This is a genomic window from Nitrospira sp. CMX1 (assembly GCF_054902215.1).
Map to the genome: position 1 here is coordinate 1 of NZ_JBUBKD010000001.1, position 50442 is coordinate 50442.

The 50442-nt window shown below is 55.2% G+C and carries 47 protein-coding genes; 12 read left to right on the forward strand and 35 right to left on the reverse strand.

What is annotated here, in order from left to right:
* The 10 genes from ACYX34_RS00005 to ACYX34_RS00050 all read right to left on the reverse strand — a co-directional run.
* The coding region (locus ACYX34_RS00005; protein WP_462074499.1) for a phage tail sheath family protein at window positions 1-1469 on the reverse strand (1469 nt) is incomplete at its 3' end.
* 69 nt (window positions 1470-1538) lie between these two features.
* The gene (locus tag ACYX34_RS00010; protein ID WP_462074500.1) at window positions 1539-1862 is read right to left on the reverse strand and encodes a hypothetical protein; all 324 of its coding nucleotides are present in this window, start codon (window positions 1860-1862) and stop codon (window positions 1539-1541) included.
* A 239-nt stretch (window positions 1863-2101) separates the two neighbouring features.
* Window positions 2102-2776 carry a LuxR C-terminal-related transcriptional regulator gene (locus ACYX34_RS00015; protein ID WP_462074501.1) on the reverse strand — a complete coding sequence of 225 codons (675 nt, stop codon included), beginning with the start codon at window positions 2774-2776 and terminating at the stop codon, window positions 2102-2104.
* A 520-nt stretch (window positions 2777-3296) separates the two neighbouring features.
* Window positions 3297-4508: a tyrosine--tRNA ligase gene (gene tyrS, locus ACYX34_RS00020; protein WP_462074502.1), complete on the reverse strand. Its 1212-nt coding sequence runs from the start codon at window positions 4506-4508 to the stop codon at window positions 3297-3299.
* Window positions 4505-4951, reverse strand: a complete 447-nt coding sequence (locus ACYX34_RS00025) for a ComEA family DNA-binding protein (RefSeq protein WP_462074503.1) — start codon at window positions 4949-4951, stop codon at window positions 4505-4507. The genes tyrS and ACYX34_RS00025 overlap by 4 nt, the downstream gene beginning before the upstream one ends.
* Window positions 4948-6381, reverse strand: coding sequence for a dihydrolipoyl dehydrogenase (lpdA, locus tag ACYX34_RS00030; protein WP_462074504.1), 1434 nt, complete (start codon window positions 6379-6381; stop codon window positions 4948-4950). The genes ACYX34_RS00025 and lpdA overlap by 4 nt, the downstream gene beginning before the upstream one ends.
* 91 nt (window positions 6382-6472) lie before the next feature.
* Entirely contained in the window at window positions 6473-6859 is a 387-nt protein-coding gene (gene gcvH / locus ACYX34_RS00035) for a glycine cleavage system protein GcvH (RefSeq protein ID WP_462074505.1), read from the reverse strand.
* Between the two features lie 171 nt (window positions 6860-7030).
* On the reverse strand, window positions 7031-7453 hold the full coding sequence (gene ndk, locus ACYX34_RS00040; RefSeq protein WP_462074545.1) for a nucleoside-diphosphate kinase: 423 nt from the start codon (window positions 7451-7453) through the stop codon (window positions 7031-7033).
* A gap of 198 nt (window positions 7454-7651) precedes the next feature.
* Window positions 7652-9166 carry a glycosyltransferase gene (locus ACYX34_RS00045; RefSeq protein ID WP_462074506.1) on the reverse strand — a complete coding sequence of 505 codons (1515 nt, stop codon included), beginning with the start codon at window positions 9164-9166 and terminating at the stop codon, window positions 7652-7654.
* A gap of 152 nt (window positions 9167-9318) precedes the next feature.
* The gene (locus ACYX34_RS00050; protein WP_462074507.1) at window positions 9319-9828 is read right to left on the reverse strand and encodes a DUF2314 domain-containing protein; all 510 of its coding nucleotides are present in this window, start codon (window positions 9826-9828) and stop codon (window positions 9319-9321) included.
* A gap of 179 nt (window positions 9829-10007) precedes the next feature.
* Here ACYX34_RS00050 and ACYX34_RS00055 point away from each other — a divergent pair, with 179 nt between their 5' ends.
* The gene (locus ACYX34_RS00055; RefSeq protein ID WP_462074508.1) at window positions 10008-10850 is read left to right on the forward strand and encodes a transglycosylase SLT domain-containing protein; all 843 of its coding nucleotides are present in this window, start codon (window positions 10008-10010) and stop codon (window positions 10848-10850) included.
* 61 nt (window positions 10851-10911) lie between these two features.
* On the opposite strand, the gene ACYX34_RS00060 is transcribed toward ACYX34_RS00055, so the two are convergent.
* Window positions 10912-11790 carry a hypothetical protein gene (locus ACYX34_RS00060; RefSeq protein ID WP_462074509.1) on the reverse strand — a complete coding sequence of 293 codons (879 nt, stop codon included), beginning with the start codon at window positions 11788-11790 and terminating at the stop codon, window positions 10912-10914.
* On the reverse strand, window positions 11778-12302 hold the full coding sequence (locus ACYX34_RS00065; RefSeq protein WP_462074510.1) for a hypothetical protein: 525 nt from the start codon (window positions 12300-12302) through the stop codon (window positions 11778-11780). Before ACYX34_RS00065 ends, ACYX34_RS00060 begins: the two co-directional genes overlap by 13 nt.
* Before the next feature lie 60 nt (window positions 12303-12362).
* On the opposite strand from ACYX34_RS00065, the gene ACYX34_RS00070 reads away from it, so the two are divergent.
* The 3 genes from ACYX34_RS00070 (at window position 12363) to ACYX34_RS00080 (ending at window position 16463) form a co-directional block, all read left to right on the forward strand.
* Complete coding sequence (locus ACYX34_RS00070) at window positions 12363-13706, forward strand: MFS transporter (protein WP_462074511.1); 1344 nt, start codon at window positions 12363-12365, stop codon at window positions 13704-13706.
* Between the two features lie 34 nt (window positions 13707-13740).
* Window positions 13741-15186 carry a cytochrome P450 gene (locus ACYX34_RS00075; RefSeq protein WP_462074512.1) on the forward strand — a complete coding sequence of 482 codons (1446 nt, stop codon included), beginning with the start codon at window positions 13741-13743 and terminating at the stop codon, window positions 15184-15186.
* 74 nt (window positions 15187-15260) lie between these two features.
* Window positions 15261-16463, forward strand: a complete 1203-nt coding sequence (locus ACYX34_RS00080) for a hypothetical protein (RefSeq protein WP_462074513.1) — start codon at window positions 15261-15263, stop codon at window positions 16461-16463.
* Window positions 16464-16650: 187 nt separating this feature from the next.
* On the opposite strand, the gene ACYX34_RS00085 is transcribed toward ACYX34_RS00080, so the two are convergent.
* On the reverse strand, window positions 16651-17037 hold the full coding sequence (locus ACYX34_RS00085) for a hypothetical protein (protein WP_462074514.1): 387 nt from the start codon (window positions 17035-17037) through the stop codon (window positions 16651-16653).
* Window positions 17038-17191: 154 nt separating this feature from the next.
* Here ACYX34_RS00085 and ACYX34_RS00090 point away from each other — a divergent pair, with 154 nt between their 5' ends.
* Window positions 17192-17497: a P-II family nitrogen regulator gene (locus ACYX34_RS00090; protein ID WP_462074515.1), complete on the forward strand. Its 306-nt coding sequence runs from the start codon at window positions 17192-17194 to the stop codon at window positions 17495-17497.
* Window positions 17498-17642: 145 nt separating this feature from the next.
* On the opposite strand, the gene ACYX34_RS00095 is transcribed toward ACYX34_RS00090, so the two are convergent.
* Window positions 17643-18011 carry a hypothetical protein gene (locus tag ACYX34_RS00095; protein WP_462074516.1) on the reverse strand — a complete coding sequence of 123 codons (369 nt, stop codon included), beginning with the start codon at window positions 18009-18011 and terminating at the stop codon, window positions 17643-17645.
* A 757-nt stretch (window positions 18012-18768) separates the two neighbouring features.
* On the opposite strand from ACYX34_RS00095, the gene ACYX34_RS00100 reads away from it, so the two are divergent.
* The gene (locus tag ACYX34_RS00100) at window positions 18769-19119 is read left to right on the forward strand and encodes a DUF2147 domain-containing protein (RefSeq protein ID WP_462074517.1); all 351 of its coding nucleotides are present in this window, start codon (window positions 18769-18771) and stop codon (window positions 19117-19119) included.
* A 50-nt stretch (window positions 19120-19169) separates the two neighbouring features.
* Here the strand turns inward: ACYX34_RS00100 and ACYX34_RS00105 are convergent, their stop codons facing one another.
* Together ACYX34_RS00105 and ACYX34_RS00110 are read right to left on the reverse strand one after the other, a co-directional pair.
* A complete protein-coding gene (locus ACYX34_RS00105; protein WP_462074518.1) occupies window positions 19170-19385 on the reverse strand; it encodes a hypothetical protein in 216 nt (71 codons plus the stop codon).
* Between the two features lie 320 nt (window positions 19386-19705).
* Window positions 19706-20566 (reverse strand): OmpA family protein, encoded by an 861-nt coding sequence (locus tag ACYX34_RS00110; protein WP_462074519.1) that lies wholly within the window; start codon window positions 20564-20566, stop codon window positions 19706-19708.
* A gap of 473 nt (window positions 20567-21039) precedes the next feature.
* On the opposite strand from ACYX34_RS00110, the gene ACYX34_RS00115 reads away from it, so the two are divergent.
* Window positions 21040-21546, forward strand: a complete 507-nt coding sequence (locus ACYX34_RS00115; protein ID WP_462074520.1) for a tetratricopeptide repeat protein — start codon at window positions 21040-21042, stop codon at window positions 21544-21546.
* A gap of 123 nt (window positions 21547-21669) precedes the next feature.
* On the opposite strand, the gene ACYX34_RS00120 is transcribed toward ACYX34_RS00115, so the two are convergent.
* Together ACYX34_RS00120 and ACYX34_RS00125 are read right to left on the reverse strand one after the other, a co-directional pair.
* Window positions 21670-23970: a 6-phosphofructokinase gene (locus tag ACYX34_RS00120; RefSeq protein WP_462074521.1), complete on the reverse strand. Its 2301-nt coding sequence runs from the start codon at window positions 23968-23970 to the stop codon at window positions 21670-21672.
* Window positions 23971-25356: 1386 nt separating this feature from the next.
* Window positions 25357-25695: a hypothetical protein gene (locus ACYX34_RS00125; protein WP_462074522.1), complete on the reverse strand. Its 339-nt coding sequence runs from the start codon at window positions 25693-25695 to the stop codon at window positions 25357-25359.
* A 210-nt stretch (window positions 25696-25905) separates the two neighbouring features.
* On the opposite strand from ACYX34_RS00125, the gene ACYX34_RS00130 reads away from it, so the two are divergent.
* Together ACYX34_RS00130 and ACYX34_RS00135 are read left to right on the forward strand one after the other, a co-directional pair.
* Window positions 25906-26793: an RnfABCDGE type electron transport complex subunit D gene (locus ACYX34_RS00130; RefSeq protein WP_462074523.1), complete on the forward strand. Its 888-nt coding sequence runs from the start codon at window positions 25906-25908 to the stop codon at window positions 26791-26793.
* Entirely contained in the window at window positions 26790-28139 is a 1350-nt protein-coding gene (locus ACYX34_RS00135) for a DUF2330 domain-containing protein (protein ID WP_462074524.1), read from the forward strand. Before ACYX34_RS00130 ends, ACYX34_RS00135 begins: the two co-directional genes overlap by 4 nt.
* Window positions 28140-28216: 77 nt before the next feature.
* Here ACYX34_RS00135 and ACYX34_RS00140 read toward each other — a convergent pair whose 3' ends face one another.
* Window positions 28217-29131, reverse strand: coding sequence for a hypothetical protein (locus ACYX34_RS00140; protein ID WP_462074525.1), 915 nt, complete (start codon window positions 29129-29131; stop codon window positions 28217-28219).
* A gap of 131 nt (window positions 29132-29262) precedes the next feature.
* Here ACYX34_RS00140 and ACYX34_RS00145 point away from each other — a divergent pair, with 131 nt between their 5' ends.
* Window positions 29263-29661 (forward strand): DUF3015 family protein, encoded by a 399-nt coding sequence (locus tag ACYX34_RS00145; RefSeq protein ID WP_462074526.1) that lies wholly within the window; start codon window positions 29263-29265, stop codon window positions 29659-29661.
* 8 nt (window positions 29662-29669) lie between these two features.
* Here the strand turns inward: ACYX34_RS00145 and ACYX34_RS00150 are convergent, their stop codons facing one another.
* Window positions 29670-34055 (reverse strand): DEAD/DEAH box helicase, encoded by a 4386-nt coding sequence (locus ACYX34_RS00150; protein ID WP_462074527.1) that lies wholly within the window; start codon window positions 34053-34055, stop codon window positions 29670-29672.
* Window positions 34056-35036: 981 nt separating this feature from the next.
* On the opposite strand from ACYX34_RS00150, the gene ACYX34_RS00155 reads away from it, so the two are divergent.
* Window positions 35037-35762 (forward strand): glycosyltransferase, encoded by a 726-nt coding sequence (locus tag ACYX34_RS00155; protein ID WP_462074528.1) that lies wholly within the window; start codon window positions 35037-35039, stop codon window positions 35760-35762.
* A 22-nt stretch (window positions 35763-35784) separates the two neighbouring features.
* On the opposite strand, the gene ACYX34_RS00160 is transcribed toward ACYX34_RS00155, so the two are convergent.
* The 10 genes from ACYX34_RS00160 to ACYX34_RS00205 all read right to left on the reverse strand — a co-directional run bounded on the left by ACYX34_RS00160 (window position 35785) and on the right by ACYX34_RS00205 (window position 43962).
* Window positions 35785-36195 (reverse strand): hypothetical protein, encoded by a 411-nt coding sequence (locus ACYX34_RS00160; RefSeq protein ID WP_462074529.1) that lies wholly within the window; start codon window positions 36193-36195, stop codon window positions 35785-35787.
* Between the two features lie 531 nt (window positions 36196-36726).
* The gene (locus ACYX34_RS00165; protein WP_462074530.1) at window positions 36727-36945 is read right to left on the reverse strand and encodes a hypothetical protein; all 219 of its coding nucleotides are present in this window, start codon (window positions 36943-36945) and stop codon (window positions 36727-36729) included.
* A 26-nt stretch (window positions 36946-36971) separates the two neighbouring features.
* Window positions 36972-37226, reverse strand: a complete 255-nt coding sequence (locus ACYX34_RS00170) for a hypothetical protein (protein ID WP_462074531.1) — start codon at window positions 37224-37226, stop codon at window positions 36972-36974.
* Window positions 37227-37601: 375 nt separating this feature from the next.
* A complete protein-coding gene (locus ACYX34_RS00175; RefSeq protein ID WP_462074532.1) occupies window positions 37602-38291 on the reverse strand; it encodes a response regulator transcription factor in 690 nt (229 codons plus the stop codon).
* Between the two features lie 136 nt (window positions 38292-38427).
* Window positions 38428-38658, reverse strand: coding sequence for a DUF2934 domain-containing protein (locus ACYX34_RS00180; RefSeq protein ID WP_462074533.1), 231 nt, complete (start codon window positions 38656-38658; stop codon window positions 38428-38430).
* A gap of 79 nt (window positions 38659-38737) precedes the next feature.
* A complete protein-coding gene (locus ACYX34_RS00185) occupies window positions 38738-39145 on the reverse strand; it encodes a hypothetical protein (RefSeq protein ID WP_462074534.1) in 408 nt (135 codons plus the stop codon).
* A gap of 870 nt (window positions 39146-40015) precedes the next feature.
* The gene (locus ACYX34_RS00190; protein ID WP_462074535.1) at window positions 40016-40690 is read right to left on the reverse strand and encodes a response regulator; all 675 of its coding nucleotides are present in this window, start codon (window positions 40688-40690) and stop codon (window positions 40016-40018) included.
* A 20-nt stretch (window positions 40691-40710) separates the two neighbouring features.
* Complete coding sequence (locus ACYX34_RS00195; protein WP_462074536.1) at window positions 40711-42720, reverse strand: PAS domain S-box protein; 2010 nt, start codon at window positions 42718-42720, stop codon at window positions 40711-40713.
* A 320-nt stretch (window positions 42721-43040) separates the two neighbouring features.
* Window positions 43041-43787 (reverse strand): molybdopterin-dependent oxidoreductase, encoded by a 747-nt coding sequence (locus ACYX34_RS00200; protein WP_462074537.1) that lies wholly within the window; start codon window positions 43785-43787, stop codon window positions 43041-43043.
* Complete coding sequence (locus tag ACYX34_RS00205) at window positions 43765-43962, reverse strand: hypothetical protein (RefSeq protein WP_462074538.1); 198 nt, start codon at window positions 43960-43962, stop codon at window positions 43765-43767. Before ACYX34_RS00205 ends, ACYX34_RS00200 begins: the two co-directional genes overlap by 23 nt.
* Window positions 43963-44402: 440 nt before the next feature.
* Between ACYX34_RS00205 and ACYX34_RS00210 the strand changes: the two genes are divergently transcribed.
* Complete coding sequence (locus tag ACYX34_RS00210) at window positions 44403-47513, forward strand: galactose oxidase-like domain-containing protein (RefSeq protein WP_462074539.1); 3111 nt, start codon at window positions 44403-44405, stop codon at window positions 47511-47513.
* Between the two features lie 70 nt (window positions 47514-47583).
* On the opposite strand, the gene ACYX34_RS00215 is transcribed toward ACYX34_RS00210, so the two are convergent.
* From ACYX34_RS00215 to ACYX34_RS00235, 5 genes are all read right to left on the reverse strand, one after another.
* Window positions 47584-47898 (reverse strand): hypothetical protein, encoded by a 315-nt coding sequence (locus ACYX34_RS00215; RefSeq protein WP_462074540.1) that lies wholly within the window; start codon window positions 47896-47898, stop codon window positions 47584-47586.
* 336 nt (window positions 47899-48234) lie between these two features.
* Window positions 48235-48516, reverse strand: coding sequence for an anti-sigma factor family protein (locus ACYX34_RS00220; RefSeq protein WP_462074541.1), 282 nt, complete (start codon window positions 48514-48516; stop codon window positions 48235-48237).
* 19 nt (window positions 48517-48535) lie between these two features.
* On the reverse strand, window positions 48536-49294 hold the full coding sequence (locus ACYX34_RS00225; protein ID WP_462074542.1) for an RNA polymerase sigma factor: 759 nt from the start codon (window positions 49292-49294) through the stop codon (window positions 48536-48538).
* Entirely contained in the window at window positions 49291-49563 is a 273-nt protein-coding gene (locus ACYX34_RS00230; protein ID WP_462074543.1) for an STAS domain-containing protein, read from the reverse strand. Before ACYX34_RS00230 ends, ACYX34_RS00225 begins: the two co-directional genes overlap by 4 nt.
* 288 nt (window positions 49564-49851) lie before the next feature.
* Window positions 49852-50442, reverse strand: a 591-nt coding sequence (locus tag ACYX34_RS00235) for an AAA-type ATPase lid domain-containing protein (RefSeq protein WP_462074544.1), incomplete at its 5' end; no start/stop codon positions are given.

The window sequence follows — 50442 nt, forward strand, 5'->3', positions numbered from 1 at the left end:
GTGCGGCGGACGGGAACATACTTCCACTCATCGGCGAGTTGATCGGCGCCACGCAGCGTGCGCGCCCCCCAAATCACTCGACCATTGATCGGGAATATGCGCAAACAATTGATCCCCAGCGGATTCAGCATGCCGTTCTCATTATCATTAAGGGAAACGTTCAGACCCTGAATGCCGTTGATGGCTGCATCAAGTCCGGCAGGCGCTTTCCATACACCGCGTGCAGTATCAGTGCGTGCCATGACCCCGGCAATAATTCCGCACGGAACAAAGGTATCAATTTGCCCATCACGGAGCGGGTCGGCTTCAAGCACCCGTGGAAAGTACAAGGCAGCATTGCGGGCCATGGTGCCAGACAGTCCGAGCCCTCCCAGGCCCTTCTTGGCCTCAGCTGTCGCTGTATCTTTGTTCTTACTCCAACTTGCTGGAGAGTCGACAATCAGCATCGCCCGTCGTTCGGTGCAGTACGCCATGGCCGCTTGATACACAATGGGAGGTACATCGTCTTCTCGTTTGTCCGGGGGGATACAGAGAAGGTTAAACAGATCCGCTTTGTCCAGTGCGAACATTCCGGTTTTGAGATCTTTTTTACCCTCATATTCCGCCTGCTTCAGATCACCGCCATCGGACCCCTTCATGTCTTCTTCAGCTTTTTTCAGTTCAGTTTCAGCCTTGGTAATGTCACCTGGTACCTGCGGCCTGGCATCTTTTGCTGCGGTAAGTTTAATTTCGGCGCTTGTGGCTGCATCCGCCAACTCACTCTTGGCAGTTTCCTTCGCAGACGCTAAGGCCTTTTCTGCCGCATCGATCTTCGCTTGGTCCGGTGGGTTAGCACTGGTTGCCTTATTCAATTCGTCGTTCAGCTTTTTAAGCTTGTCTGATGTGTCTACCGCCTTCTTGACCTTGGGCAGTTTGTCACCTGTCAATTCCACTAGACTTGATTCAGCCTTAAGCACTCTATCGATCCGCCGCGTGGTGTCAGCGACCGTCAGATTCAAGAACTTTTCACTACTATTCCCCAGCCGAACTGTAAGGTTGAATAGAGCATCGGTGGCGCTGAGCCCTAAACGTGTCCGCATCTCATCGGAGACTTCCACGTCTATCGTTGCCCGCAGCTTCTTACCCCATGTGCCAGGACTTTTTGCGACGAGAGCCAGATCATCTACTCCCAAGCTCGCCCTAGCATCGTCAGGTGCCTGCGGATCCTTATAGAGTCTGACAATGATCGCTTGACTACCGCCGTTCAGATAAAAATCTCGAACAGCGTAACTCATGGGATAGTTCACCCCCAACCCGCCAAACTGCCGTTCAAAGTCCCCGAAACTGTTTATTGTCACCGGTTCGTTCGCAGGCCCCCAAATAGCCCGGCCCAAGAATGCTGTAATGGAAGTCGCAACTCCCGTAATCGTACGCACTCCGCTCGGGATTTCTTCGATGTACACTCCTGGATATGTCGGCGATGTCGGCATTGGTGTCCTCCACTCAGCTGTTGGTTCGTTCTAATTCACCTCTGACTTCCCTCTTTCTTGCCCCGTCAATCAGTGACTGATTCTGCTTGCCTCTCGAAGCCTCTGCACAATGTCTTCTCGACCGATGTTGATAAAGTCTCTCCGGTGCGAAGTGAGCTGGAACGTACAGGCCGCCGTCAGGTCTGGTGTCACGCTCATAATGATCAAATCCGGATACGTAGCGAGCAGCTGACTGCAAAGACCAGGCTCATGCTCGCCTTCCTGAGTGAGGATGACAGCATCGGCATTAGCCCGACCGGTCTCTTGCAATATTTTCATCGGCCCACGACAATCGCCGACCACTTCCATATCGTCCTGTTCGTCCACGAGCCTTCGAACAGTATCGGGAACCATTGCGGGATGATTCGCAAAAAGCACCCTAATCCTGTCCACTGACGACCTCACATTGCTGAATACACACGGTAGTGCCACTAGCGCTGAATTCCCATAGATCTGGATGATCAATTTGGATCTACAGCGTGATCCAGACGGATCTAGATCTTCTCGAATCCTTCACGCGCGAGCGTGTACGCATTTCCCGTTGTTTCCGAAAAATCGATCGTGGCTACTTTGGGGAAGGAAGGGAGGGGTGGCTAGACGCTGCCGGCTCTACTTACTCGTTCTTTCACATGTTTCACAACTAAATAACGATTGGGTACCTGAAGTTTATCGAGAATATTATGAACATGATTCTTGACCGTCGACACTTCGACGTGAAGTCTGGTCGCGATTTCCTTATTGCTCAACCCATCTTCAATCAGCTGCACAATCTCGGTCTCTCGTCTGGTCAGAGCTATGCCGTTCGACACTCCGACTCTTTCTTCCTGACGAGCAAGCAATGACATTCGACAGAATGCGAGGTGGGCGATTCTTGGAGAACAGAGGGTCTCTCCTCGTGCGATCACCCGGAGATTGGCTTCCAGGTCCTTGAGAGACGCGTTCTGTAGCAAATAGCCGGAAGCCCCTCCGGCCTCAATACAATAGAGAATATCGGCTTCTCGATCAGGGACATCGATCACCAGGACCTTCACTCCCAGCGGCAACCCATTCACCCAAGGACTGTTCTTTTCACCCTGTTGACGCAATAATGGAAACTCTACAATCAGGACATCAGATCTACATTCAGCGATATTCCGTTCTGGCTCCCCTAATTGCGCCGCCATGTGCACGACGCAGAAGGAACCGCACTGCGAAAGACAACAACTGAGAGATTCACGAAGAAGCTGGTTACTATGGACGATGGCGATCCGAACTTCTGAAGTCTGCATGACCATCCAATCGTGAGCATCAACAGAGGTTCCGCAAGACGACCATTCGAATCCTGTTCTTCAAAATAGGGTCCAACGCCAACTTGAACATCGGCTACTTGGATCAAGAGGCTCACGAAGTCTAAACATATGGAATGCAAACATCATTCCACTGAAATAATTATTCTTGTCTCTCTCACTGATCACTTTTTACGATCCCATACAATCCTCATGCGATTCTAAGCCCTGTACTTTATTGGAGTTTTCATGTTCCATTCGCATGCTGTCTACGCTCGATTCACATCCAATCTGTCTCAAAGTAATACGCCACGCAAAGGTGTCACGACTGCTGTATCGAAAAAGATTCAGAGCTGGTGAATCTAAAAGGATTCAATCCGCTCTTAGCGGAACTGAGAGAGTTTGACGAACGTAAGATGAGGTCGCTTCAGAAGAATACGAAGAGAAACTCGCGCTGGATCTACACCTGCATGTTATCGCTCAGCTTACGTAGGAAGGCATTCACTCCGCAAAGGGCCTGTCGCTATTGGACACGTTCCACCGTCGCAAATTTTCGTCGCCCGATTTTCAGGCGATGCTGTTTGCCCTGAACAACCTCGAGCGTGGCATTGGCATCGCCCTGTTTCTGCCCATCGATCTCGACGCCGCCTTGAATGATCAACCGGCGCGCTTCGCTCTTGCTGGGAACTAGCCCTGTTTTAGCGACGAGATCAACCAGCCCGATGGCCTTTCCATCTCGCAGGTCCTGCGCAGTCAGCTGCACGCGCACATCCGGCTCATCGGGAAATTCTTGTTTCTGGAACTTGTGTGAGAACTCCGCTCTGGCCTGTTTCCCTGCTTCAGCTCCGTGGTACTGCGCCACAATCAGTTCAGCGAGCGTCTGTTTGGCTTCCATCGGATGCAGTGACCTGGCCTGACCGAGATCTTCCCTCGTGAGCAATTCATAATAGCGATACATCAACGTGTCACTGATCGACATCACCTTGCCGAACATCTCGCCTGGCTTGTCTTCCAGCGCGATGTAGTTGCCGACGCTCTTGCTCATCTTCTTCACGCCGTCAGTGCCTTCGAGCAACGGCATCGTGATGACCACCTGTGATTCTTGACCATAGTCTCGTTGTAACTCGCGCCCGACTAGTAGGTTGAATTTTTGATCCGTCCCTCCCAACTCTACATCCGCTTTCAACGCGACGGAGTCGTATCCCTGAACAAGTGGATAGAGAAATTCGTGGACACTGATGGGCTTTTGCTCATGATACCGTTTGTGAAAATCATCCCGTTCCATCATTCTGGCGACTCGATAATGTGCGGCCAACTGGATCAATCCATCGGCCGTCATCGGTCCCATCCAGCGACTATTGAATTCGATAGTGGTCTTCTCAGGATCGAGAATCTTGAAGATCTGACGCTGGTAGGTCTTGGCATTCTCTTGGACTTGTTCTTTTGTCAGGGCCTTGCGTGTCTCGGATACGCCGGTCGGATCGCCGATCATGCCTGTGAAATCACCGATCAGGAAAATCACGTTGTGTCCCAGGTCTTGGAAGTGTTTCAGTTTATGGATAAGGACCGTATGTCCAAGGTGCAGATCGGGCGCCGTCGGATCGAATCCCGCCTTGATACGTAGGGGCCGCTTCTCCAAGAGCGATCGCTTCAGCTTGGCCTCGAGCTCGGTCTGCTGAATGACCTCCACCGCACCACGGAGTATCAAGTCGAGTTGTTGGGCTATATCCTTCATGACACACGTCGCTCCGTCTCTTGTTGTGTCTCCCCTGTAGAGACCATCACCAATGGTTTCAGCCGTTCAAATTTCTTGGCCCCGATTCCTTTGACGCCACGAAGATCCTCAACTGTCCGGAACCGTCCCGCCGACTCTCGAAACACAATCACCCGTTGTGCCAAAACAGCACCAATACCGGGCAAGGCCTCCAATTCATCGGCAGTGGCTCGATTCAGATCCAGCAATACCGGCGTCTGAAGGTGGGCTACCTTGATCGATGCTTTGGTCGCACCGCCCTGATCCGGCTCATGATGAGTGGGATGGATCACAAACTGCGTGACCTCCCCTTGCATGGAGACGTGATGCGGTTGGACGGACAGTTGACGCACCCATCCCATCCACAACACAACTCCTATCGTGACGGCCAGCATTCCCAATTTAAGGAATAGAGACTTGATCATCCCTTCCCCGTCTTTCTCAGCTGGTGAATAGCAGCCCCATCAAGATCTTCGATGGCTTCCATGACGCCCTCGGCGAGCGTCGGATGGGCATGGATGAGTCCAGACACTTGGGTAGCCGTCGCCCCGACTTGCATCGCCAACGCCGGTTCATGGATGAGATCCGCTGCATGGGCTCCGAGGATATGCATGCCCAAGATCCGATCCGTCTCAGCATCGGCAATAACTTTGTAAAACCCCGTTGTGTCTCCCGTCGCCTGAGCCTTCCCCAGAGCCCCATAGCGAAATCGTCCGACCTTCACCGCTTGGTTCGGATCCTTCCCATTCTGCACCGCACGCGCCCGGGCCTGTTGTTCGGTCAATCCCACACGTCCGATCTCCGGTAGCGTGAAGATACCGGCTGGGATCACGTCATAATCGATGGCTCGTTGATGCCCAAGAATATGCTCGACCGCCACCTGCCCTTGCGTTGATGCGACATGAGCCAACATCGCCTTGCCTGTCACATCACCGATTGCATAGATACCTGAGACATTCGTGCGCATGTGTTCATCAACCAGCACTTCGCCACGCTGCCCAATCGAAACACCGACCTGTTCCAATCCGATCCCTCGCGAGTTGAATCCGCGCCCCACCGAGACTAAGAGCTTCTCGGTCGTCATCGTGCTTCCGTCTTTCAACGACAGCACCACTGATTCGGATGATCGTTCTACCTGCTCCACGGTGGTTCCGGTCAGGACCGTGACCCCACGCTTCTTCAACTCCCGCTCCATCGTGGACGAAATCTCCTCATCCTCCAATGGGAGGAGCCGCGGCATCAGCTCCAGAATAGTAACCTGCGTCCCAAGACCGCTGTACAACGCGGCGAACTCGCACCCCTCCACCCCACCACCCAGGATGGCAAGGCTGGCCGGAACCTGTGTCAGGTCGAGTATCTGCTGGCTCGTCACAATCTGCCGACCATCAATGGGAAATTGGGGGAGGTTCGGCCATGAAGATCCGGTGGCGATCACCAATGCATCGGCATGAATCTCACGCTGTGCTCCATCCGGCAGTGTCACGGCAAGGGTGCGTGCGTCCTTGACAACCCCCTGCCCTGTGACCTGTTCGATCCCCCAACCTTTGAACAGAGTCGCAATCCCTTTCACAAGCGTGGCAACCACCTTCTCTTTCCGAGTCACCATGCGGGCAAGATCGTAGGTCACAGGCGCCTGAAGCACGAGCCCCAGATCCTCCGATTTCTTGAGCTTGTCACCGAGCTCCACGACGGAGAGCAGCGCCTTGCTGGGAATACAGCCCCAGTTGAGGCAGACCCCGCCGAGCTGTTCTCGCTCGATGACTGTCACCCGCGCGCCGAGTTGAGCCGCACGAATGGCTGCGACATAGCCGCCGGGACCAGCTCCAAGAATCGCGATGTGGGGTGAAGAAGTCATTGGATCAATCGCTCATCGTTGATTGAGGCATTGCAACCAGTCACCAATGATCCAATCACACAATGGTTCGGCGATCCAACGGACAAGACGTTCAATGTTTCTGACTGGCGAGAAAAGCCTCGTATTGCGCGGCCGTCATCAGTCGATCAACTTCTCCGGGACTGCTCAGCTCGATGACAGCCATCCATCCCTTGCCATAGGGGTCTGAATTCACCACCTCAGGATGATCTTTTAGATCTGTATTGATCTTGGTGACCGTGCCGCTCACCGGCGTGTAGATCGTTGAAGTGGTTTTGGTCGACTCAACCTCCCCGATCTGCTGTCCGACCTTCACCGTCGCCCCGACCTTGGGAAGCTCCAGAAAGACGATGTCGCCCAACGCATCCTGCGCAAAGTGGCTGATCCCCACCGTCGCTTGTTTGCCGTCAACTCGAACCCACTCATGCTCTTGATGATAGCGCAAATCGGATGGAATCATGTCGGCTCCGTTTTTGAGATTCAGTATGAGAAGCTGAGGTTCAGGCGAGGACAGGCACCCGATTGCTCAGCCTCAACCCTGACCTGGTAAATTCCTCAGGATGGTAGAGGGAGCGAGTGGCATTGTCAAGAAACGGGCCGGCCATCATCGCCGGCCCGTTTACGAATGATGCTATGCGAAGATCTCCATACCGGGGAAGAAGTAGCCGATCTCAAACTGAGCAGTCTCCGGCGAGTCTGAACCATGCACGGCATTGAACTCGATATTCGCTCCATGGGTTTTGCGAATGGTTCCCGCGTCCGCCTTTGCCGGGTCCGTCGCGCCCATCAGCTCTCGGTTCCTTTTAATGGCATTCTCACCTTGGAGCACAATGACCACGGCAGGACCGGAAGACATGAAGGCGCACAAGCTCCCGAAAAATGGTCGCGCTTTGTGGACCGCATAAAACCCTTCCACAACAGACTGAGACATATGAATCATCTTGATGGCAATCGGCTTCAATCCCGCTTGTTCATATCGAAGGATAATATCCCCGATGACATTTTTCTTTACAGCATCCGGTTTGACGATGGCCAATGTTCGTTCGTTCATGATCGATCCGACTCCTCTAGTATTGAATATTATTAGCGAATCCACTGGAACAGTGGACACATTATAGGAGGGCACTCTTCCGGCTTGCAAGCATGGTGCAGCGGCACGACACAGCACCTCCAGCACAATTTTTTGTACGGCAACCGCTCATCCGGAACTCATCGAAGGGCTCGCACGAGGAGAGAAGACGTCCCTCCGACCTCAGACGGCCTTGAGACGAAAGAAACCGTAGACGACCATCTTGAACAGCACCCATCTCTGCCCGACACGTCGAATCATGTTGGTGCCGTAGGTCCGTGCTTCGTAACGAATGGGAATCTCCACAATCTGCAGATTGAGCTTGGACGCACCGAACAGCAGATTGAAATCCCCAGGAGGATCGACATCGTCGAAATACTGTCGATTGGCCGCCAGGCGTTCATAGTCACGCCGGAAGAAGACTTTGGTCCCACAACGCGGGTCCTTGATTCGCTGATTGAGCAGCCACGAGAATGCCGCTCCAAATACCGTATTGACGAACAGAACGAGCAGACGCCTCGTATGTCCCTCCTGAGGGTAGATCAGCCGACAGCCTATGATGAACTCCCCCTTTCCGCTCGCGATCGCTTCATAGAATTTCGGAAGGGCCTCCGGTGGCATCGACACATCCGCGTCCAGGATCATGAGAATATCGCCCAGGGCATGGGCAAATCCCTTGCAGATCGCATCGTGTTTTCCTTGCCCATCCTGTACCAAGAGTTTGATATTCCTACTTGGATAAAATGCCCTGACGCGTGTGATCTCTTCCACGGTTCCGTCGATCGAATGCCCGTCGACAAACAGAATCTCCTGGCGGCCTCCGAACTCCGGAATCCGTCTCAAGATCGCATCAATATGGCCTTGTTCGTTCCGACACGGGATGACGATGGTCGTTGAATAGGGCCGTTCCGGCCTCCGGAGCCTCGCACGAGCAATCACATAATGCGACAGACAGAGTCCACGCCATCCTGGGAGATGGGCGAGCAGCCTGTTGCACAACGGACCAAGCAGCGGAACTGACAAGGGTAACAACAATCGTCGCTCGACCTTCACGACATCGAAATCGGCGAGATACAGGAGATTCGTGAGATCCGCCGGCGAGAGCCAGCTTTGCTCGCGCTGCGGCATCTTCAGCCCAACGTTCTCACACAACCGGAGAATCGGTTCCCACACATGGTTGTGAGACGACATGATGACTCTGGTCTGGGCGGTACAGAGACGGCGTAGACGTTTGAACGCCGCCTGGACATCCAGCAAATGGCCGACCACATCCGCGAGAATGATGACATCGAAGTGTTCATCAAGCTCGAGTGTTTCGACATCCCCGACTCGAAACTCCAAGGCCGGATGCCGTTGAGCCGCCTCCTTCACCATGACAGGACTCAAATCGATACCAAGTCCACGCGACGGCTTCAACGCGGCAAGGAGATTGCCGATCCCTGACCCGATTTCCAAGACCCGTAATCCCTCGGGTACAAGAAACTTGAGATAGCGGGTTTGATCCTCGTAGTAGGCCTTGGCCTTCTTCTCCCAGAACAGCCGATGCGGGGCGTAGGCATCGAAATGATCGCGGATCGCTTTTTTCTTGGTACTGGTCTGGAATCGCCCTCCCGGATGAAAAGGATCAGACGACGTCTCGAGATCCGTCTCATCCCAATCCGGCGAGGGAAAGAGTTTATAAAGTCTCGCTGGTCCCATAGGGATCCGTGCACGGCTAGCAGTGGATCCACAGTAGCACCGGCAGATCGTTTTGGCACGAGTTCCGAAAGAATCGGCGGGAAGAGATTGTGGTCACACCACGTCAGAGCACCGACGATGCGCTGCCGACAGAGGACACTGGATGTTCATGATCAGCGATCACACTCCAGGCCATATTGTTTCCGAATGTTTTGGGCAACATCTGGTGGTTCTTTGGTCAAGAGCGCACAGGTCGTAAAGTTGCCGATGACCTTTTTCCTGCCCTTATCGACGTAAGTCCAGTCGACAATTTCCGTCTTTGCAAACGAATACATCTGGCCCTTCTTCAATGATCGAACCACCGGCAGATTTTCGATCTGCCCCGACCACAGATCGCCTTCCCCTTTCAGATTGGAAATCCAGAGGTACTCAAGACTCTCCCCTTCACTCACCCGCACCTTCACCGAATAGTGGCCGGTATCGGACGGCGGTGATCCCGCTTTTTTCAGAAAACCCTCCAGTCCGGCACGGGCGCGCGCCATGGCCTTTTGCATCGCCGGATCCTCATCGCTGATCTCGACCGTACTATCGCTTTTCGCCTTGTCGGTGAATGAATCAGCGAACACCGGTGGGGACATCAGTGCCACAATGAGCCCAATCTTCAGCGCTACCAGTCCTCTCATACCTACCCTCCCACGCGCGTGCAGAACATCCGTCCGTCTAGGGCGACCATATTGACCCTTCTGCCGACTCTAATGCAAGATCGTCGGTTGGCTCCCCACCTCACCTCATCACCGCTCAAAGTCTCCCGACCACCCCCGTTGACAGAATGAGTTCATCTGGTCATTGTTACACCGACACCATGTCGCGTCGTCACGGTGCCCCCCACACGCCTTCCCGCCACCAGCGTCCCAAGCATCCACTGGTACGCGTTGTTCGTGGAAGCTGGCGGGTGCTCATCGCATGTCTGCGTGCCATCCTCAAGGCTCCGCCGACCATTCAAGTATGGAGTACGGTAGCCATCCTCATCACTGTGGCTTTAACCATCAATTGGATCTATCACGCCTATTATAAGCCGACGGAACTATTCTTTCCGGTCGAACCGGCCTTTCACAAAAGCCCTCGTGAAACGTGGGGAGAGTATGGACCACTGTTCGAGATCCATTCGACGGCGATCATTACACCGGAGCTGCTGGCCGCCATCGCGCAAGCCGAAGGCTCCGGCAATCCTGTTGCGCGAACCTACTGGAAATGGCGCCTCACCTCGCACAATCCGCTGGAGTGGTATCAACCTGCCTCCACGGCTGTCGGGATGTTTCAGATCACCGACGGCACGTTTCAAGAAGGGAAACGCTATTGTATTCACAACCATGTCGTCGTTGAAACGGGACCATGGAACAATTTCGATTCCTGCTGGTTCAACAGCCTGTATAGTAGAGTCATTCCTGGACATGCCATGGAACTGACCGCCTCGTTGCTCGACCGACAGGTCACGCGGTTGATTGGAGACCGCGAGGCTACGTTCGAACAAAAACAGGAGCTGGCCGCAGTCATACATCTCTGCGGCGCAGGAGCCGGCCGCAACTATGTCAAACGGAACTATCGACTGACGCCGCACCAGCACTGTGGCGCCCATGATCTCAGAACCTACCTACTGAAGATTTCCGCTTTGAAACAGCAGTTCACGTTCCTCAGGGGACAGTGAGGACGAGTGCTACGTCATGAGTGCTGAGTCTGATCGAAAAACGTAAGAGTCAGCAGAGGGATTAGCAAGGGTTGACGGAAGCGAGCGCACCCAACGAGGACTCCATGTCCGCCAGGATCTGAGTCCGGCTCGGTTCAGCGGTGAGATACCCGATGAAGCTATGCCCACCAGAATAGGTTGGAGAAAGCAGCAACGGACTGATCCCCCAATTGGTATTGGCCGGTAACGTGCCAGGCAGGGCAAGGCGAATCCCATTGATGAGCAGATCGGCGCTCGACGTACGGTAGAGTCCGTTGCCACGCACTGTATCGGCCGGTGTGGCAACCCCCACAATCTTCACGGCACCCACCGGTGGCTTCTGCACCTGTCCAAACACCTCGTCATATGACGCATTACTGTAGAGATTTCCTTGAGAATGTGGCACGACAAGCACACGACGGCAGGATGGGAATGCAAGTTGTTCCCGATAGGTGGTCGCATGGCGAGTGATCGTCGCCTGATCGATTTGATCGGCCTTAGTAATCGGACGTTGCAAGACCTGGGCAATCATGCCGGAGGTCGCCAATCCCACTCCTTCCAACCCGCGCCAAAAAGCAGGCACCGTAAGCCCTAACCGTTGCTGACCTGCTTCAAGAAAATCTTTAACGGCTCCGGAGGTCGGATTGATGTTCAGAAAGAACAGATGGCACGTGGCCTGAACGGACGGAATCATCGTCGGGAGCTTGCTTAGAAACTCCAGCTCCAATTTCCCACCGTTCAGTCTCGCTTCATCGAGCGTCGTCGTCACCCCGTTCACAAAATAGATCGCCGTGCGAGGAGCCCCCGCATTCTGGCAAGCCGGTTGAGGTTGTCCTTGCACGTCCGCGTCAGGCAACCACCCCGCTCCCATGAGCGCGAGCAGCGACAGCACAAGAGACCATCGGATGCTCACGATTGACATGCCGTCACCCATTGGTCCGCCGGCAGCACAGGGATGCTCGCGGTCTTCACCTGATCATCGGCTTTCAGATAGGCCTCCGAACGGCTCGACGTATTCAAAAGTTGCGCGCGCACGTCAACAAACACCGTATGGAAGTCACGAGGTCGTCTCGCCATCAGGCACTCCAAGGCCCGAAACCGTTCCGTTGCGTGGGTGAGGGATAGGGTTGGACTGCCTGCATCAATCAGGGATGACTGAACGGCCCTCGCATACTGACGCACGGCCTTCTTGAGATCAGCGCTGGCCTGGTCAGCATAGGTCGTGTCGATATACCGATCGACGTCATCACGCACCCCGTTCGTGTCGGCATCCACCCCGGCAACGGTCTCCGTTTGGATCGGGGACGATAATGGTGCGTTCTCCCCGCTGCAGGATATCAACAGACCAGCCAACAATCCCGTTGTCACAACAAAGGCAAACACCTCGATTCCCCACCGGCACAACGAATGGCTCTGGTTCTCGCGGCCTGTCATGGAACGACTCTACCGAGCCCTCACGGGGAAACGCAACTCTCGCACGGGATGCTTCGGTTCATGGTATGGTGGGTACGCAACCGCACCGTGATGAATACCAACCCCTCCATAGCTCCGGAGAGGCCCCACGCACTCCGCACAACGGTCCTGGCCGGTGCGATCGGGAATGTGCTGGAATGGTATGATTTCGCGCTCTTCGGATACTTTGCCCCCGTCTTGTCCGTCCTGTTTTTTCCTGCCTCCGATCCCTCATTGTCGTTGATCGCCACATTCAGCGTGTTTGCCGTCGGATTTTTGGCCAGACCGCTGGGTGCGCTGTGCTTCGGCTATTGGGGAGACACGCGAGGACGCCGATCAGCGCTTTCATGGTCGGTCATCCTCATGGCAATCCCCACCTGTCTCCTCGGCCTGCTGCCGACCTACGCGCAGATCGGCCTCGCCGCGCCAATTGCGTTGACCCTCTTACGGTTTATTCAAGGATTCTCAGTCGGTGGAGAATTTACCGGATCCGTGACCTTTCTGATCGAACATGCCGCACGAAACGAACGCGGCTATATCGGCAGTTGGGCCGGTTTCAGCGCACAAATCGGCGCCTTGTTGGGCTCCGGAGTCGGCGCTATCGCCGGTGCGAGTTTCACGCCGGAGACTCTGCACGATTGGGGCTGGCGCATTCCGTTCTTGGCAGGAAGTGTCATCGCCGTAGTCGGTTGGTATCTCCGCCGAAACCTCCCTGAATCACCGGCCTTTGAACGACTCCAACAAAGTGGAGTGGTCTCGTCCACACCGATTCGTGACTTCGCAACGCAGAACCAGGCACCGCTGCTTCAAGTTGTCGGCCTCGTGCTGCTGCACGGCGTAGGGTTCTATATCTTTTACGTCTATCTCCCCACCTATCTGACGAAGGTAACCGATCTCCCGATGCAGACCGCCTTAACCATCAATACCATCTGTATGGCCATGATGGCGGTGCTGATCCCGATCATGGGCAAGGTAGCCGATCGAGTCGGACCTCAATGGGTCCTCACCGCCGGTGCGGTTGGGCTCGCGTTCGGCACCATCCCATTCTTCATGTGCTTCAGCAGCGGACAGGTGATGGCGGTGGTCATGGCGCAGTTGGGTGTCACCCTCTTCGTCGCCGCCTACATGGGCCCCTTCTTTGCCGTCGTCGCCATCCTCTTTCCGGTTGCCCATCGCTACACGGGGCTTTCAATTTCGTACAATATGGCATCGGCTCTGTTTGGTGGGACCGCTCCGTTGATCGCCACCATGATTGTTGAACGAAGTGGAAGCCCGCTTGCTCCAGGCTGGTACGTGAGTCTCTGTGCCATCATCTCGCTTTTCGTGCTTCTGACCATTCAGGCCGAAAAGAATGCCGCCGCTCAAGCCCATCCCAACCCTCATTGACAGCGAAGACACACCGTGCTGTAGTTCCCCTGGCATGACCTCGCCACCCCTGATAGATCACACGAATCTAGGTACGGGTCTGTCCGGCCCACCCGTCTCACGCTGGTGGGGGTATTTCCCTGAACTTCGCCGTGACACCCTCGGCTTTCTCTTACGCTGCCAAACCTATGGCGACGTCGTCAAACTCCCAATGGGACATGTCCTGGAGTTTTTCCTGCGGCAACCAGATGCCGCCATGTACGTCCTGAACCATCCCGCTGATGTGAAACACATCCTGGTGACGAATCAAGACAATTATCAGAAGGGACCGGTTCCGCCGGTTGAATCCAGAATTTTCGGGCAAGGCGTCCTGCATACAGAAAGCACTATCCACCATCGTCAACGACGGCTTTTCCTCCCATTTTTTCACGGGCATCAAGTCGCCGCGTACAGCAGCCTCATCACCAGCACGGCCCACGCCCATGTCGCAGAGTGGTATGATGGCATGACAGTCGACATCGGACAAGAAATGGCTCACCTCACCCTCTCGATTATTTGGCGCCTGCTGTTCGGACAAGACTTACAGGCGGATGCCAGCCTCATCCGTGATGCCATTTCAGCCGGCCAACGGCTCATCAAGCTACAGTACGACTCGTTCCTCGCAAGCCTGATCCCGCTCTGGATTCCCCTTCCTCGGCATCGTCGATTTCTGCGTGGTTTCCACGTGATAGAAGAAACACTCATTCAATTGATTCGTGATCGGCGACGTAATCCCTCGTATCGGAACGACGTACTCTCGCTCTTACTGGCCGCGAAGGATGCCGATGGTCACTCACTGAACGAGAGAGAGATTCGTGATGAGCTCATGACTTTTTTGCTGGCCGGCCATGAAACCACTGCCAATGCGTTGACCTGGACCTGGGCTCTTCTGTCTCAGACCGAATCGGTTAGGGAACGGTTGGTCTGCGAGTTGAATGACGTGCTGGGCGATCGACCTCCTGACGCGGCCGACCTGCCTCGGTTGCGCTATCTCAAGATGATCTGGGACGAGTCGCTTCGCCTCTATCCTCCCGCATGGAGCCTCCATACTCGTGTCGCCCATGCCGAGGATCGACTTCCATCGGGGGCAATCCTTCCGCCCGGATCGTGGGTCTTCATCAGCCCCTGGAATCTGCACCGAAATCCACGCTGGTTCCCTGATCCCACGCAGTTTGATCCGGAGCGGTTTTCTGAGGCAGCCTGCCAGACTCGCCCGGCCTTCACGTATATCCCATTCGGTGCCGGCGGGCGTCGATGTCTGGGGGAATCCTTCGCAGAACTTGAGGGGCTCTTGGTCCTAGCGACTGTGGCATCAAAGATTCGCCTGCGCCTGAATGACGGACGGGTGATTAAGCCGGAACCTGGCATGACCTTACATCCTCACATCCCGGTGCAGATGACCGTTGAACAACTCCGCCCCCTCCAAACACCGAGCACCGTGGCATCAGTCGACTGCTTCTGACTCCTAGTCATCTGCCCGCTGATGTGATACAACCCGCCAGTGCGCATCAGAACTTCACGCCACATCATGAACGCATGACTGACAAGAGAGTATTCACGGCGGTCGGCTGCAGCCTACTCAGTATGATCGGCATGGTTCTGCAGGCCGGCTGCTTGTCACCGGTCAGTTTGACACGAGCCGTGATCGCCTACGACGATGCCATCACCGAATCGCAATCCAAGCAACTGCTGGTGAACATCGCTCGAGCGCAACACCATCAGCCGATTCACTTCACCGGCGTCTCCAATGTCGCGGCGACGTTCGATTTTCGGTTCACCGCCGGCGCCACACCGGCATTGACCGGTGATGCCAGCCGAACGATCCTCCCAGTGATCGGCGGAAGCGTGGCTGAGAATCCCACGATCAGCATCGCCCCGATTGAGGGCGAAGAGTTTACCCAACGCCTCCTCACGCCGTTCCATGAAGCCAAACTGACCTTGCTCCTGCGGCAAGGAATCGATATCGACCTCCTCCTTCGATTGATGGCCAAGGAAGTCCGAATGAGCCATGGCGATGGGACAATCGCCTATCGAAACAATCCGTCCGACAAGGCCAGCTACGAGATGTTCCGACGGGTGGTCCTTCATCTCTCCGCAATTCAAGATCACAATAGCCTCTATGTCGAGCCCTTGAATGTGGAACAAAGTTGGACCATTCCAGCGGAATCAGTCACCGCCGAAGGTTTCAAAGCACTCGAACAGGAGTACCACGTGTCCTACCATGCCAAGGACAAAACGTTTACGTTACGGAAACAAGTTGAAGTCGGGACATTCATCACGAATTACGATCCGAATCTCCTGTCTCGAGACGAGCGGGCCCATTTGCAGCATGAGAATGAACAAGGGCTCCCGCACGATGTGACGTTTGATATTCGACCGGGACACTATGGCGGTGACTGGCCACTCAAGGGAGACGTTCGGCTACGCAGTTTCAACGCGATGCTGAATTTTCTCGGGCTTTCCATCGCGGAAGAGCCGGAATACCATGTCGAGAAAGACACCCGCACGCCGGAGGTTGCTGAAAATCCCGTAAAGACGATGGACCTTCTCGTCTTGTCGTCAGCTCCGTCCGAACTCGACCTCGCGATGAAATCTCATGGGAACTACTACGCCGTGAATACGACCGGCCCTCAAGCGCGATGGAACCGCGAAGCGTTCAAACTCTTGTCGCAACTGTTTCAGATGACCGTCACGGAAGTCCCGCGGGCCGGCGTCCCAAGCATTACGATCGCGAAATAGTGCGTCACGAATATCGAGGCGTGAAGCAACGCTGAGCTCTCGCAGAGTGCGCAAAAGGCTGTCGAGCAAGGAGGCCCGCACATACGTTGGTCGTCGTCTTTCGCAAGCGACCGACGTTTCACAAGATACGCTTCACGCCGGTTGAAGCGACGTGAGAACGCCGCTGGCGGTCTTTTTCCGCGTCCGGCTACGCGTCGACCCGATCGAGATTGGGCTTCGGTGGACGGCGACCGATCAGATAGATAATACCGGGGAAAAGCATGGTCGTTCCCGGGAAAATAATCCGATTTCCCCACCAAGGCAGTTCCCAACCGGATAACTTGAGCTTGAGAAGTCCCAACCCATAGGTGAGCGATATCGACGCCAGGATTCCATAGACATAGGCAGGCACCAGCGTCGTGGACTGATCTTCGCTTCGCTGGCGTGAAGCGGCAACAATGCCCTTGAAGAGAAGATACACGGAAAGGATGAGACAGGCAGTTCCGTAATACACTGCATATTCTTGCATAGCACCGACCTCGTTAATGCCGTTGAACACCCGATCAGCTGCTAATTTATAGCGTATCTTCTCCAAACTTGTCGAGCCGGATCCCCGTTATTCCTCGACAAGGATCCTGTCGCTCTGGCCCTTCCGCTTGTTTTTTTTGCCTACTCCCAAGACAATGGCGTCACAATGGTCGGAGGATATCCGGATTACCACTTCTCGCTCACGCACAGGAGTATCACGTATGAAAATGTTGGTCATTGTATTCCGTGAATCACTCGTGGAACAGATACACGCGTTACTCACTGAGTACGAAGTAGCCGCCTACAGCGAACTGCACAATGTCACCGGGAAAGGCGCGACAGGCTTAACCAGCCAATTCTTTCTCGCCCCCACGACCAACCGCATGATCTTAACGGCGGTCTCCGACCAGTTGGCCTACCGTCTCATTGATGTATTCACACGTTTCCGATCGGAACAAGAATCGGCCACAGGCGACAGTATCGTCCCACTCCATGTATTTGTCTTAGCTTGTGAGCAAGTGGTGTAGCTCACCCCGTTGACCTCATCACACCCACACGCAGAGAACCCGCTTGGATGGTTGTACGCGTCCTGCCTACACCACGCTCACACACAACGGCCTCCAAGAGGCTCCTCTTGAAGGCCGTGTTGGAACTCGCGGTGGGAACGCTCGTTCAGTGCGTATCTCCCTCCAATGACTCCACGGCTTCTGTCGCATGCTTCTTCGCCTTGTCCCTCTTGGCCTTTGCCCCCTTTTTCATCTCCTTTCGCTCAGCCTTGAGCGCATCTCTTTTCTCCTTCATCTCCGATCGCATCTGCTCCCGCTTGGCCTTTGCGGCGGCCTTCATCTCGTCTTTCTTTGACTTAAAACTCTCCCTCATCTGTTCCTGCTCGGCCTTCATCTCGCCTTTGGCTTCGCCGGCCACAGAGCCCATTTCACTCTTCAATTCTGAGCCGAGATTAGTCAGCTCATCTGCCATCGCCACGACACCAGTTCCAACCGCGAGGGCGAACGCCACTGCCGGTACAACGATGAACCGCATGAACTACCTCCCCTGAAATAGGTGACCCGAATATGACCGACGCTGGAAACCAGCGCCCAGTCTACGGCTACCGTGAGACGGGATTTCTGGCAACTGATTTTGTGGTTTTCGACTCGAGCATTTCGCAGAAATGATAGAACAAGCCGTGCGCACAGACCCGCATACCTACGGCGCCCAGCTGGTTGTCCCCTGGAGGCCGTGCAAGATCATGCGGGTGAGGTGCGCACGCCCAATGGAGCTACTTACAGCCGCGCACTACGCCCTGATCTGCCACAGCAAATACACCAACCCAACCGCAACTGCCGCGACGACAACAAGATGCATGAACATCCTCCTCCCTATCCTTGAGTGTGAAGACCGGTTGACGCCGGAAGCCGGCGTTCGATCTACGGGTATCGCGAGATGAGTTTTCACGCAACGCATTTCAAGGTTTTCGACAGGACCGCTTCGGTTCGGCCACGAATACAAAGGGTTTGGCACGACAACCAAACCGGTAGTACCATGCAGACGATGCCGGTCACACCATGTTGTCATCACCGAACTCAGCGCTCACACCGCCGACGACATGCCTCGCCGTCGATGCGCGGCACCATCACGTCAGGCAGATTCGTTATCGGGTTGCTGGCGTGGATCCTCACTGCATCAGGACTCCAGCACGATTCTGCCATAGCCGATCAACCGCCCCCTGTCGGGCTGTGGCACAACAGCGACGACCGGACAGCCGCGCACGGAAATTTGCATTACCGAGCAGGAGGGGGTGCTCACTGGACATCTTGAGCGCAGCCTGTCACCTGATCCCTCGAAGGAAGAGACTCATTGCAGAAAATACACGGATGACCGGAAAGGTCAGCTCCTCAAGGGCATGGAAATCATCAGAGGGGTTCGTCCGGCGCAAGACCCGTGGTGGGAAGGAGGCCGTATCCTTGATCCGGATAACGGGGACACCACTTCCTGCGGTTGCGTCTCACCGATGACAATCGTTCGCCGGTGGTTCGTGGCGATATCGGCCCATTCTCTCGCACACAAACCTGGTACCGAGTTCATAATGGAGGAGGAGGTTCGGTCAAGTAAGTCTACCAGCACTGAGGCGACGCCGGTGCCGCTGTAGGATTCGGTTCAAGGTTTGAAACATCTGCTTCGAAGAGAATTTCGGAGGTATTATTTGTGATTGTTCTTACTCTGTAGCCTTCCCAAGCGCATGGCGACGAGGTCTTTCCTGGAAAGATCATCCTTGGTACCTCGGGTAATCGTATCGCCTCCTCCACAACCATCTTTCCCGCCGTCGTGTCCGGAGGATGTGCCATTGATGTGTTGAGTCCCATCACTACTGCACAGCATTTGTTCGACATTCAGAATATTGTTCTCGTGTATCATTTCTATTGCGGGGACACGACTTTTACAACGGATCGTCTCATTGAAGCGTCTAAACAAGAGCAGGAAGCGAATAGTTCAGAGCTGTACGATCGACACAATGTCTGTATCAAGAATTATGAGACATTGCCTTCATCAAGACACCGCCCTTATCCGTCGCCATATCGGCACCCTACGCACGCAAACATCTATGGCTATTTCTACAGCGATACGGGCCGACTGACGGAGATGGTACGCGACGGAGCAACGATGACGATGTGGGTTTGATCAGGCGGTTGTCGTAAGCCACCTGCCCAAGTGGTTTACGACAACCAGTTCACTTTTCATCGTTTCACGAGTTCGACCCTCCGGTTTTTTGCTCGTCCCTCTTCGGTGCGGTTGTCTGCAACTGGCTGTTCCATGCCGAATCCTGCCGCCGTCAGTCGTGTTGCATCGACGCCTTGCGCCACCACAGCCTTCATCACAGCGTGGGCGCGGTCTTCTGACAGTTTTTTGTTCGACTTCGCATCGCCGATGTTATCGGTATGGCCTTCTATCGAGATCTTGAAATCGGGATTTGCCTTCAGCATGGAGGCGACCTCTTTAATCATTCCCTGTGCATCCGACTTAAGAGCGGACTTGGCGGTATCAAAATTGATATAGAGAGTGGCGAACCCCTGCTTCTTGATTTGTGCAGCTAACTGACCGGCCGTCACCGTCTGTTGCAGCATAGCCGGCTCGATGATGGCTAAGCGGTACCCGGAGGCGCTGATAATATTGAGAGCAACCCACGTCGTCGCACCGTCTTTTTCGATCCGGAACACATGGCGCCCGAAAGTATACTTGGTTGGATTGACGCGCACACCTCCTAACGACTGAATGGCGTTTTCGTAGTTGCGAAGAATGGCCAATTCCCCCACATCCTTGATTGCCGAATAGTCTAGCTCGGTCACACGTCCTTCAGTCTGAAAGGTGGAGTTTTGAATCGCGTCGGACTTGCAGCCGTTTGATCCGCAATCAATCGGCCCATCTTGGAAACGGTCGAAGTCGACGCTCTTTTTCCCTCGTATCTCGAAGTCGGCCATGCCGCTCAATAGAGGATGATCTGTCTCAGCTGCCTGCAATGGAACGGTGCTGAGCAAGACTACGACGGTCCACCATAGCAACCCGTAATGCCCAATGATCCGATATGATACGCGGTGCATGTCCATCTCCCCTCTGATATTTTCAACGACCACTCTGGACACCGTTCGTTAGGGAATGCGTCCGCGAATGGTATCTGTCTCCCCTTGAATCGTATGGTTTGATTAATTATCATTCAGCAGTATAATCACTGCATGTACAAGAGCGCGGCATGCCTCATTCTAATAGCAATCGGAAGCGTCTCGCCAAGTCTATCGCTTGCCGATGAGGAGATACCATCTCCACAGCCCAGCGCGAAGGACCGGTTACAGCAAGTGCTGAATGAAGAAGGGGGCACAACCGTCTACATGGATGCTGCCGGAAATATACATAACACAACCAATCTCCCGAACGGCGAACAAATCATCCGGGTACAGCCACCACAAATTCCCGGACTCAATCTTGGTCCCCCGCTGCAATTGAAGAATCGGACCCTTCAGCTTTCGCCCACGCCCCCTCCGCCAGAGTACCCACAGAGGGCTCGGTAGAATTCATCTTGACGATCCATTCGCCTGCGCGGCATACTCAGCAGTTCATGCATGCCATTGCCGTCATCATCCTTCTGGCGACTCTTGTGCTCCCCGTTGGGTCTAGCATGGCGTTCCCACCGGCCGGCACGAAAGACCTATCTACACTTCAGGCTCAGGCCAATCAGGGAAATGCGGAGGCACAGAACGGCCTCGGGGAGCTGTATGCCAAAGGGAAAGGAATGCCACAGGACCATGCCCAAGCGCGAACCTGGTATGAGAAGGCCGCAGCACAGGGTCATCCGATGGCACAAAACAACCTCGCGGAGCTCTATTTCGCAGGGCTCGGCGGTCCTCAAGACCTTGTGCGGGCCTATATGTGGGTGAATCTTGCAGCCTCACATATGCAGGGTGACGAAAAGAAGCAAGCGGAAGAAAATCGTGACGATGTCGCCCAGCGCATGACTCCCGCACAAATCACAGAAGCCAAGAGGCTTTCACAACAGTGCCAGGCCAACCAGTTTAAGGGTTGCTGAGAGCTACTCGCATTTCCCAGCACTCACTGGCATCTATCCTTCCAATCCCATACTTCAGGTCAAACCTCTCGGCATCGCGAAAATGGCAACCAGGTGATTGCGTACAAATGGTAGCTAAGGGAGTTACGAGACGTGGGAAACGCGGGTGTTGCCATGCATCCGACTGAAGACGTCCCAGTCGAACTGCTTCGGCATAACTGCGTGGAGTGGAATCGGACTGATTGATCCCCGTTCACGATAGGCCAAGAGACAGCCGACAATCTCTTCAGGCGATTCGATCAGCCGGTGCACAACTTCATAGGCAAGATGCTGAGCAATTGCTTTGTCCTCGGGTATCGGCCGGGCACCCCGAAGCGTATGGCCAAGAATAGTGGCTTTGGTGGCTGGCGTGAGTGGATAGTGATCCGACCGCGCCTGCCGTTCCGGCCATTGGGCGATCACACTGGCCACGTAATCAACGAGACCATGGACTCCGCCGTCCTTATGATGCCGATGCGGTGTACGCTCGGCGACGACGAATAGGTGACTCTTGTTCGGCACACCCAATGTCCGCTTGAGCGTGCCCAGAATGATCTCATCAATATAGGCGTTGGGGTCTGGATGTTCATTGACCAACAAGCCCTCGGCTCGAGCTTGGTACGCGCATGCCAGCGCAAGATGCCCTGAGCCGGCGCCCATGATCTCCACAAAAAACACACTTCCCATCGCCGCGCTGGTGGCTTTGAGAGATTCAATGGACTGATCCGCCAGTGTCACTGCGGACTGAAACCCGAGAGAGATTGTTCCTTCAAGATTGTTGTCAATGCTGCCGGGAATGCCAACCACCTGCACGCTGAATTCTTCGTAAATGGCACGAGCTCCTCGCATACTGCCGTCGCCTCCAAGCACAATCAGTGCGCCATCTCGCACGTAAGGCTCCAGGTGGCGCATGGCTACGTGCTGCACCATCTCCTGTTTGAACTCTTCGAAACGGCTACTGCCGATGGGGCTGCTGGGATGGCTGCCCATGCCGCGAGTATGTTCTTCGGTAACACGTTCGATCCAATTATTGGCCAGACCCAGATAGCCGTGCCGAACGAAATAAACCTCCAACCCCATGCGTTGGCCGGTCACATGCAATTCTTTTAGGGCAGCGCCGGCGCCGGCAAAATCCCCTCCGGACACGAGGGCCACAATCCGCTTGAGTCCTCTGGGCTTGAGTGTCACGCGGTCTTTCCTCGCGCGCTCCACCGTGACCCATGTATTGCGCACAACTCGTTCCCGCTCGGACAGGCCGACTGCTGTTGAGTAGCCGGACATCCGTCCCTGTTCGACCGTGAGCAGTACGACATTGTCTTGGCTTTCCTTGTAGTCGCTGAACTCACTGAAGGCTTCATGGAATGGGCGTTGGTCCAAATAGATCATCAAAGCCCGCAATGTGGAACTGTGGGTATAGAGGCAAGCCACTTTTCCCTTTTGTATGACGCCTAATCGATGGAGGCCATCGATGACATCGACATAGAGGTCGAAGAAGGAGTTACCATCCGGATAACAATACAGCGGATCTTTCATCAGCCGCTTGGCTGTGGATGTCTCGACGCCGAACGCACGTACCGCTTCTTCGACTTCAAGGGACTTCTCCAATCCCGTGACCCAACCGAAATCCGACGATTCGAGAGCCGACTCGGCAATCGGTTCAGATGCGAACATACCTTGCAGCAGCGCCGCAGATACCTGTTCGTACAGCTGCCTGGTATTTGGGCTACGACTGATGCAATGCAGAAACGTACGCGGATCGAGGTAGTTGGTGAGATGCAAGAAATCGAGCTGCTGCCCCACAACACCGATCATGCGAGCGAGCGCCGACCCCACTGCATCGGCTTTGGCAATACCTCGTTCACGGTCCAATTGATTCGGCAAGCGGCACCCGACGCGATGGGTCTTGCTATCAACTTGCGACACCCCATGGCGCATCGTGAAGAACAGTGTTCGGTCACCAAGATCCCGAGGCAACAACCAAAACCGGTCGTTGCCCAGTTCCAACACAATACGACTCTCCGCCAGCGCAGGGGTGAGCTGCGCGCGGGGCACGATGGCAACCGGACGCCGATAAGTCGGTTTGGCGACCGCCCCGATCGTGGCCCGGAGTAAGTGCTGCAGCGAACCTTCGGCAAGGAGTGCGTTCCAGGCGGCAAAGAACACAAGCTGGTCATCGATGAGGCATTCCCGAGCCGACCGGTACTCTTCAGCGGTTGCAAAACCAGACTTGGAGCGTTCGACGAACGAGCGGAGTTGCTCCATCTTAACTTGGACGCGATCAGCATCATCGCTGGACGCTTCTCTTAGCGTGGGTTGGACGAGTCCCCGTTCCGACGCTCGTTGAGCAAGGGCGCGACCATAGGCAAGGAGTCCTTCAATGGAGACGAAATCCAGTGAGTTGCTCATGGTTTCCAATCATAGGCCAACGCATACCCCTCAGCAAGGGAGGAAAAATGATGGGACATAAAATTTATGCCAATGAGGGATGAAGCCGGAAACTCGTGAGACAGAGCGAGCTCAAGGTCCTATCGGCCCGGCGATGCCGACACAGATCATACTCGACCACTGTAATCCATCACCTGTGAAGTGGCGATTCGAAACACACTGCTATGACCCACCAGGCTGTCAACGTTACAAACCGGGGCGTCCCTATCACGATTCCGGGCGAAGAGGCGACATGGTGTGTATCGATGATGACATAGAGCGAGCGGCGCAAGAAGATCGAGGTCGCCTCTCAGAAGTGTGATTGCAAGACCCAACCCCGTGGCTTGAACTATAGCCGCACTGCGTGAGACCCATTCTAGAGGGATGCTTCAATCTCATCTCGAAGGCTTGCGAATGTTACAGTTTTACCTCTGAAACGGACACGTTGATGAGGAATATTGCACATAAACCATTTTCTGGATTCAAAGCGAAGGAGAGTTTTCCACACTGTGTCAAACACCTTTAGTAAATCCCTGCGATCTATTCGTGTCGGAATAACTGATAGGTTCAGCGCCTTTGTTCGTCGCGCAAGAGGATCGACACGACTTCTGTACTTTGTGTCTCCGTATGCCTGGTGAAGTATTGCATCTTTCAGTACCATTGGTACTGGGCCACCCCATTCATATTTGATCTCCCAAAGATGAGCGTGCATTAGAATATCACGCAGTACATAAACGTCACGTAGAGCTTCCCTGTGCCGAAGCCTTGGAAAAACAGATAAGACAATATCAACAGTATTTCGCTTTAAAACAGGCTCTGGCTTTGGGCAAGTGTCCCGCAGACGAGACACGTAGGATTCGAACATCGCGACAAGTAATATGACCCCAGATGCACAATAACCGCATTCATGATGTGTCGATTGAATACGGCTAGGACGGGCATGCTTACGCAGTATCAATCGATCAATTAGATCAGCAATGGGTTGCAGATATGCTGACCCGATAATGGTAATCAGATCATCCTGGATTCGTGGCATTTTGCCGCTCCTGATTCCTTGGATACAGTCGTAGCCAGAGTGGACCCGACCTGCGGGTGGCGCTCCTCGGCAATCGTAGCTTCTGGACTAACGCTTGGTCGGGCAGCCACTGGAAGGAGGGACGGGGGTTGGAGAACACCCCGCTTTCAGCTTCACCCCTAAAGCCCTGATGACGTGTAGGATCGTATCAACGGTTGGGCTCCGTTCGCCAGACAAGGTTTTGTGCCGTCTTTCACGAGGCAGTGCCATATCCCACGCCAAAACATCGCAAAGGGCCGTCATCACTTCCCCAACAGAGATTCACTCACGCGACTCTGGATGGGGCCATGATTTTATCGGAGCAGCAATATCAGGACTAACCCCAGTGACACCACCACCATCACTCCCATGGCGAGACATAGCGTGAGAAGACGTCGATACCGATGTTCCGCCGGAACCATACCCTGTTCGAGCGTCTCGAGCGCTGCTCGCATTTGTGTCGCCAAGTCCTTGATGTCGGTGTCGTTCCGTGCCACTGCAGCCTGAAGCTCAGTAATCTGCTGTTGCAGCGTCGCCATCTGATCGCCAGGCACATCGCCACGCTTTTTGGTAAACACAGGAGCCGCAGCAGACAAGATGGTCCCCACATGCGGCAGTGCGACTTTCAACGCAGGAAGGAACCAAGCCGGCATCGTTGAAGACCTCACGAAGGCGGTTTGAATCGGATTAGCAACTCAGATTCATTATGCAGTGAAATTGTCTCTGAATTGCGCGTTATTCTCACAATGGCTCAATCACTTGTCAATCCCTCTCAGTTCACCCTCCCATCTGAAAGGATTCCTCCTCTCGTCCCATATCCTCCTGTGACTGCCATACACCGCCAGGCCACTCAGGAGGAGTCTATGGAGCAAGGCAACGGCACGAGCCAAGCGAACACACCGACTTTCCGGCGTGATCCCCGCCTCTATCAAATTGTCAGCCTGTCGACTCTCCTTCTCTACGGCCTCTTCTGGCTTCATTTCGATGTCTCAATCTGGCAGATCCTCATCACACTCGGTGTCGCCCAACTGACCCAATATGCCGGCACCCGTTATTTCAACCTCCCTTTCTTTGATCCTAAGAGCGCACTGATTTCCTCTCTTTCACTATGCCTTCTACTTCGCACCAATGATCTTGCAGTTGCTGCTCTAGCCTCGTTCATTGCCATTGGTAGCAAGTTCGTCATCCGCTGGAAGAACAAACACATCTTCAATCCGACGAATCTTGCTCTTGTTGTCATGCTCGTGAGTGGTCTCGGCTGGATTTCTCCTGGACAATGGGGACAGGTGGCTTGGTTCGGCTTTCTGGTCGCGTGTCTTGGGAGCCTTGTCATAACACGAGCAGCTCGCGCCGATGTCACACTGGCATTTCTGACCTTCTATATCGGACTGCTCATCGCCCGAGCTCTGTGGCTTGGTGATCCATTGACGATTCCACTGCATCAGGTTGAGAGTGGCGCACTGCTCATTTTCTCCTTCTTCATGATTTCCGATCCCAAGACGACACCGGACTCACGATGCGGGCGGATCCTGTTTGCACTGATCGTCGCCCTCACCGCCCTCTACACCCAATTCGGATTTTTCAAACCCAATGGCCTGCTGTGGGGACTCATCATCTGTTCACCAATCGTGCCGTTCATTGACCGACTCTTGCCAGGTCTTCATTACAACTGGTTGAGACCAACTATCGGTCACGGTTCTGTGCCTGTTCAACTGACTCCGGTGCTTCAACCACAAAGGAGGTTTTCATGAATCCTGTACTCGGCCCCATCATGACCTTTGCCATAAGTCTATTTCTCTGGTGCAGTGAAGCATCAGCATTCTGCGGATTTTATGTCGGCAAAGCGGATACCAAGCTCTTTAACAAAGCATCCGAAGTTGTCATCACTCGCCATGACAACAAGACCGTCATCACAATGGCCAATGACTTCAAGGGCGATGTGAAGGAATTTGCGATGGTTGTCCCAGTACCAACCGTGCTGGAGAAAGACCAGATCCACATCGGCGATCCGTCCGTGCTGAAACACCTGGCCGATTACTCGGCGCCTCGGCTCGTCGAATACTTCGATCCCAACCCTTGTCAGGCGCCATACCCGGAAAGTCGTGCCATGGATATGATGGCGAAGTCGGCTGCGGCTCCGGCGAGACAAGAACGAGAAAAGGCGCTCGGCGTGACTGTTGAAGCACAGTATGCAGTCGGCGAATACGACATCCTTATTCTCTCAGCCACGGAAAGCACCGGTCTCGAAACCTGGCTGAGTGAAAACGGGTACAAGATGCCAAAGGGAGCGTCACCTGTGCTCCAGAGTTACTTAAAACAGCGCATGAAGTTCTTTGTGGCCAAGGTGAATGTGTCCGAACAATCCAAGCTTGGCTTTACCCATCTGCGTCCTCTCCAAATTGCGTTTGAATCACCCAAGTTCATGTTGCCGATCCGGCTCGGGACGGTGAATGCCGACGGGACACAAGAACTCTTCATCTATACCCTGACACAGCAAGGCCGCGTCGAAACAACAAACTACCGAACGATTCGGTTACCGGAAGCCCAGGAGATTCCGCTCTATGTCAAAGACAAGTTCGGCGAGTTCTATCAAGACCTGTTCTCGCAGCAAGTGAAACGCGAGAGTGAGCGAGGCGTATTCCTTGAGTATGCCTGGGATATGAATTGGTGTGATCCCTGCGCCGCGAACCCGTTATCGGCTGAAGAGCTGCGGAGTTTGGGCGTTTTTTGGCAAGACAACCCTAAGGTGGTGGAGCACGGACGACCGTTCATGCCACAGGCGCAGAACGTCTTTCTCACAAGACTGCACGTTCGCTACGATGCCGCCCACTTTCCGGAAGACCTCATGTTTCAGGAAACGTCCGATCGGAATAATTTCCAAGCCCGCTATATCCTTCGCCATCCATGGACCGGCATTGACGACTGTCCCACCGCAACCACCTATCGAGAACAGTTGCGGGAACGGTATGAGCGTCAAGCACAGACACTCGCCAATCTGACCGGGTGGAACATCGGAGAGATTCGCAAGGCCATGAACCTCGCCTCATTGCCGGGAGACGCGGATAAGAAATGGTATCAGCGCTTGTGGGTAGACTGACCGAACGTGTGGCCGGCACAGTCGGCCTGGCTGTGCCGGCAATGACTCGATACCGACGCGAGATGAACTGGAAGGGTCTACACCTCAAGAGAGAATGAGGTCGAAGTCTCTGTAATCCTCTGATAGGCGATAAGCAAATTGTGACTGGATGTCAACGGTTCATCCGGACGTAGCCTATCCTCGGCTACATGTCGGTGATCATCCGTCGTAGATCCTGGCTCTTGTCGTAATTCCTTGGCGAGCTGCTCGCGTACCTTGTCGAGGAGCGCCGGCAGATGATGTCGAACTTTTTCGGTATCGATTCTCAGTTCATTCAAGGCGTCGAAAACCTGCTTCATCAATGCAGCGAATTGCTCGCCGTTCACCGGTGCCACAAGATGCGTTGCGTCAACGGAGTTAGGTGACGGGGTGGGCACCGTGGTACCGTCGGACGACTGCGGGATCACCGCCGCCGCCACTGGCGCCCCACCCGGGGTAACGCCTGAGGCCGACACAACCGTCACGGACCGGACAATCTCGATGCTGAGATCCAGACTGGAGAGGCTCTCCAGCCCATGAAACCCGTCGGCGAGGTGAACAGTTTGGGCCTTGGCCTCCTCATCATCCCCTTGAAAGAATCCACGAAAGATACTCGAGACGTTTTCAAACAATTTCTCGAGGTCCGTCACTTCGGCCTCGTTGAGATCTCCACTGACTGCCACGCCGAAATTGTGAGCACGTGCACTCTGCGCCAACCCAGCGCTGACAGTCCCAGTTCCTTGCGAAGTCTCAATAGAGGACTGGAGAGAACCGGCTTTATACTCCTCATCAATATCGGCCACCAGCGTCACTCGGTCGCCATCGGCCGTGATCACATTCAACCGTCCTGAAAATTCATGTGAGATCGAGAGCCCGCTAATCTTGGTATCCAGTCGCTGGATTCCCCCATCCGGTCGTGACCCCAGACTGAAGAGTTGTTGTGGATCAAACGATGTGAGGGACTGAACCTGCATGACCTATTCTCTGTCTTACCAAGATGAGAAGAAGACCGTCCTGTCACTCACCTATCGGTGCACAGACGACCGAACTTGAGGAACTCTATGCTATAGTGACGCCAATGTCCCTATCGACATGGAGGTCCACAATGCAGAACCGTTTACAATGTTTGGCAGTCGTGGGTGCAAGTCTAGTGCTGGGACTGACCGGCTGCACGATCAAATCCACCGTGAAAGAAATTACTGATACCACGTCCAACATCACGGGGACGACATCAGGGGCAGCCTGGTGGAGCGAGGATGGCCAGCTCAAACCGGACTTCAAGGCAACGGCCTTTGTGACTTTTAATCAGGCGAATCTCCAACAGGATTTGGCAGCAGGACGAGGCGAGTACCTGGCCTCGATGGGCAGACTGTTGGGAGTGTCGGCTGACCGCGAACCAGCCTTTTTCTCTGCCGTCCAAGCCAGCTATACCAAGACAGTTGATCAGAGTCCCGGAGGGCTGCTTGCGCTTCTGCGCGAAACATCAAAACCGTTCGTGCACTGATTAGTAAATCAAGCAGGCTGCTGAACGGTTGCCGAACCAGGCGGTTCGGCAACCGTGAGGTCAGCGTGGCGCCCGATCACCGTGCGGACCACTGCGCCATCTCTCAATACGAGAAAGTTTGTGGGTATGGCAGAAACACGAGGGCCCGGCAGGATCACCCCGGCGAGGTTCAATGGGTCTGTGGCTGACAGTTTGATCTCTTGCCCTGTCCCTGGCGATGCAGTCATTTTCCTGATCGCTCGCAAGCCCTCCACCGCTTCAGGCAACGCGAATTGTTCTCCTGTGAATCCGTCGACGAACCGGCCGCCGCGCACTTCCCCGGCCATCTCCATCCTCCGATACTGCACCAACAGATCTCGCCACGAAGAAACTAGCGATTCACGCACCAACAGATCTCGAAACACCACGCCGTAGCGGCGGAGCAATTGCTGAGCCACGTGTTCGCTTACACTGACAGCCGACAGCCGGTCGCTCTCAGCTGTCCGCAACAGCGACCACCGGCCGGCCGAGTGCCGAGGCCGCCGCGATCGCTCACGCCCTTCAGCGCGACGTCGATGCGGGTCCATGAGCGCCCGAAGATTATCGAATCCATCAGCCGTGACCAACCCAGCCGCCACCAATTCCCACAATCCCTGTTCCACTTCCGTCGCAAGATGATTGGTGCTCCTCACAAGATCACCGAAGAAACTGGCGCCCTGTTGCTGCAGCGTACGATAGAGATCTTGTCCCACTGCACTCAACGGTGCGAAAGGATCAAGACCCTCTACAGCCACATCACGATAGTACGCAGTGAGCAACCAGTTCCTCTCGTCGCGAGGAAAGACACTGATGGGCGCAAGGCTGGTAGGAGTGATGCGCCGCCGCTCCATCCCGCCACCCTGAGTCAATTTCGGATGAGGTGAGAGACGCCCCCAGCTCACCGCTCCACTCAGACACAGTCTGTCTAACAGTTCCGGTTCGTACTTGGCCATGCGGACTCGTAAAAGCTGTGGCTCCCAGGCAGAGGCTGCAGCTTCAAACCCGGCTAGCTGTTTGATCACCTCAGTCAGCCCCGCCTCACCATGCTGACGAGCCCCTGGCATCACATGCTGCCATTGCAGCAAGAATCGCATGAAGTCCGACGCTGTGACCGGCTCCACTTCCTTGCGCAAGATGCCGATCGTCAGGCGATGGATCCGAGCTAACAGGCGGCGGTGACACCATTCCGACGTAGAAACGATCGAGAGGACTGAGGACTGCCCTTCGACAGGCTCAGAGTCCCGAGCACCGTCGAGGGAAGGACTGAGTGCTGATATTCCTCGGAATCGACCACGGAGAACTTGCCCCTGCCCTTCCAATCTCATCATCGCTGCCTCCACTGCAGGCGATGGCACATGCAGCCGCTGGGCCAATTCGTCTATCGTTGTCGGGCCAATGCTCTCCATCCATCCCAGCACGATCGCATCGAGCGTTGAGTCATCCCCATCCGTTAATACTTGTTCGACTCTCTCATGATATTCTGTCGCACTCCATCCCCTCACTCCTAACCCCTCACCCCTCACGGTGAGTAGGAGCGCCCGCCCGGATTCCACAAGTTCTGGCAAATAGGAAGTCCACTGTGTTGCTTCAGACTCCGGTACCCAGACCAAGGTCAACAGTGCATCGTGCAGTTCATCGGCATCGCGCACCAGCGGCCATGATTCACGGCTCACTTCTTCAATCGCCTTCGGATCAAGCGCGCCGATCTCTCCAAGCAGTTCCGGCGGCAAGGTCCGCCGTAGTTCAACTGCACGAGATCGCCGTTCCTCCAACGGGGCATCGTCCAGAAATGCATAGGGATTGGCACTGAGGATTTCATGGGAAAAGACTGACGGCGCCGGCGTCTCCACCGCCACACAGCGGATCGCGCCGGATTCGACCCGTCGGAGAACCTCCGTGAGCCCCTCCACATCCATCGCCTCCGTCAGACAGTCGCGCAGTGTCTCCTGTACCAGCGGATGGTCAGGAATGTGTCGGGCCGCCCGTTGCCCTGTGAGGTTTTCCTGGCAAGCGATCGCATCAGGAAAGACCGCAGCCAACAAATCCTCTGCTTTCATCCGCTGAATCTGCGGAGGAACTTTCCTGCCGTTGGAAAAACGCAGCAGCGCCAGCGCTCGTGACACATTCCATCGCCAGCGGGTGGTGAACATCGGCGCGAGTAGGACGGCCTGGATCAAGACCTCACGCACCGTCTTGGAGTGGAGATAGCCGAAGACAGATTCAAGCGGAAAACTGTGCTTCTCACCGAGCGAGATTACAAGACCATTGTCCGTCGCCGCAGCCTGTAACTCGAAGTCGAATGTCACACAGAACCGTTTGCGCAGCGCCAGCCCCCAGGCCTTGTTGATCCGTCCGCCGAATGGTGCGTGGATCACCAGCTGCATCCCGCCGCTTTCATCGAAGAACCGTTCGGCGACAATGGTATCTTGCGTCGGGACTACGCCAAGCACACCCTTTTCTGCCAACACATATTCAATCGCCTGTTGAGCGCCCCGTTGATCGAGTCCGCATGCGTGGTGAAGCCACTGAACAGGTGAGGCGTAAGAGGTCAAGGGTGAAGAAGTTCCGTTCGCAATTCTATCAATCTCAGCGCGCAATAACGCCACTTCCGCGGAGAGTTCGGTTGTACGGGAAGGAGCCTCGCCGCGCCAGAAGGGAATGCTGGGTGGTGCACCGTGAGCATCCTCCACCCGCACCTTGCCCATTTCAACGCCTTTGATCCGCCAGGATGTGTTGCCGAGCAACATGATGTCGCCGGCGAGACTCTCCACGGCAAAATCTTCATCCACCGTGCCCACCACCGTACCGTCCGGCTCTGCCACCACCGCATAGTTCGCTGTGTCGGGAATCGCGCCACCGGAGGTGATCGCCGCAAGCCTCGCCCCACGCCGCCCCTTGATCCGACCGTTAATACGGTCATGGTACAGATAGGCCAACCCTCTTCCTCGGTTGGTGGCGATCCCTTCCGTCAACATGCGGACGATCCGATCAAACGTTGCCCGCTCTAGATGACGATAGGGATCAGCACAGCGCACAAGCGTAAACAGGTCCTCTTCCGTCCAGCTCTGGGTCGCTGCCGCCGCGACGATCTGTTGAGCCAGGATATCCAATGGTGCCGGTGGGACCTCTATGCGATCCAACGTTCCATTCTTGATCGCACAGATCAGCGCCGCACATTCGAGTAATTCGTCTCTCGTCGTGGCGAACAGGCGGCCTTTTGGAATGGCCTTGATCCAGTGGCCGGCACGACCGATTCGCTGGAGACAGGTCGCAATCGCTCTCGGTGAACCGATCTGGCAAACCAGATCGACGGTGCCCACATCAATGCCGAGTTCCAGTGATGCCGTTGCCACGACCACGCGCGTCTTGCCCGACTTCAAGCGTTCCTCGGCTGATAAACGGATTTGCCGTGAGAGGCTGCCGTGATGGGCCGCGACCGCGTCAGGCCCGAGATTCGAAAGCCGTTCCTCCAGATAGTGCGAGACCCTCTCGGCCAAGCGGCGTGTATTGACGAACACCAAGGTCGTGCGATGTTCTCGCACCAATTCAGCCAACCGGTCGTAGATATCGGACCAGATCGCATTGGTGGCAATGGCACTCAGCTCATCTTTTGGTACTTCAACCGCGAGATCCATCTGGCGGGTGTGGCCGACGTTGATGATACGGCAGAGGGCTGAAGGCTGAGGACTCGGGACTGAGTAGAGATCAGTTGATAGAGCACGTTTGCCCACAAGAAATGCGGCCACGGTTTCAATGGGGCGTTGCGTAGCGGAGAGGCCGATACGCTGCGGCTTCGTGAACGTCAACGCTTCCAGCCGTTCGAGTGACAGCGCCACATGGGCACCACGTTTATTTGGCGCAAGGGCATGGATCTCATCGACAATCACTGTGCGCACTGTCTGCAACAGCCGTCGGCTCTTGTCAGCCGTCAGTAAGATGAAGAGAGACTCCGGCGTCGTCACGAGAATGTGCGGCGGCCGCTTGAGCATCTGCTGTCGATCCGCCATCGGGGTATCGCCGGTACGGACCAGCACGCGCAACTCCGGCATCATGAGTCCGGCTTGAAGTGCACGCTCACCGATCTCGGCAAGAGGCTTCTGGAGATTTTTCTGGATGTCGTTACTCAGGGCCTTCAGCGGGGAAACGTAAAGCACCTGCGTGTGATCGTCAAGCTCGCGATTGAGGGCTTGCTTGAAGAGGTGGTCAATGCAGGAGAGAAAGGCTGCGAGGGTCTTGCCCGATCCGGTCGGTGCCGCGATCAGTGCATCTGCTCCAGACTGAATCGCTGGCCACGCCTGTTGCTGAACCTCCGTTGGTTCACCGACCGACGACTGAAACCATTCAGCAATGAGGGGATGAAAACCCGAGAGCGGCATGGTGTGGAATCGTACCACACCCTACCAAGTAGCTCTATCGCGGGTCAGTCAAGAATCCCTGACTCACCCGGCTCACCTCCCTCGTTACCGATACCGGTTGGTCCAGACATTCTTGCGCGTCCGGTCAGGCTGTCACCCTACGGCTACCGCATTGCCGCCGCTGTCGATTCTAATTTATGAAAGATTCGCATAGCTGCAGCCGTGGCTCTCAATCAGGCACGTCGTCTGCCAACTTTTTGAGATCGAACTAGTCGGGCTGCTGCTGGTATCAGGCTACCAGCCAACAGCGGCATGCAGAGAAATGTGAGTCCCAGCACTAAAGCATGTATCATCATAGAGTCCTCCAAGGGAATAGCATTGTGTCCTCTCTCGGTTAATCCTTGGTCGGACTTTACTGACAGCCCTTTCAGGACACGTCTCATCCATCTGCTACATTTCGGCCTAACACTCAAGTCGTCGGCCGCACGATGACCCTTCCCAGGTCGACCGCCACGCCAACAACGGACATGTCCGGTCCTTGAGACTCTCACCGGACGAGTTATCCACCGCAGTATGAAAGGCCCAACTATGTGGGTGTTCCTGATCATCCTGCTCACTCCTCCTTCTGGAATTCGTCCAGAAACTGTCCTCAATGTCTTCGAGACCTATCATGCCTGCCAGCCCGAATAGCAGCAGATTGGGCTTGAAATGGCAAAAGAGCTATCTCGGCGACCACGACTTCCCAATCGTCTACGAATTCCGGAAAAAGAACTCTTCACTGCAACCACCAGCATTCCAGGAGTTAGAACGGCAGGCTTCACTCACCGCAGAAAGATTGTGAACCAGTCCCCCCGCGCGAAGCGTCTCGGCTAACAGTTTCAGATTATAGGTTTCAAGTCTGAGGCGTTTTAGTTTCTGTATAACGTGAAACGTTGAACATGAAACCTGAAACTCAGCCCCCCATTCCCCTGTGCCCGACATCTATGGCATCATGTCCGCCTGATGCAGCTCTCCATCGTCATCCCCGCGTTCAACGAGGCACGTCTGATCCAACAGACCCTCCAGTCTGTGGCAACTTCGGTTGCCGCAAATACAAAGCCTGGGTTCACATCGGAAGTGATCGTGGTCGACAACAATTCCAGCGACAACACAGCAGACCTCGCCAGACAGGCCGGAGCTCGCGTCGTCTTCGAACCGATCAACCAGATCGGTCGAGCACGCAATGCCGGTGCAACGCAGGCCACCGGTGATTGGCTGCTGTTTTTAGATGCGGACAGTCTGCTCAGCCCAGAACTGCTGGCAGATATTCTGCGTGTGCTTGAGTCAGGGAAATATGTTGGCTGCGGGAGCACGTTACGGATGGATGACTTGCCCTGGTGGGCCAATCTCACGTTGCAACTTTGGACCACGACCTCGGTATTCTGTCGCTGGGCTGCCGGGGCACTCGTGGTCTGCCGACGCGATGCCTTTCAAGCCGTCGGCGGGTTCGACCAGGAACTGTATGCATTGGATGAAATCCGGCTCAGTAAGCAGCTCAAACAATGGGGTCGGCAGCGGGGCTTGCAGTTCACCATTTTAACCAGACACCCGCTTGAAACCTCATCTCGCAAAATCTCGCTCTACTCAAGCCGCGAGATCGCGGCCCAGATCTTCCGCATCTTCTTCCTCCCAAAGAAGACGCTCCAAGACAAGAAGCATCTCTCGGTCTGGTACGACGGCCGACGCTGACGGGAAGCTATTGTTACTGTACCTAGCCATCGTGATCGTCCTGTTCGGTCAGCACCAACACGATCCGTGACTCCTCAACTCTATTCTCACTTGGGACACCAACGCCTCGTATCAGCACTTCCTTCCGAGCGCGTTCGGTCAGACACCATATTTGGCAATACCCATGATCGGAGGATGCGCCATCTTGGCAAAGAGCACTGAGGATTTTACCCGCGAAATCGACCAATATTGGAGGAAGCGTGATGATATGGCTGATTGGACTCAACATTTCAGGAGAAACCCGTGCCAAGTCACTGAGCAACCTAGAGGCACAGGGATTGACGTACACGGGTTTCAACAAGGGCGAGAGAATCAGAATTCCTGATCCACGAGGCGAGACTTCTTCCTTCTCATCGCATCCGTCGATGTAACGCTTATCAATGCCTGAAGTCATGACAAAGCATCTCCCATCCGATCATCAGCTGGTGATATCATATTGCCACTCGGCTTCCACTCAGTCATCAAGGTCATGACCATCTTGCTTGCCGATCGCGTTATTCAATGAGTTGATCGACTGCTGGTGCGATACGAGCATACGCGTCATCCCGTATTGGCACAGATAAGACTGTGATGCTTTTTTTGACGGCTTTGACATCTTTTATACTTTTTCTCCGCCGCAACTACTCCAGTACTCATTTGCATGTTGTTGGGGAACGAAGCAGTGGCGGTACGTAGGCAAGCAGGATTGACAGTAGGTTTCGGATACTTGGAAATTTTCCGCTTCGAGACCATGCATCCTCAAATAGAGATGCGGCTCATGCCACAAACCAACCCCACCTTCGGGACCCAAGTCACCCCGGATTCTCTGGCAGAAACAGCAGATCACCACTACTGGTTTCATGATGGCTCCTTTCATCATCCATACCCCCCTTCCCCATCAACCCGTCCGCCACCTGTCTTTTTCAGGGATGGACGCAATAATGCGCTATGCCATTGCGACACGCATGACTTGACGACGAAATATAGTTCGACGACGGATTTCGCGCTCCGCTGCCGTACGTTTCCTGTTCATCAGAATCACCAAATCAATGAGCTCTCCGCACAAGATGCACCGGAAGACCGGCGTCCCCTCTGTGACGAGCCCACCCGCCTCGTCACGCACTTCACTGCAGCACAGGAGCCCCTGGCATCGTGAGCAATTCATACGTGCACCCGACAATCCTGGTCAGTTCAACGAAAGACTCCTTCCCTGCCCATATTGAGTCTCGCGAGAGACGGTGCGGGAATCGGTCTGGTCGATACCCCATAGTCGAACTCGGCCGTACGATGGAGCACCAGTGTCCCCTTTCGGCTAAGCCGATCGATCACGGCAAACACCTCATTCCAAGAAAACTGGGAAAGCCGTTCGCTCAAGGCACGAAGCGCGCAGGGCCCGTTCCGATAGAGTTCCATCCGAATGGCCGATTCAATCATTGCGGTTCGCATCTCAAATCCTCCTTGTGAGATCGGTGCTGTTCCTCCACATGTGACGGTGTCGCGCCGCACACTCCCAATGACTCGTGCTGAACCCACGCATGACGATCGAGCTTGCAAACAAGACTCTTGTCGCTCGCATCGAGTAATAGCGGGAACACCGATCTCCCACAATCAATGTAATCACGATTATTTCGTCGGATTTCTACACATATAGTTGTCCTAATTTCGACGACAGGACGACCGTCGCCGTTGGTCGAGCGCGTCATTGCCTGGCTCCAGTGGCAACGACGGCTCCTCGTGAGCAAGAGTACGGTGCCACCAACTTCCTGAAGATTGCGCAGCTCGTGTGTGTTACAAGCCTCCTCAAGCTATTTGAGATGGGTACTAGACCGGCGTGGCGCAAACATGATGCACGTGGAGCAGAAGGTTCTGCCGATTGGGCACGCCGACCTTGTCGAAGATGTTCGTCATGTGATGCCGGACCGTACTGTCACTAATCGACAACTGATAGGCGATGTCTTTGTTCGAGAGTCCCTGCCCTACCAATCGGATAATCTCGCGTTCCCGCTCGGTCAAGACTTCGGGCCACGCCCGCGATGGTGCGTTGGGGTTGTCCTGCTTTGTGACGGGAGGCCCGAGGCCCAGCCCCACGGCGCCGTTCCCATCCCCATAGGCCTGGGGTGGGGCGGGAGCATACAGCGCCTCAATTACTGCAAGCATGACGGTGGGCGGTTGAATCTTGAGAATAATGCCGTCGACACCGGCGGCAAATGCCTCGCGCGTGCGGTCCTGGTCCTCAAGCCCGCATAACAGCACGATCTTACTGGTCGTGGCAAACTCCCGAATCTGGTTGATGGTACCGACGGCGTCGTGTTCGGTCTCCAGATCCAAGATAAACACGTCTGCTCGTGCCCCGACCGGAAATCCGTCCGAGATCCTCCACTGGGACGGGGGCACGACCATTTGGACAGTCGCGCGACCCCCGAGAATTTTCTGCAAGCCAAACCACACCAAACACTGACGGCTCAGAATTGCGATCATGAGGGATGGACTCACAGCGCTGGTGTCGGTCATGAAGTCTCCTTAACTAGAGGGGTAACTGGATCCACTGGTTTGCCGAACTTATTGACAGAAGCCGGACCACGAACTGCTCGTTCCCATTCATTTCATGGCGGGCTTGAAGATGCCTTGGCGGAGATCCAACACCCTGCTACACATCTTGATTGAGTACGTGCTGTTCGGCCGCCAACCAATCTTTAAGGGCCTGGCCATCCTTTCGGCCATGCTCCTCATACAAAGCATAGGCGCGTTCCGAGATGCGCGCATGGATACCGTGGGAATGTTCATCAGGCCGGTTGATCACGCCGTTTCCGTTACTCCGTGATTCGGCTCCTGTGTCACGTTGTGTGGAGCGTGAGACTGACTGAGTTTTCTTGGCCATGACAAGTTCTCCTCCTAATTTTTATAACTAACGCTTACTATTCCGCGTCCACTACCGGTTGGTCGACGCGTTCACCGTTTTATGCCGCTGCCGCACTCAGTTCCGACTGAAGCACCGCGCCGATGTGCGAGCATTCCATCGGCTTGACCAGAAAACGGCGAACGCCTTGGCGAAACACCACGTGCGTTAGGTCCTCGCTACTCTGATCCGCCATCATGATCACCGGAACGGATGGGCAAATGGTCTGGATCAGAAGAGGTACTTCAACCAAGTCGGCCTCGGCAGCGGACGTAGAACAGCCGAGGCCGACAAGGACCGCCTTCGGCCTGAAACCGGCCAACGCATCGATCGCGGCATTGACTGTCCTGATGAATACCGGGTGATAGCCGTGAGTGGCGAGCCAATCGGCAAGTTTCAACCCAAATTTCTGGTCCTGTTCCACAATCATCACCCTGGTTCTCTCACTGTTCTGTCTATTTGCCATCATCCGATCTCCTTTCACTTCCGCCTTAGTCTCATGCCATGTCACGGTTCATGGCGCGACGCCGTATCGGGTCACCTGAGATAGGACAGCCTGGCACTCCTGGTCTTGCGATGACCCGGGAATGGGAAAAGGCGGCTCGATGAGATGAATAACCACATAGTCGACGCCGCGCATGCATCTGACCGAGAGGCGTCCTTGCCGGCTGAAGATGATCCACCGCCGAAAACACTGGCGCCCAGGAATAGGTCGGCAACCGGCGAACCAATTCATCGAAGGTACAGGTCCCTACGCCGGCGATTTTTCGACACATACATAGAGTCGACACTGAGGATAGCCATTTCTGCCATAACAGTCTCCTGTGCTGAGGGGAGAACAAGAGATGATCTGTTGCGCGACGTGTACAGGTAGATGTATAGCCGAATAGTATGAGAAACCCTATCGACAAAAACTGGATTTTCTTGTCGGATCGGCAACGACAGCACTGTCGTGGTTCGTACGACAGAGACGAGAAGACGTGTTGCGACGAAAGTGCTGAGTGCTCAGCGTGAAAGCTGAAGTGGACAGAGGTCATGGACCAACGAGTGGCAGAACCGTACCCGCATATGCCATTTCAACTCAATACTCAGCACTCAGAACTGGGGGCTGGAGTAGCTAAGGTCTGTTGATCTCGAACTGATACCAGGTTTTGAGCTGCTGTAACAGTGTTCGCTTGTACTCCAACCAACAGTGCGGCCGCTCGGGCGGTTGTACCAGCCACAAAATACTCCAAGAGCTTCTGCTGACTTAAGCTCGGCATACGACTCTGATGCGGAGAGATCATTCGCTAAACGTACCCCCGGCTTGGGTCCCTTAGCTACCCCAGCCCCAGAACTCTTATTCTCCAATTCCCTGTTGAACCGCGTAGCGCATGAGTTCCGCGTTGTTCTTAAGATTCAGTTTTTCAAGAATACGGGCACGGTAGGTACTGATTGTGGTGATCCCTAAATGCAGATGATGGGCTATTTCCGAAACGGTCTTCCCAGAGGCCAGGAGGCGCATCACTTCGTACTCCCGGTCGGACAAAAGGTTCTGCGGTGTCGCTTCGTCACCACGGTGAAGTAGGTGCACGAGCTTCTCACCGAGGGCCTGGCTCACATACTGGCCGCCAGCAACCACCTTCTTGATGGCCGTTACCAACTCCTCCGGCGCGCTGGCCTTGGTCAGATAGGCGTCGGCCCCGGCCTTGAACATACGGACAGCGTACTGATCCTCCTGGTACATGGTCAGTATGATGACGGGCAGTGTTGGACAAACTTTTTTCACGTGCTTGAGTGCCTCGGTTCCGGTGGTGCCGGGCATGCTGATATCCAGAATGAGTACATCCCATTTCTTACGCCGGATCAGCTCGAAGAGGTCGTGGGCGTTGTCGCACTCCCCGACCCTGACGGCTTCCAGGCCGTCCGTCAGCAGCTCCTTGACGCCAAGCCGAAAGAGCGGATAATCCTCAGCGATCAGAATGTTCAGCATCAGGGTACCAAAATCGCCAACTGACAGCGCGAGACCTATCATCTCGAGCTGTTCGCGAACGGTTATGCTGCACTGGATAGGGCCACTCGCACCGTCACCGTCGTGCCTTTCCCTGGCGAGCCGACGATCGTCACCTCTCCGCCAAGGCTTGCGGCACGCTCGCGCATCCCCAACAAACCCAACGAGGTTGACTCGGTGAACTTTTCAGGAGAGATCCCCACTCCATCATCCTGAATGGCGAGCAGCAGATTGTTGTCCGATTGTTTTATCACCACCTGGATAGTGGTGGCCTGGGCATGTCTGGCCGTGTTCGTGAGGGCTTCCTGGCAAATACGGAACAGCGACGTGGCCTGCTCCGGTTCCATGGCGATATCGTCCGCGCTGCTCACACAGATGCAGGGGATACCGGTGCGCTGCTCAAAATCTCGACATTGCCATTCAATCGCCGCGACCAGGCCAAGATCATCCAGTAGACTAGGCCGCAACTCGGTCGCGATTCGTTGCACGGAGGCAATGGTGGCATCGACCTGCTCTACCATCGACCTGATCTTGTCCTCCATCTTTTTTCGAACCCTTGCCCCGGGTGGCTCGCCCATGATCGTACGCAGGCGAGAGAGGTCGACCTTCAGGCACGTCAGCCCAACACCAAGTTCATCATGCAGCTCGCGGGCAATGCGGGTTTGTTCTTCTTCTCGCACCGTGGTGAGTCGCTCGCTTAGCATGCGAAGTTCCTCCAATGTCGCGCGCAGTCGTGCTTCCCCAAGTTTACGCTCCGTCACGTCTTCCACCCTGCCTTCGTACCCGACAAACGTCCCGGCCGGGTCGCGCAGTGCCCGTGCGCCTTCGGAAACCCAGATCCAGCTGCCGTCTTTTCGGTACACGAGCGCCTCGAAACCAGTTACCTTCTCTTGTTCCTGCATCAAGCGAATAAATTCATCACGACGTCCATGGTCCACGTACAGATGGCCGGCGAGGTTTGTGACCGTGGCGATCATGTCGTCCGGAGAGTCGTATCCATATATGCGGGCGAGCGCCGGATTCACGGCGACATACTTCCCGTCGGGCGTGGTCTGAAAGATTCCCTCGACGGCGTTCTCAAAAATGCTGCGATATCGTTCTTCACTTTTTCGCAACGCCTCTTCTACCAGCTTGCGTTCGGTGATATCGCGACCTTCGGGGATCAGGAGCGTCACGTTGCCGTGCTCATCTCGAACGGGTTTAAGCGAAAAATCGACATACGCCAGCTCCCCGGTGACGCGAGGATGCGTGGCTTCGAACCGAACCATGGTTCCTCCTGCAGCCTGGCGGACGGCCTCGCGCAACCGGTTCTGAAGTTCCGATGAGTGCGCCCACCAGGGCGTGTCCCAAAATAACTTTCCGAGCACGTCTTCTTCCCGGATACCGGCGAACTGTAACGCCGATCGGTTGGCCTCAATCACCGTACCATCAGTCTTCATTAGGCCGATAAATTGGAACGTTTGGTCAAAGATGGCCCGTAAACGCGTTTTGCTCGACTTCAGCGCAGCTTCCGCCCGTTTACGCTCGGTGATGTCACGCACAAACGCACAGTGATATTCCTTGCCTTCATGGATCAAAAAATTGACACTCACCTCGATGGGTATCAGCCGGCCATCTTTTGCCTGATGGGCCGTCTCAATCACCATGGTCCCGCGGCGCTGGGTTTCTAACCAAAACCCCGGCCACATGTCCGCCTGAAAGTCGGGATTCAGATCGTGGACGGTCATGGCACACAATTCGTCTTTGGAATAGTTCAGCATGCGGCATGCCGCCTCGTTCACATCCAGGATCTTGGCCTGCGGATCAACCCAGTACACAGCGTCAGCGGCCCGCTCTACCGAGAATTTCGCCAGCCGCAAGGTCTCCTCCGCCTGACTGTGTAGTCCTGTGAATGTTGCGATTTTCTCTGGTTGTGTTGCTGGCAGGTCTGTCGAGGGAGTCGATTGCGCCCGTGGCACCGTGGCTTTCAAAGGGCGTCGCTTGGCACTCTTGTTTTTATTGGCGTCGACCTTGGGACGAACTCTTTTTTTCTCATACTTTCGTGACGTCGCCATCACGGAGTCCTCCCCTCGGACTGTCAATAGAGGCAGTACCAACCTCTCGTCGCTCGCTGCTGAGAGGCTAAGTGGCAATCAAAGTCTAAGCCTTTTATCATGTGACAGACAAGTACATGGGTAGGGTCGCACTGAGGTGGCCAGGATTTGACGGATACCGTTAAACAGAAACAGGATTCCAGGTGGAGGTGTCCGATGGCAGCCGTCAACACTTTTCCTTGGAATCAGGCGGCCTCTTTCGACGGCTACCGTATGGGCAGGCGAGGTATGACCGACAACGTTCGCGATTCACGCTTCACAATTAAATCCCCGCGTACCATTCATACTCCTGATCCTCCCAATACCCCCTTCCCACCTCCAATGCCGGCCAAGGAGTCGACCAACTCGATCTTCATCACATACTTTGCCTGTTTATACCCAAACTGCCGCTCAAAGCGGAGTCGCAACGGAGCACAATGCGGCACATCGAGCAGCGCGTCATTGAGTTCGTACGCCAAAATGGCCTGGGGGTGATAACAATCGGCCACCGCTATGCTCTCATAGTAGGCAATCCCCTCGTCATCCACATCGGCACAGTGGAACACGGCATAACGCACGTTCGGTAATGGCTCAACCTGATGCAGGAGGTCACCGATCGGCATGCCGGTCCACTTCCCGATAGCGCTCCATCCTTCGACACAGCGGCGCGTGATCTGCGTGCGCGCGGGTAACTCGTTGAGTGCTGCGAGCGACCAACTCCTTGGCATCTTGACCAGACCGGTCACCTCCAACGTCCATTCAGCAAAGTTCTGGGTCACATGCTCAGCATAGACTTCCGTCCCTGAATCGCTATTCCCATTCGCCGGAAAGCTCGTGGAGATTTCGGATGATCTGTACTCCTTCGCCAGTGCATCACGTGGAGTCACCGCCCACTGCACCGCCTCTGTCAGTCGTTCCCCCTTGCTGAGGATGCCGGGAAACCAGCTGCTCCTGGTGAGATTGTCGCACCCGGACAATACCACCAGGCTCGCAGCCCCCACCGTACCCTTCAACAACTTACGCCGTTTAATTGCACGTCCATGCCTCATGACCGACTCCTTCATGTTTGATGGTAAACCAGCCCGTGACCATCACTTGGAACACGTGAATCAGGATAAATCCGACGAACGAAAAACAGGCGGCACAGTGAATCGTCCTGACAGCCTGACGACCTCCCAGGACCGTTAAGATGCCTGAGCAGGCAATGTCGAATGAGCACGCCATAGGCCCACCTCCTCACAAAATAGAACGCCTAGCAGGTAGTCAGAGATGGTCCTAGTTCCTTACAGGCGAATGGGACGGGGGCTGCAGAAAGAAATGGGACAGTATCTGAAGTTTGGTTCACTGTGCTGAGGGTTCATCTCTTGTATCAAATTCGATTCACCCCCATGAATCTCTTTTGATACATCCGTCTACTATCAGAAGATACGGCTCAGAGTATGCGTATAACTTACAGCATTGAAAGTAAAGGGATTACCCTGTTGGCATCCTATGGCTCGATTCGCATGCTCAAAATTGGCACCCGACTTGCTGTTTCTAAATTGGGGAATCATCAGAAACCAGCAACCGTAACCACATCTCGCGCTAGACGTCACTCTTGAACGCGAAGCAGTTACGGAAAATGGCATCTACACCCATCATTGCCTTCAACGGGAGGGCCCGCCATGGCGATACGAAACATCTATCTAAAGATAGAACAGCTTCCCGGGTATAGCCCCGTCGAGCCAAGCGGTCATGCTGCGGCCAACTATCGACGCGACTGTATGCGCAACCCTGGGCATGAAGACGGAACCATTCCTCTGGCCGAAGTGGATGCGCGTCGACTGGATGCCTTGATCTACCGTGAGTATCTTGACCCCGGATACCTTCTTCCGAAACCCGACAAGTTGGTACTCACCGACATCAATGAGCCGGTTTTTGCACATCGGGTTCCCGGCACCGTAATCTACACGCACCCTGGCGATCATCTTCACATCAAGGTGGTGAACGGCGACACCATGCCGCACAGCTTTCATGTCCACGGGTTGAGCTACGGCATTGACTCAGATGGCTCATGGCCCTTCGGCACTCAGAGCACCGACGGCCGCCGCTCCGACGAGATCTGTCCCGGACAGTACTGGGTCTACCACTTCACCATCACTGATGAGATGAAAGGCGCATGGCCATTCCATGACCACGCACGCCACATTGCCGAGAGCATAAACCGTGGTTTGTTCGGCGGCATCGTCGTGCTCCCAAGAGCGCATCGTCCACCGCATCGCATGGTGCTTCCGCCGATGGTGGCAAGCTACCTCAAATCCAAGTTCGAGGACTTGAAACTCGATCATGATGACCATGAACGAGACGATCGAGACACCGAGCCGGTTGCCCACGACGCGCCAGCCCCCGCTGCTGTCCTTTTGGGTGGCCACGAGGTTGGTGGCAGCCACGGTGGGCATGAGCATGGGGCTGGTCATGTCTTGACCGGCCCGATAGACTTTGACCTGCGTGCCCGACGCGACTTCCTCGAAGAATGGTCGCAGTTACACTATGCGCATCACCGACCACCGCATACTGAGATCTTGCACGTACCCATGTTCATTCACCAGATGAGCAAGGTCAAAGGCGCAGCAGCCTTCAACAAGAGTCCTTTCTCCCCCGGCGATGCACCATTCGAGGTGGTGTTCGGAGCAGCGGGAACCTTTGGTTACCACTGTGAGATCCATACATCGATGCAGGGTACCGTAGTGGTCGAGCCAGGCGGATTGGCCGAAGCCGTGGTCGCCATCATCGACGCCGACCCGATGCACATGAGGTTTGATCCGCTCGAAGTTCACATCCAGCCTGGCGGCAACGTGCGCTGGACCGCGGGCACCGTGCACACCCACACCGTGACCGAGAACGGCGCAGGGTTGCCGAGCTTCTGCTTGAACGGACGCTCATTTATCGGGAATACCCCCACCATCGTCGCGCATGCCGGTCAAACCATCCACTGGTACGTGTTTAATCTTGATCTTGGCATGGGCTGGCACAATTTCCATGTGCATGGACAGCGCTGGAAATTCGCCAACGAAACGATCGATTCACGCAGCATCGGACCGGCGGAATCATTCGTGGTTGAGACGACAGCGCCACCAGTCATCCTACTGCCGGCCGATATCGCGGCTACGCAGGACCCGAAGCACCGTCCGCGCGACGCACGTGCCTATCACCTGCGCGGCGACTTCCTGTTTCACTGTCATGTCGAGATGCACATGATGCAGGGTCTGGCTGGCCTCGTGCGCTCGAAGCAGACAGTATGGCTGACGGCCGACCAAGCTCGGCGGTTGAGAGCCGAAAGCGGCCTGGCGCTGGACGATGGTAGCAATACATGCCCGACGGTTGACGACCACCGCTGCGAGGAGTTCAACTGCGGTAAGTGGGAACTCGTCCCGGGCGCGACGGACGTCTGCATGATGCATGCGATCTTGCTGCCCAATACACAGCGCGTGCTGCTCTTCGGCTATGGGGATACAAGGGACGACCTGAGCCGGGTATGGGACTACAGCACGGCAGCCGGTAGCCTGGTGACACCGCCCAACCAACCATTCGACGTCACCATACCCTTGCATAGCCGACCCTTGGCCAATATCTGGTCGGCTGAACACGCGTTCGTCAACGACGTGGCAGGAACCGTACTGGTGCATGGTGGATTCACGCCGCGCGAGAGTTTTTTCTTCGACCCGGCCACGTTACAGTGGTCACGCGTGGTACCCACCACCGACGAACGCTTCTACTCGAGCACGCTAACACTGGCCGACGGCAAGTTGATGACCTTGTTCGGCTCGGCATCCAAGTCAATAGAGATCTTCGACCCTTCCACAGGTACTTGGGCTCCCCCCGTTGCCACACCCGGCGCCATGGCGCATCACCAGTACTACCCGTGGACCTATCAACTTCCTGGTGGAAAGCTATTCATTGCCGGCCCGCACGAGCCCACGCAACGCTTCGACTGGACTACCGGAGTGACGAATGTGGAATCGTTCCCCACAATCGCCGGCAACCGCAGCACTGGTGGTGAACGCGGTACATCCGTGCTATTGCCGCTTCGACCACCAAGCTATACCCCGCAGGTACTCATTGCCGGCGGGGATCCGGCACCGGCGCAGCAAACGGCCGAGATCATCGACCTCTCCGTCGCAACCCCGGGGTGGACCGCACTCCCCAACCTAAACCGGCCGCGCATGCACCAAGTCAACACGGTCCTGCTACCTGACGGCCGGATCTTCCTCGCTGGCGGCATCGACGGCACGGACGGCGGCCCGGCCGAAATCTTCGACCCACGCAATCCAGGAGCCGGCTGGGAGTTGTGTGCGACCATGTCGATCCCTCGAGGCTATCACTCTGCGGCAATCCTGCTGGCAGACGGCAGTGTGCTGATGGGTGGCGACAGGCCTGGGGCCTGGAAGTCCGGGGAAACGACCGCGCACGAGCGCTACTTCCCCTGGTATTATCCGCTGGCGCGTCCCGAGATTTCAGCGGCTCCAACCAGTGTAGGCTATGGAACTTCCTTCGATATCCAGACGCCCACCCCGGCTGGCATTACCGAGGTGGTGCTGCTACGCCCTGGAGCGGTGACACATGGTTGGAACCAATCCCAGCGGCTTGTTGAATGCGTTCGTCTTGGCAATACCGCCACGGCGGTGCAGGTACAGGCGCCACCTAACGGGAACATTGCACCCCCAGGCTATTATCTTCTCTTTATCCTCACAGGGACACGTATACCTTCGAATGGACGATGGATTCGGGTGATCTAAATGCTACGGCCTGCAGCTCCGATTATCGAGCTGCAGGCCGGTAGACAAAGGGATCGTCGGAATGGTGGTTTTAGTAGCCCATGGCTCCCTTGAGACTTCCCTTCATCGCATCCTTGCCGGCCTTCATCTCATCTTTCATCGCATCCTTCGACGCTTTCATAGAATCTGTTTTAGCCTTTATGTCCCCTTTCATTTCGTCCTTCATCGCACCAGGCTTTCCTTTCATCGCATCAGTGCCGGCCTTCATGTCCCCTTTCATAGTATCGACATCAGCCTTCATCTCGCCTTTCATCTCGTTGGCCATGGAGCCAAGCTCACCGGCGAAGGACACCGTCCCGGCGCACATCAGACCAACCACTGCTGCCACTGTGATCATCTTCTTCATTGAGAATCTCCTCATTGTGAATGGTGGATTGACCTTGTGAACACACAACATCCGACTCATCCCGCACGCTTGTCTATGTCTGAACCTCCGGCCAGTCGGCATCGGCCTATTGGATATACCCCGGAACATCCGACAGCCATCTCGTCCGAACGGCCTCACTATAATTGAGATACAGTGTACCATGGACCACGCTAAAGGCCGCTGGATCGATCCTGGCCTTATACCCCTGGGCCTTGTCATAAGCACAGTAGCCGCCGTACCAGTGTGTGACATCAATTTCGGCGAGAGACTACACAATGCGCAGAGACACAGCATGCATCTTACAATCGGGGATACTCAGCTGCCGGATCGTAGGTGGCTTGCCCGAGCAACAAAGGCCTCTCGCAACCGATGATGGTCTGCCGGTTCCTCTTCTGCCTGAAGTAGCGCCCGGACCATATCCCGGACCGTGGCGATCTGTCTCACATAAGTTTCGCAGCCAGCACAAATGGCCAAGTGCAGCACAATTCGTCGCTTCCGCTCATCACCAACATGGTCATCCAGGTAGGCCGATACCCACGCCACCAACTCCTGGCAGGTGATCTCTGGGTTGATCTGTCCCCGCTCTTCCTGTGCCATTACCACTCCCCTTCACTGCCTAATCTTGAGTCAGCTTTAACGGCATTTTCTTACACAGCAGCTTTTCGCCCCCCAAGTAGGTTTCTACTGCCTGTCGTACCCGCTCTCTCGCCCGATGGAGACGGACGTAGAGGTTCGTTTCGGTAATCCTCAAGATTTCGCAGGCTTCCTTGGCCTCAACCCCTTCGACATCGCGTAGGATAAGTACTTCTTTCAACGTCTGTGGCAACGATTCAATGGCTCGATTCATCGCGTTGACAACCTGTTGCGATGCCAAGAGCTTCTCCGGTGTCTGATCGTCCCATGGTTGCGGCGGAACGGCCCAGTGGCCGACCCATTCGCCGGACTGGTGAAAGCAAAAGGGATCGATCATGTCGTCGTCCTCATCGTCAACAGATTCAAAGGCGGAGAAAGTGACATGCCGTTTCTCCCGCACCCCGCGATCCTTGGCCTTGTGAATCATGATGCCGAAGATCCAAGTGCGCAGCGACGATCGTCCTTCGAAACGATCCAACCCTTCGATGACCGCCATCCAGGTGTCTTGGACGATCTCTTCTGCTACTTCCCGATCGGCCACATACCCCATGGCCGTTCTGACCAATGCACCGTGGTGTTGTCTCACGAGCTCATCGAACGCCCCTTCATCACCCGTTCTCAGTCGTGAGAGAAGGACAGCCTCTCTGTTCACCTCTATCGTGGGTTGACCCAACGCTGGCTCTTGCCCTGCCCGCATACGATAGCTCATTGATTTAGTACCCATACTGGTGCGCACGTTCATAACCGGCCTCCAATCTGGAGCAACTCCGTCATCAGGGCCGGAGCGCTCGTAAGTGTGACGCGGGAGTGGGAAAACGAGTTGAGGACCTCAACACCCAGACTATCGACGTAATCAACATGGGAACAATCCAAAAACACGGACTTCTGTTGCCTAAGATAGACCCGGCACTCTCCATCGAGCAGCGCCGCCCATTGCTCCGTGATCTTGCCTTCCAACTTGAGGAGAACGTCTCGCCCGCTCTCCTGTATTTTTGTGATCTTCAACATCATGACTTCTCCTCTTGTCTCACCGTGATGCCAAGCCTATTGAGCAACCGTAGTGCCACGGCACTCGCAAAAGAGAAACGCGATGTAAGTGATTGACAGAACAAAACTATTACGAATGGCAATTCAAAGAAGGAACGCCGATACAGGCGAGATCATTCCCGACATATTGGGAGCGTCCCAATATGTCGGGAATGCTTGTTGGGAAAATGATTATTGGCTGATCGCGTCTACTTATGGCGGGAGTTTAAGAAGATGAAGGGCGTGAGCTCAACCGTTTCACCTTTCACCTCATCACGCTTTGCTTGTGACTCGTGTGATACCCAACTTCTTCATGCGGGCTTCCAGCGTGGTGGGCTTCAAGCCAAAAATTGCGGCGGCGCCTTGGTCGCCACTGACGCGCCAATTCGTCTGATTCAGGATATTGAGGATGTGTTGCCGTTCTATTTCCTCGAGGGTGAGAGCATTGCCACTGGCACCCTTGTTGGCCGAAGGGGTGAGCCAATCAATCGGCTCCAATTCCGATCCTTCACTCAAGATCACCGCCCGTTCAATAACATGCTCGAGTTCACGGACATTCCCTGGCCACGGGTACCGTTGCAACGCTGTCATCATCCGTTCGGAAATTTTCTCATTTTTCTTTCCGAGGTTGGTGGCATGCTTTTGCACAAAGTACCGGACGAGTAACGGGATGTCGTCTTCCCGCTCACGCAACGCCGGCAAATGAACCGGAAACACGTTCAAGCGATAGTAGAGGTCCGGACGGTATTGGCCGGCCTTGGAAAGTTGTTCGAGATTGCGGTTCGTCGCTGCAATGACACGCACATTCACCTTGAAAGTCTGTGTACCGCCCACCCGCTCGAATTCGCCCTCCTGTAACACGCG

Bases quoted from the DNA above. Each gene is read 5' to 3' on its own strand.
- ACYX34_RS00015 (WP_462074501.1), bottom strand. From the start codon at position 2,776: ATGCAGACTTCAGAAGTTCGGATCGCCATCGTCCATAGTAACCAGCTT.
- ACYX34_RS00095 (WP_462074516.1), bottom strand. From the start codon at position 18,011: ATGCGGTTCATCGTTGTACCGGCAGTGGCGTTCGCCCTCGCGGTTGGA.
- ACYX34_RS00195 (WP_462074536.1), bottom strand. From the start codon at position 42,720: ATGGCGACGTCACGAAAGTATGAGAAAAAAAGAGTTCGTCCCAAGGTC.
- ACYX34_RS00105 (WP_462074518.1), bottom strand. From the start codon at position 19,385: ATGATACACGAGAACAATATTCTGAATGTCGAACAAATGCTGTGCAGT.
- ACYX34_RS00025 (WP_462074503.1), bottom strand. From the start codon at position 4,951: ATGATCAAGTCTCTATTCCTTAAATTGGGAATGCTGGCCGTCACGATA.
- ACYX34_RS00065 (WP_462074510.1), bottom strand. From the start codon at position 12,302: ATGACAGGCCGCGAGAACCAGAGCCATTCGTTGTGCCGGTGGGGAATC.
- tyrS (WP_462074502.1), bottom strand. From the start codon at position 4,508: ATGAAGGATATAGCCCAACAACTCGACTTGATACTCCGTGGTGCGGTG.
- ACYX34_RS00135 (WP_462074524.1), top strand. From the start codon at position 26,790: ATGAATCCTGTACTCGGCCCCATCATGACCTTTGCCATAAGTCTATTT.
- ACYX34_RS00230 (WP_462074543.1), bottom strand. From the start codon at position 49,563: ATGATGTTGAAGATCACAAAAATACAGGAGAGCGGGCGAGACGTTCTC.
- ACYX34_RS00180 (WP_462074533.1), bottom strand. From the start codon at position 38,658: ATGGCCAAGAAAACTCAGTCAGTCTCACGCTCCACACAACGTGACACA.
- ACYX34_RS00050 (WP_462074507.1), bottom strand. From the start codon at position 9,828: ATGAGAGGACTGGTAGCGCTGAAGATTGGGCTCATTGTGGCACTGATG.
- ACYX34_RS00045 (WP_462074506.1), bottom strand. From the start codon at position 9,166: ATGGGACCAGCGAGACTTTATAAACTCTTTCCCTCGCCGGATTGGGAT.
- ACYX34_RS00185 (WP_462074534.1), bottom strand. From the start codon at position 39,145: ATGATGGCAAATAGACAGAACAGTGAGAGAACCAGGGTGATGATTGTG.
- ACYX34_RS00205 (WP_462074538.1), bottom strand. From the start codon at position 43,962: ATGGCGTGCTCATTCGACATTGCCTGCTCAGGCATCTTAACGGTCCTG.
- ACYX34_RS00130 (WP_462074523.1), top strand. From the start codon at position 25,906: ATGGAGCAAGGCAACGGCACGAGCCAAGCGAACACACCGACTTTCCGG.
- ACYX34_RS00165 (WP_462074530.1), bottom strand. From the start codon at position 36,945: ATGAATTGCTCACGATGCCAGGGGCTCCTGTGCTGCAGTGAAGTGCGT.
- gcvH (WP_462074505.1), bottom strand. From the start codon at position 6,859: ATGATTCCATCCGATTTGCGCTATCATCAAGAGCATGAGTGGGTTCGA.
- ACYX34_RS00070 (WP_462074511.1), top strand. From the start codon at position 12,363: ATGGTATGGTGGGTACGCAACCGCACCGTGATGAATACCAACCCCTCC.
- ACYX34_RS00080 (WP_462074513.1), top strand. From the start codon at position 15,261: ATGACTGACAAGAGAGTATTCACGGCGGTCGGCTGCAGCCTACTCAGT.
- ACYX34_RS00145 (WP_462074526.1), top strand. From the start codon at position 29,263: ATGCAGAACCGTTTACAATGTTTGGCAGTCGTGGGTGCAAGTCTAGTG.
- ACYX34_RS00190 (WP_462074535.1), bottom strand. From the start codon at position 40,690: ATGATAGGTCTCGCGCTGTCAGTTGGCGATTTTGGTACCCTGATGCTG.
- ACYX34_RS00220 (WP_462074541.1), bottom strand. From the start codon at position 48,516: ATGGCACAGGAAGAGCGGGGACAGATCAACCCAGAGATCACCTGCCAG.
- ACYX34_RS00215 (WP_462074540.1), bottom strand. From the start codon at position 47,898: ATGAAGAAGATGATCACAGTGGCAGCAGTGGTTGGTCTGATGTGCGCC.
- ACYX34_RS00175 (WP_462074532.1), bottom strand. From the start codon at position 38,291: ATGACCGACACCAGCGCTGTGAGTCCATCCCTCATGATCGCAATTCTG.
- ACYX34_RS00155 (WP_462074528.1), top strand. From the start codon at position 35,037: ATGCAGCTCTCCATCGTCATCCCCGCGTTCAACGAGGCACGTCTGATC.
- ACYX34_RS00055 (WP_462074508.1), top strand. From the start codon at position 10,008: ATGTCGCGTCGTCACGGTGCCCCCCACACGCCTTCCCGCCACCAGCGT.
- ACYX34_RS00075 (WP_462074512.1), top strand. From the start codon at position 13,741: ATGACCTCGCCACCCCTGATAGATCACACGAATCTAGGTACGGGTCTG.
- lpdA (WP_462074504.1), bottom strand. From the start codon at position 6,381: ATGACTTCTTCACCCCACATCGCGATTCTTGGAGCTGGTCCCGGCGGC.
- ACYX34_RS00140 (WP_462074525.1), bottom strand. From the start codon at position 29,131: ATGCAGGTTCAGTCCCTCACATCGTTTGATCCACAACAACTCTTCAGT.
- ACYX34_RS00060 (WP_462074509.1), bottom strand. From the start codon at position 11,790: ATGTCAATCGTGAGCATCCGATGGTCTCTTGTGCTGTCGCTGCTCGCG.
- ACYX34_RS00160 (WP_462074529.1), bottom strand. From the start codon at position 36,195: ATGACTTCAGGCATTGATAAGCGTTACATCGACGGATGCGATGAGAAG.
- ACYX34_RS00210 (WP_462074539.1), top strand. From the start codon at position 44,403: ATGGCGATACGAAACATCTATCTAAAGATAGAACAGCTTCCCGGGTAT.
- ACYX34_RS00125 (WP_462074522.1), bottom strand. From the start codon at position 25,695: ATGCCGGCTTGGTTCCTTCCTGCGTTGAAAGTCGCACTGCCGCATGTG.
- ACYX34_RS00090 (WP_462074515.1), top strand. From the start codon at position 17,192: ATGAAAATGTTGGTCATTGTATTCCGTGAATCACTCGTGGAACAGATA.
- ACYX34_RS00120 (WP_462074521.1), bottom strand. From the start codon at position 23,970: ATGAGCAACTCACTGGATTTCGTCTCCATTGAAGGACTCCTTGCCTAT.
- ACYX34_RS00200 (WP_462074537.1), bottom strand. From the start codon at position 43,787: ATGAGGCATGGACGTGCAATTAAACGGCGTAAGTTGTTGAAGGGTACG.
- ACYX34_RS00150 (WP_462074527.1), bottom strand. From the start codon at position 34,055: ATGCCGCTCTCGGGTTTTCATCCCCTCATTGCTGAATGGTTTCAGTCG.
- ACYX34_RS00010 (WP_462074500.1), bottom strand. From the start codon at position 1,862: ATGGTTCCCGATACTGTTCGAAGGCTCGTGGACGAACAGGACGATATG.
- ACYX34_RS00170 (WP_462074531.1), bottom strand. From the start codon at position 37,226: ATGCGAACCGCAATGATTGAATCGGCCATTCGGATGGAACTCTATCGG.
- ACYX34_RS00110 (WP_462074519.1), bottom strand. From the start codon at position 20,566: ATGCACCGCGTATCATATCGGATCATTGGGCATTACGGGTTGCTATGG.
- ACYX34_RS00225 (WP_462074542.1), bottom strand. From the start codon at position 49,294: ATGAACGTGCGCACCAGTATGGGTACTAAATCAATGAGCTATCGTATG.